51 protein-coding genes, 1 pseudogene and 2 riboswitches are annotated in these 49238 nt (G+C 37.5%); of the genes and pseudogenes, 37 read left to right on the top strand and 15 right to left on the bottom strand.

The features are described 5' to 3' along the window. The first annotated feature begins 198 nt into the window (after positions 1-198). Genes tsaE through tsaD form a run of 4 tightly spaced genes read left to right on the top strand, consistent with a single transcriptional unit; the run spans position 199 to position 2822 of the window. A complete protein-coding gene (tsaE, locus tag AC25Y1_RS18125) occupies positions 199-651 on the top strand; it encodes a tRNA (adenosine(37)-N6)-threonylcarbamoyltransferase complex ATPase subunit type 1 TsaE (protein ID WP_488149413.1) in 453 nt (150 codons plus the stop codon). Continuing rightward, complete coding sequence (gene tsaB / locus AC25Y1_RS18120) at positions 648-1358, top strand: tRNA (adenosine(37)-N6)-threonylcarbamoyltransferase complex dimerization subunit type 1 TsaB (protein WP_488149410.1); 711 nt, start codon at positions 648-650, stop codon at positions 1356-1358. Before tsaE ends, tsaB begins: the two co-directional genes overlap by 4 nt. Continuing rightward, the gene (gene rimI / locus AC25Y1_RS18115) at positions 1345-1803 is read left to right on the top strand and encodes a ribosomal protein S18-alanine N-acetyltransferase (protein WP_488149409.1); all 459 of its coding nucleotides are present in this window, start codon (positions 1345-1347) and stop codon (positions 1801-1803) included. Before tsaB ends, rimI begins: the two co-directional genes overlap by 14 nt. Continuing rightward, positions 1800-2822 carry a tRNA (adenosine(37)-N6)-threonylcarbamoyltransferase complex transferase subunit TsaD gene (gene tsaD / locus AC25Y1_RS18110; RefSeq protein ID WP_488149408.1) on the top strand — a complete coding sequence of 341 codons (1023 nt, stop codon included), beginning with the start codon at positions 1800-1802 and terminating at the stop codon, positions 2820-2822. The genes rimI and tsaD overlap by 4 nt, the downstream gene beginning before the upstream one ends. A gap of 312 nt (positions 2823-3134) precedes the next feature. On the opposite strand, the gene abc-f is transcribed toward tsaD, so the two are convergent. Then, on the bottom strand, positions 3135-5063 hold the full coding sequence (gene abc-f / locus AC25Y1_RS18105; RefSeq protein ID WP_488149407.1) for a ribosomal protection-like ABC-F family protein: 1929 nt from the start codon (positions 5061-5063) through the stop codon (positions 3135-3137). Between the two features lie 127 nt (positions 5064-5190). Here abc-f and AC25Y1_RS18100 point away from each other — a divergent pair, with 127 nt between their 5' ends. The 3 genes from AC25Y1_RS18100 to tatC all read left to right on the top strand — a co-directional run bounded on the left by AC25Y1_RS18100 (position 5191) and on the right by tatC (position 6942). Then, the gene (locus AC25Y1_RS18100; protein ID WP_488149406.1) at positions 5191-5841 is read left to right on the top strand and encodes a redox-sensing transcriptional repressor Rex; all 651 of its coding nucleotides are present in this window, start codon (positions 5191-5193) and stop codon (positions 5839-5841) included. 124 nt (positions 5842-5965) lie between these two features. Next, a complete protein-coding gene (tatA, locus tag AC25Y1_RS18095) occupies positions 5966-6154 on the top strand; it encodes a twin-arginine translocase TatA/TatE family subunit (RefSeq protein ID WP_488149412.1) in 189 nt (62 codons plus the stop codon). Positions 6155-6171: 17 nt separating this feature from the next. Then, positions 6172-6942 carry a twin-arginine translocase subunit TatC gene (tatC, locus tag AC25Y1_RS18090; RefSeq protein WP_488149405.1) on the top strand — a complete coding sequence of 257 codons (771 nt, stop codon included), beginning with the start codon at positions 6172-6174 and terminating at the stop codon, positions 6940-6942. 42 nt (positions 6943-6984) lie between these two features. On the opposite strand, the gene AC25Y1_RS18085 is transcribed toward tatC, so the two are convergent. Further along, entirely contained in the window at positions 6985-7722 is a 738-nt protein-coding gene (locus AC25Y1_RS18085; protein ID WP_488149404.1) for a CPBP family intramembrane glutamic endopeptidase, read from the bottom strand. A 183-nt stretch (positions 7723-7905) separates the two neighbouring features. Between AC25Y1_RS18085 and groES the strand changes: the two genes are divergently transcribed. Beyond that, complete coding sequence (groES, locus tag AC25Y1_RS18080) at positions 7906-8190, top strand: co-chaperone GroES (protein WP_488149403.1); 285 nt, start codon at positions 7906-7908, stop codon at positions 8188-8190. Positions 8191-8246: 56 nt separating this feature from the next. Further along, a complete protein-coding gene (gene groL / locus AC25Y1_RS18075) occupies positions 8247-9887 on the top strand; it encodes a chaperonin GroEL (RefSeq protein WP_488149402.1) in 1641 nt (546 codons plus the stop codon). A 173-nt stretch (positions 9888-10060) separates the two neighbouring features. Here the strand turns inward: groL and AC25Y1_RS18070 are convergent, their stop codons facing one another. Then, the gene (locus AC25Y1_RS18070; RefSeq protein ID WP_488149401.1) at positions 10061-10447 is read right to left on the bottom strand and encodes an MFS transporter permease; all 387 of its coding nucleotides are present in this window, start codon (positions 10445-10447) and stop codon (positions 10061-10063) included. A gap of 131 nt (positions 10448-10578) precedes the next feature. Here AC25Y1_RS18070 and AC25Y1_RS18065 point away from each other — a divergent pair, with 131 nt between their 5' ends. From AC25Y1_RS18065 to AC25Y1_RS18040, 6 genes are all read left to right on the top strand, one after another. After that, entirely contained in the window at positions 10579-11166 is a 588-nt protein-coding gene (locus tag AC25Y1_RS18065) for a TetR/AcrR family transcriptional regulator (RefSeq protein WP_488149400.1), read from the top strand. A 61-nt stretch (positions 11167-11227) separates the two neighbouring features. Next, on the top strand, positions 11228-11737 hold the full coding sequence (locus tag AC25Y1_RS18060; protein ID WP_488149399.1) for a hypothetical protein: 510 nt from the start codon (positions 11228-11230) through the stop codon (positions 11735-11737). Between the two features lie 136 nt (positions 11738-11873). Beyond that, positions 11874-12389, top strand: a complete 516-nt coding sequence (locus AC25Y1_RS18055; RefSeq protein WP_488149398.1) for an RNA polymerase sigma factor — start codon at positions 11874-11876, stop codon at positions 12387-12389. Beyond that, complete coding sequence (locus tag AC25Y1_RS18050; protein WP_488149397.1) at positions 12382-13272, top strand: hypothetical protein; 891 nt, start codon at positions 12382-12384, stop codon at positions 13270-13272. The genes AC25Y1_RS18055 and AC25Y1_RS18050 overlap by 8 nt, the downstream gene beginning before the upstream one ends. 180 nt (positions 13273-13452) lie before the next feature. Beyond that, positions 13453-13971 carry a hypothetical protein gene (locus AC25Y1_RS18045; protein WP_488149396.1) on the top strand — a complete coding sequence of 173 codons (519 nt, stop codon included), beginning with the start codon at positions 13453-13455 and terminating at the stop codon, positions 13969-13971. 135 nt (positions 13972-14106) lie between these two features. Continuing rightward, positions 14107-14328: a hypothetical protein gene (locus tag AC25Y1_RS18040; RefSeq protein WP_488149395.1), complete on the top strand. Its 222-nt coding sequence runs from the start codon at positions 14107-14109 to the stop codon at positions 14326-14328. Between the two features lie 63 nt (positions 14329-14391). Here the strand turns inward: AC25Y1_RS18040 and uvsE (AC25Y1_RS18035) are convergent, their stop codons facing one another. Both uvsE (AC25Y1_RS18035) and uvsE (AC25Y1_RS18030) read right to left on the bottom strand, forming a co-directional pair. After that, a complete protein-coding gene (gene uvsE / locus AC25Y1_RS18035) occupies positions 14392-15357 on the bottom strand; it encodes a UV DNA damage repair endonuclease UvsE (RefSeq protein ID WP_488149394.1) in 966 nt (321 codons plus the stop codon). A 28-nt stretch (positions 15358-15385) separates the two neighbouring features. Continuing rightward, positions 15386-16339, bottom strand: a complete 954-nt coding sequence (uvsE, locus tag AC25Y1_RS18030) for a UV DNA damage repair endonuclease UvsE (RefSeq protein ID WP_488149393.1) — start codon at positions 16337-16339, stop codon at positions 15386-15388. Positions 16340-16486: 147 nt separating this feature from the next. On the opposite strand from uvsE (AC25Y1_RS18030), the gene AC25Y1_RS18025 reads away from it, so the two are divergent. Beyond that, positions 16487-16792, top strand: a complete 306-nt coding sequence (locus AC25Y1_RS18025; protein WP_488149392.1) for a monooxygenase — start codon at positions 16487-16489, stop codon at positions 16790-16792. Positions 16793-17003: 211 nt separating this feature from the next. Then, a pseudogene (locus AC25Y1_RS18020) lies at positions 17004-17162 on the top strand (neutral zinc metallopeptidase); the annotation flags it as partial. A gap of 64 nt (positions 17163-17226) precedes the next feature. Here the strand turns inward: AC25Y1_RS18020 and AC25Y1_RS18015 are convergent. The 3 genes from AC25Y1_RS18015 to AC25Y1_RS18005 all read right to left on the bottom strand — a co-directional run bounded on the left by AC25Y1_RS18015 (position 17227) and on the right by AC25Y1_RS18005 (position 20122). Further along, positions 17227-17739, bottom strand: a complete 513-nt coding sequence (locus AC25Y1_RS18015; protein ID WP_488149391.1) for a hypothetical protein — start codon at positions 17737-17739, stop codon at positions 17227-17229. A gap of 201 nt (positions 17740-17940) precedes the next feature. After that, complete coding sequence (locus AC25Y1_RS18010) at positions 17941-19278, bottom strand: gluconate:H+ symporter (protein ID WP_488149390.1); 1338 nt, start codon at positions 19276-19278, stop codon at positions 17941-17943. A 229-nt stretch (positions 19279-19507) separates the two neighbouring features. Beyond that, positions 19508-20122 (bottom strand): hypothetical protein, encoded by a 615-nt coding sequence (locus AC25Y1_RS18005; protein ID WP_488149389.1) that lies wholly within the window; start codon positions 20120-20122, stop codon positions 19508-19510. 161 nt (positions 20123-20283) lie between these two features. Here AC25Y1_RS18005 and AC25Y1_RS18000 point away from each other — a divergent pair, with 161 nt between their 5' ends. After that, positions 20284-21354: a tartrate dehydrogenase gene (locus AC25Y1_RS18000; RefSeq protein WP_488149388.1), complete on the top strand. Its 1071-nt coding sequence runs from the start codon at positions 20284-20286 to the stop codon at positions 21352-21354. Positions 21355-21398: 44 nt separating this feature from the next. Here the strand turns inward: AC25Y1_RS18000 and AC25Y1_RS17995 are convergent, their stop codons facing one another. Then, complete coding sequence (locus AC25Y1_RS17995) at positions 21399-23207, bottom strand: DNA ligase D (protein WP_488149387.1); 1809 nt, start codon at positions 23205-23207, stop codon at positions 21399-21401. 107 nt (positions 23208-23314) lie between these two features. Between AC25Y1_RS17995 and ku the strand changes: the two genes are divergently transcribed. The 4 genes from ku (at position 23315) to AC25Y1_RS17975 (ending at position 25690) form a co-directional block, all read left to right on the top strand. Continuing rightward, positions 23315-24145 (top strand): non-homologous end joining protein Ku, encoded by an 831-nt coding sequence (gene ku, locus AC25Y1_RS17990; RefSeq protein WP_488149386.1) that lies wholly within the window; start codon positions 23315-23317, stop codon positions 24143-24145. Positions 24146-24161: 16 nt separating this feature from the next. Continuing rightward, the gene (locus AC25Y1_RS17985; RefSeq protein ID WP_488149385.1) at positions 24162-24368 is read left to right on the top strand and encodes a hypothetical protein; all 207 of its coding nucleotides are present in this window, start codon (positions 24162-24164) and stop codon (positions 24366-24368) included. A 102-nt stretch (positions 24369-24470) separates the two neighbouring features. Beyond that, positions 24471-25025 carry a sugar O-acetyltransferase gene (locus tag AC25Y1_RS17980; RefSeq protein ID WP_488149384.1) on the top strand — a complete coding sequence of 185 codons (555 nt, stop codon included), beginning with the start codon at positions 24471-24473 and terminating at the stop codon, positions 25023-25025. Positions 25026-25123: 98 nt separating this feature from the next. After that, positions 25124-25690 carry an NADPH-dependent FMN reductase gene (locus AC25Y1_RS17975; RefSeq protein WP_488149383.1) on the top strand — a complete coding sequence of 189 codons (567 nt, stop codon included), beginning with the start codon at positions 25124-25126 and terminating at the stop codon, positions 25688-25690. 55 nt (positions 25691-25745) lie between these two features. Here the strand turns inward: AC25Y1_RS17975 and AC25Y1_RS17970 are convergent, their stop codons facing one another. The 3 genes from AC25Y1_RS17970 to AC25Y1_RS17960 all read right to left on the bottom strand — a co-directional run bounded on the left by AC25Y1_RS17970 (position 25746) and on the right by AC25Y1_RS17960 (position 27654). Continuing rightward, on the bottom strand, positions 25746-26126 hold the full coding sequence (locus tag AC25Y1_RS17970; protein ID WP_488149382.1) for an SET domain-containing protein: 381 nt from the start codon (positions 26124-26126) through the stop codon (positions 25746-25748). A gap of 69 nt (positions 26127-26195) precedes the next feature. Continuing rightward, entirely contained in the window at positions 26196-27281 is a 1086-nt protein-coding gene (locus tag AC25Y1_RS17965) for a CotH kinase family protein (RefSeq protein WP_488149381.1), read from the bottom strand. A 127-nt stretch (positions 27282-27408) separates the two neighbouring features. Beyond that, a complete protein-coding gene (locus AC25Y1_RS17960) occupies positions 27409-27654 on the bottom strand; it encodes a hypothetical protein (protein WP_488149380.1) in 246 nt (81 codons plus the stop codon). Between the two features lie 239 nt (positions 27655-27893). On the opposite strand from AC25Y1_RS17960, the gene AC25Y1_RS17955 reads away from it, so the two are divergent. The 5 genes from AC25Y1_RS17955 to AC25Y1_RS17935 all read left to right on the top strand — a co-directional run bounded on the left by AC25Y1_RS17955 (position 27894) and on the right by AC25Y1_RS17935 (position 33507). Next, positions 27894-28427, top strand: coding sequence for a hypothetical protein (locus AC25Y1_RS17955; RefSeq protein ID WP_488149379.1), 534 nt, complete (start codon positions 27894-27896; stop codon positions 28425-28427). 68 nt (positions 28428-28495) lie between these two features. Beyond that, positions 28496-30235: a DUF2642 domain-containing protein gene (locus AC25Y1_RS17950; RefSeq protein WP_488149378.1), complete on the top strand. Its 1740-nt coding sequence runs from the start codon at positions 28496-28498 to the stop codon at positions 30233-30235. A 64-nt stretch (positions 30236-30299) separates the two neighbouring features. Continuing rightward, the gene (locus AC25Y1_RS17945) at positions 30300-30965 is read left to right on the top strand and encodes a DUF2642 domain-containing protein (protein WP_488149411.1); all 666 of its coding nucleotides are present in this window, start codon (positions 30300-30302) and stop codon (positions 30963-30965) included. Between the two features lie 430 nt (positions 30966-31395). Beyond that, entirely contained in the window at positions 31396-32751 is a 1356-nt protein-coding gene (locus AC25Y1_RS17940) for an arsenic transporter (protein ID WP_488149377.1), read from the top strand. Between the two features lie 240 nt (positions 32752-32991). Continuing rightward, a complete protein-coding gene (locus AC25Y1_RS17935) occupies positions 32992-33507 on the top strand; it encodes a flavin reductase family protein (RefSeq protein ID WP_488149376.1) in 516 nt (171 codons plus the stop codon). A gap of 47 nt (positions 33508-33554) precedes the next feature. Here the strand turns inward: AC25Y1_RS17935 and AC25Y1_RS17930 are convergent, their stop codons facing one another. Both AC25Y1_RS17930 and AC25Y1_RS17925 read right to left on the bottom strand, forming a co-directional pair. Next, positions 33555-34580 carry an AI-2E family transporter gene (locus AC25Y1_RS17930; RefSeq protein ID WP_488149375.1) on the bottom strand — a complete coding sequence of 342 codons (1026 nt, stop codon included), beginning with the start codon at positions 34578-34580 and terminating at the stop codon, positions 33555-33557. Between the two features lie 143 nt (positions 34581-34723). Then, positions 34724-35545 (bottom strand): CPBP family intramembrane glutamic endopeptidase, encoded by an 822-nt coding sequence (locus tag AC25Y1_RS17925; RefSeq protein WP_488149374.1) that lies wholly within the window; start codon positions 35543-35545, stop codon positions 34724-34726. Between the two features lie 133 nt (positions 35546-35678). On the opposite strand from AC25Y1_RS17925, the gene AC25Y1_RS17920 reads away from it, so the two are divergent. Further along, complete coding sequence (locus AC25Y1_RS17920) at positions 35679-37016, top strand: MATE family efflux transporter (protein WP_488149373.1); 1338 nt, start codon at positions 35679-35681, stop codon at positions 37014-37016. A 4-nt stretch (positions 37017-37020) separates the two neighbouring features. Here the strand turns inward: AC25Y1_RS17920 and AC25Y1_RS17915 are convergent, their stop codons facing one another. Next, a complete protein-coding gene (locus AC25Y1_RS17915) occupies positions 37021-37914 on the bottom strand; it encodes a diacylglycerol/lipid kinase family protein (protein WP_488149372.1) in 894 nt (297 codons plus the stop codon). Positions 37915-38014: 100 nt separating this feature from the next. On the opposite strand from AC25Y1_RS17915, the gene AC25Y1_RS17910 reads away from it, so the two are divergent. From AC25Y1_RS17910 to AC25Y1_RS17870, 9 genes are all read left to right on the top strand, one after another. Then, positions 38015-38356 carry a DMT family transporter gene (locus AC25Y1_RS17910; protein ID WP_488149371.1) on the top strand — a complete coding sequence of 114 codons (342 nt, stop codon included), beginning with the start codon at positions 38015-38017 and terminating at the stop codon, positions 38354-38356. A gap of 13 nt (positions 38357-38369) precedes the next feature. Beyond that, on the top strand, positions 38370-38684 hold the full coding sequence (locus AC25Y1_RS17905; RefSeq protein ID WP_488149370.1) for a DMT family transporter: 315 nt from the start codon (positions 38370-38372) through the stop codon (positions 38682-38684). Positions 38685-38758: 74 nt separating this feature from the next. Next, positions 38759-40228: a nicotinate phosphoribosyltransferase gene (locus tag AC25Y1_RS17900; RefSeq protein ID WP_488149369.1), complete on the top strand. Its 1470-nt coding sequence runs from the start codon at positions 38759-38761 to the stop codon at positions 40226-40228. 12 nt (positions 40229-40240) lie between these two features. Continuing rightward, complete coding sequence (nadE, locus tag AC25Y1_RS17895; RefSeq protein ID WP_488149368.1) at positions 40241-41068, top strand: NAD(+) synthase; 828 nt, start codon at positions 40241-40243, stop codon at positions 41066-41068. 126 nt (positions 41069-41194) lie between these two features. Then, complete coding sequence (locus AC25Y1_RS17890; protein WP_488149367.1) at positions 41195-42148, top strand: AAA family ATPase; 954 nt, start codon at positions 41195-41197, stop codon at positions 42146-42148. After that, positions 42145-43359, top strand: coding sequence for a DUF58 domain-containing protein (locus AC25Y1_RS17885; RefSeq protein WP_488149366.1), 1215 nt, complete (start codon positions 42145-42147; stop codon positions 43357-43359). Before AC25Y1_RS17890 ends, AC25Y1_RS17885 begins: the two co-directional genes overlap by 4 nt. Next, complete coding sequence (locus tag AC25Y1_RS17880) at positions 43356-45557, top strand: DUF4129 domain-containing transglutaminase family protein (protein ID WP_488149365.1); 2202 nt, start codon at positions 43356-43358, stop codon at positions 45555-45557. Before AC25Y1_RS17885 ends, AC25Y1_RS17880 begins: the two co-directional genes overlap by 4 nt. A 31-nt stretch (positions 45558-45588) precedes the next feature. Further along, positions 45589-45690, top strand: a riboswitch (purine riboswitch). Positions 45691-45808: 118 nt separating this feature from the next. Continuing rightward, positions 45809-47362: a glutamine-hydrolyzing GMP synthase gene (gene guaA, locus AC25Y1_RS17875; protein ID WP_488149364.1), complete on the top strand. Its 1554-nt coding sequence runs from the start codon at positions 45809-45811 to the stop codon at positions 47360-47362. Next, positions 47360-47461, top strand: a riboswitch (purine riboswitch). It overlaps the preceding gene by 3 nt. 94 nt (positions 47462-47555) lie before the next feature. Continuing rightward, on the top strand, positions 47556-48887 hold the full coding sequence (locus tag AC25Y1_RS17870) for an NCS2 family permease (protein ID WP_488149363.1): 1332 nt from the start codon (positions 47556-47558) through the stop codon (positions 48885-48887). Positions 48888-49238 lie beyond the last annotated feature (351 nt).

Genomic DNA, 49238 nt, shown 5'->3' with positions numbered 1-49238 from the left:
TGTCACGCAGGAGATCGCGGGTTCGATTCCCGTCGGGACCGTCATTATATTTAAAACATAGAACCGATTGGGGCCTAAAAGCTCTAATCGTTTTTTTGTTTTGAAATTTTATTAAAGTATGAACGCTTTCAGATTTGGTTTATCTTCTGTACAATGAGAGAAAATAAGTGGAGCGGACTACTTGAAAGGAATCATAAAATGAAAAAACAATTTATCGTTCATTCCCTTATGGAAACAGAACAACTTGCTAAAAATCTTGCATTACTAATTGCGCCTCCGGACGTCATTACACTAGAAGGTGATTTAGGTGCCGGGAAAACAGCTTTTACACAAGCTTTCGCTAGAGCGATTGGGATCACGCGAACTGTTAGTAGTCCGACTTTTACAATCTTAAAGCAATATGAAGGAAACTTTCCTTTTAATCATTTGGATGTTTATCGATTGGCTGGCAGTGATGAAGATCTTGGCTGGGACGAATTGTTTTATGGTGATGCCGTTACAATCATTGAATGGGCACATTTAATTAAAGAAGATTTACCGAAAAATCGTCTCGAGGTTGAAATTGTTCATGAAGGTGATACGATGCGAACAATTACTGTAAAGCCATATGGTGTGCGATATGAAAAAATTTGTGAGGAGTTAAATTTATGATATGGCTAGGGATTGATACTGCAAATACGCCGCTTTCCATTGCAATTGTTAAAGATGGAGAAATATTGGTTGAAGAAAATACCTCGATGGCAATTAATCATTCACTTCGGGCAATGCCAGCAATCGAAGAGCTTTTTAAGAAGGCGAATATAGCTCCCTCAGATATTGATAAGATTGCAGTATCAGAGGGGCCAGGTTCTTATACTGGCGTCAGAATCGGTGTTACAATTGCTAAAACACTAGCTTGGACACTGAAAAAACCACTCGTTGGCGTTTCTAGTTTGAAAACGCTGGCGACAAACTGTCTTTATTTTGAGGGTTTACTATGTCCGATTGTAGATGCCCGAAGAAACAATGTGTATGCTGGTGCTTATCGTTTAGAAAATGAAAAATTAGTCAATGTAATTGAAGATGGCCATTATTCGGTTGGAGAGTTAATCGAAAAGCTAAAGGTTTATAATTCGCCAGTTTTGTTTATAGGAAAAGACACGGCAATGCATAAAGATCAATTACATGATAAACTGACAAGTTTTGCGAAATTTTCGCCTGTACAGTTCAATTTACCTCGTGCTTCGTCCCTTATTTATGCAGCTTCCCAGTTTGAAGAGGAAGTAGATGTTCATAATTTCGTGCCTGAATATCGTAGAATTGCTGAAGCAGAGGCTAATTGGTTGAAAGCGCAGGAGAATCAGAATGAACTTAAGTAAAGAGATTACTTACCGAAAAATGATAGAAAAAGATATCCCGTCTGTGGTATCTATTGAAGAAGAATCGTTTACAGTACCATGGACACAGGAAATTTTTGAACATGAGATGACTGGCAATAACTATGCGCATTATATTGTAGCAGTGGAAAATGTTGAGGTTATTGGACATTGTGGAATGTGGATTGTCATGGATGAGTGTCATATTACGAATGTTGCTGTTTTAAAACGTTTAAGGGGTCATAGGATTGGTGAAGGATTAATGCGAAGGGCGATTAGTCTCTGCAAAGAAATGGATGTAAAGTTAATGACGCTAGAAGTACGCGTTAGTAACCAAACTGCTCAAAACTTATACCGAAAACTTAATTTTCAAGAAGGCGGCATTCGAAAAAACTATTATAGCGACGACGGTGAAGATGCCCTCGTCATGTGGGTGGAATTATCATGATAAAAGATGTGTATATATTAGGAATTGAAACGAGTTGTGATGAAACAGCTGCTTCGGTTGTTAAAAATGGTACTGAAATCGTATCCAACGTTGTTGCGTCACAAATTCAGAGTCAAAAGCGATTTGGGGGTGTTGTTCCTGAAATTGCGTCAAGACACCATGTTGAACAAATTACGTATGTCATAGAGGAAGCACTGGAAATTGCTAAATTACAACCGAGCGACTTAGATGCAGTTGCGGTAACAGAAGGCCCTGGTTTAGTAGGTGCTTTACTCATTGGCATTAATGCTGCGAAGGCATTTGCATTTGCCAACCAATTACCGATTATTGGCGTGCATCATATTGCAGGGCATATTTATGCCAACCAGCTCATGCAACCGATGGCGTTTCCATTACTCGCACTTATCGTTTCAGGTGGACATACTGAGCTAGTTCTTATGAAAGAGCATGGATCATTTGAAGTGATTGGAGAAACACGTGACGACGCAGCAGGAGAGGCCTATGATAAAGTTGCACGCGTGTTGGGTTTACCTTATCCGGGTGGACCAGGAATTGACCGCTTAGCCAATGAAAGTGATGGAGAAGTCGAATTTCCAAGAGCTTGGCTTGAACCTGATTCATACGACTTCAGTTTTAGTGGGCTCAAATCTTCTGTGATTAATTATAAACATAATTTAAAGCAGCGCGGGGATGAGGTTAATCGGGCTCATGTTGCGGCAGGTTTTCAATCCAGTGTTGTTGATGTGTTGACAACTAAAACGTTAAAAGCAGCCAAGGAATTTAAAGTAAAACAAGTGATTGCAGCTGGCGGGGTTGCTGCCAATAAGCAGCTGCGTTCATCACTGGAGAAAAAGTTCAAGGATTTATCTATTCCATTTTATGTTCCACCTATTGCGCTATGTACAGACAATGCAGCAATGATCGCTTCTGCTGGAACTTTCATGTTCACGAGCGGTGTTCGCGGCACAATGGCGATGAACGGGAGACCAGGAATGGAACTCATTTCTTGGCAGAAATAATAAAGCGTGGGAATTATCTATTTCAGATAATTTCCACGTTTTTACTTTTGGATATTTTCATTTGTCAATAGGAACATCCGTACTTATTAACAATATGTGGATAAGATGTGGATAGTATAGTGAAATGTACATTTAATAACCAACGACATGGGATAACTTTGTGCGTAAGATGCTTGATATGTGCAGAATTTGTGGATAACTAAGGTTTGTTGTTGGTTTATCAGTGTTTGTAACGTGGATAAGGTTGTGGAAAAGTGAAGAAATGCTTAAAGAAGTAAAAAAAGTCATCTTAGGAAGATGACTAATATAATCTCATAATTCTTCAAGTTGTTCCTGTAATTCAAGCCACTTTTCAGCCTTTTCATCGTGATCAATTTGCAACTGATTAATGTTATTTTGGATTTCCATCAACTTGATATGATCGTCAGCAAATTCAGGTTGTAGAAGTTCGTCTTGCAAGGATTCAATCTGTATATCAAGCGTCGAAATTTGTGCTTCGATTTCTTCGATTCCACGGGTAAGTCTACGTTCTTGTCGCTTAGTTTCTTTGTCGATATCTTGTTTGGTGTTAGCAGGTGGCGAATTGACTAGAACGGCTCGCGCCTTGTCTGCCAGTAATTCTTCTTGTTCTAACTTCTTTTCTACATAGTAGTCATAGTCACCTAAATATTCCACAGCACCAGAAGCACCGATGTCGATAACTTTTGTCGCAAGGCGATTGATGAAATAGCGGTCATGCGAGACAAAGAGGATTGTTCCCGGAAAATCATCAAGTGCATTTTCAAGGATTTCTTTACTATCCAAGTCCAGATGGTTTGTCGGTTCATCTAAGATGAGTGTGTTTGATTTCTGGAGCATCAATTTTGCAAGGGATAGTCGTGCTTTTTCACCGCCAGATAAAGAGGTGACAGGTTTTCCTGCATCGTCTCCTGTGAAGAGAAACCGTCCTAGAATCCCTCTTATGTCTTTCTCGTTCATCATTGGCCATTCACTCCAGAGCTCTTCTAGAACTGTATCAGTGCCGACCAACGTGGCTTGCTCCTGATCGTAATAGCCAAACTGAACATTTGTCCCATATCTAATTTCGCCAGCGAGTTCACTATGCTTTTTAACAATTGTTTTTAGTAATGTTGATTTACCTACACCATTGGGCCCGATTATTGCAATTCGATCGCCTTTATAGACGCGTAATTTCAAGTTCTCTGAAACAGGGGAGTTGTTATAACCAATTGCTAAATTATCGACTGCTAGAACATCGTTACCACTGGGACGTTCAACAGAAAAAGTGAAATTAGCTGATTTTTCGTCGCCATCCGGGGAATCCATCCAATTTGTTCGTTCCAACATCTTCCGGCGACTTTGAGCCATTTTCGAAGTTGAAGCACGTGCAATATTCCGTTGAACAAAATCCTCGAGATTAGCCCGTTCACTTACTTCTCGTTCATACATCTTTACATCTCGTTCATAGTTTTTTGCTTTTTCGGTTAGGTATGTACTGTAGTTACCAATGTATTTTGTCACTTTATGTCTGGCTACTTCATAAACGATGGTTACAATCTCATCGAGGAAATATCGGTCATGCGAGACAATTAGCAAAGCACCTTCGTAGTTAACTAAGTATTTCTCCAGCCAACCAAGCGTTTCAATGTCAAGATGGTTTGTTGGTTCATCTAATATAAGTAAGTCCGGGTTACTAAGCAGCATTTTGGCAAGAGCCAAGCGTGTTTTTTGGCCCCCCGATAAAAGATTGACCTGTTTTGTATAATCCTCTGGATAAAACCGCATTCCGTGAAGGACAGATCTTGTGTCAGCCTCATATTGATAGCCTTTTGAATCACTAAATTCTGTTTGTAGTTCGTCATATTCAGTCGAAACACGTTCGAACTCTTCACTATTTGAAAAAATGACTGGATCTGCCATCTGTTTTTCAAGAGAGCGGATTCGTCTTTCCATTGCTCTAAGTGGTTCAAAAACGGTCATCATTTCATCCCATACAGTTAACGTTGAATCAATCCCAGAGTGTTGCTCGAGGTAACCGATTCGTATGTTCTTCGGGATGATTAAATCACCTGTATCAGCAGTCATTTCACCTGCAATTATTTTTAGTAAGGTTGATTTTCCAGCACCATTTCGCCCAACCAAAGCAACACGGTCGCGTTGATGAACTTCAAGTTGAACATTTTCTAGTATAGTCGTTCCAGAAAATGATTTAGTTAACGCATTCACTTGTAAAACAATCATGATTTAATACACCTCTATTCATCTATAGTTTAACCTGAACACATCGTTGTACGCAATGGTCAGCTTTACAATATTCTACAAGTGAGATACGATAGAATAGGCTTTAAGTAGGTGTAGGAGGGGTAAAATGTCAGAGGAAGTGCCTAAGATTCCGGAGGCGACGTCAAAAAGATTGCCTCTATATTATAGATTTCTACAAAATTTTGAAAATGCAGATAAAAAGCGAGTATCGTCTAGTGAATTAAGTGAAGCGATGAAGATCGATGCTGCAACAATTCGTCGGGACTTCTCACATTTTGGTGCACTCGGTAGAAAAGGCTATGGGTATGATGTTCAATACTTAGTCGATTTTTTTCGTACAATTCTTGATCAAGATATCGAAACCAATGTCGCCCTTTTTGGTGTCGGCAGTTTAGGTAACGCTTTCTTAAAATATAATTTTCAAAAAAAACACAACACACGTATCATCATGGCGTTTGATCCTAAAACGTCGCTTGCAGGGGAGACAATTAGTGGAATTCCTGTTTATCATCCAAGTTTAGCTGAAGAGAAATTGAAGGATCATAGAATTGAGTTGGCGATTTTATCAACGCCTTCAAGCGTTGCACAAGGGGTTGCAGATGAACTTGTCAATTATGGTATACATGGTATTTTAAATTTTACACCAGTCCGACTTGCAGTACCGGAGTCTGTCCGGGTACATACAATCGATTTATCTGTAGAACTACAAACGCTTATCTATTTCATGAAAAATGACGTCAAAGATTCACAATTGTAACCGTTACATTATAGTAATATAGACGATTTTAGTGTAAAATGGATAGGAGAAAGTTGGATGAATTTATTCCCTAATAATTAGGTAACGTTCTTACCAACTCTAAAATAGGAGGTGTCCGAAGATGATGCCAGGTGCTGTTAGTCTAATTCTAATTGCGATTATTGCATTGCTCGTGTTTGGTCCGAAGAAATTACCAGAGATTGGAAAAGCGTTCGGTTCTTCATTGCGTGAGTTTAAAAACGCGACACAAGGACTCGTCAAAGATGACGACGAAGTTAAGAAAGCAGAAAAGATCGAAGAACAACAGAAGTGAGTTAGGATGTTAGTCCGATGAACAATAAAAATTTAACAATCATTGAGCATATAGATGAATTGAGAAAACGGCTGATGGTGATTGTCGTTTTCTTTGTTGTAGCAATTATAGGTAGTTTTTTTCTCGCGAAACCGCTCATAAATTTTCTCCAAGTACAGGGGGAAGCAAAAAATATCACGCTGAATGCATTTAATGTCATTGATCCTATGCTGATCTATTTAAAAGTCATTTTCTTTATCGCAGTTGTGGTTATTTCACCAATTCTGATGTATCAGATGTGGTCATTTATCTCTCCTGGTCTGCACGAAGCAGAACGGCGAGCGACGCTGAGTTATATACCATATGCTTTTTTACTTTTACTAGGTGGTATTTCATTTGCCTATTTTGTCTTACTCCCATACGTCATAAAATTCATGATGAATTTATCGAATGATTTAGGGATCACGCAGACCATTGGTGTGAATGAGTATTTTACTTTCTTATTTCAATTAACGATTCCGTTTGGGATTGTCTTCCAATTACCCGTTGTTATTGTGTTTTTTGCTAGGCTTGGTCTATTGAATCCTTCGACACTTGTGAAAGTGCGAAAATATGCCTACTTTGGTTTGTTCGTGATCGCTGCATTCATAACACCGCCTGATCTCATGTCTCATCTATTTGTAACGGGACCACTATTCATACTTTATGAGATTAGTATTGTTATTGCTCGTGTTGGTTATCGAAAGTACTTAAAAGCAGAACAACAACGCCAAATTGAAGAAGTTCAAAATACAGCAGCTGGTGAATAAAAAGTCTTCCAACCGAATAATATCGGTGGAAGACTTTTTTTGTTATCTGATTAGCAATGCGATGAAAGCTTGATTCAACTTTTGTAGTTCCAATATTTTATCATAATTCAGTTGGATAATAACAACCAATCCGTTCATTAACAAGTGTGAAATCATTGGTGTAATGAGCCTTTTGGTCTTATAGTAGACGAATGAAAAGACAAGTCCTGGGGCTAAGTAAATGAGTAAATGATGAAGTTCACCGTGAACAGCCGCGAAGATAAGACCACTAATTAAAGCGGCTATGATAAAATTGGTTTTTTGATAAAGGCCGCCGAAAATGACGCGTCTGAATATAATTTCTTCTAACAGCGGTGCAAATACAACAATACAAATAATGATTATGGGCGATACTTTGGCAATCTCTGATAGAAAGGCTGTGTTTTCTGATCCGGCCTCAATACCGATAAATTGTTCAATCATACCTGCAGCCATTTGTCCGAACAGGGCTAGGAAAAATCCGAGGACACCCCATAAAATTGTGGCACCTATCGAAGCGGGTTTTCCTTTAAATACATGAAAGAATTTCTTTTTCGTGAACATTAATAGCAGAAAAATAATTGCCGCTAGTGTATTTACTGTGAAAAGCGACCATGCAATTGCATGATATTCAGCTTGTTGTGCGGTTATACTTGGATTTCCTGTAAAGTATTGATAAATCGGCTTGACTAAAATTAGACTACCGATTTGCATGACGATATAGGTAAAAATAAGATAAAAATAGATTTTCCAGTTTTTCAAAATGTTCATCCCCTTAATAACAACTGATGTTATTTTATCTGTTTTAAGTGACATAAGCAAAGAGAAGAATGTTAATGTACTTTGCTTGCAAAAGGAGTGGATGTTTATTATGATAGAAATTGTATTAGCACTCCAAGTAGGCGAGTGCTAAAAGTAATTATTATCTTTGGGAGGTTGTTTTACATGTTGAAACCATTAGGTGACCGAATCGTAATCGAATTAGTTGAGGCGGAAGAAAAAACGGCTAGTGGCATTATTGTGCCAGATTCTGCGAAAGAAAAACCGCAAGAAGGTAAAGTTATTGCTGCAGGAACAGGCCGCGTTTTGGAAAACGGCCAACGTGTCGACTTAGAAGTTAAAGAAGGCGACAAGATTATCTTCTCAAAATATTCCGGTACTGAAGTTAAACATGAAGGCAATGAATATTTAATCCTACGTGAAAGTGACGTTTTAGCTATCATCGGTTAATTCAAGGAAGATTTGAATACTGTAAAACATACGTAAATTCTGGAGGGATATTATAAATGGCTAAAGAAATTAAATTTAATGAAGATGCTCGTAGTGCGATGAAACGTGGAGTCGACAAGCTTGCGGATACGGTTAAAGTTACACTTGGACCAAAAGGACGTAACGTCGTTCTAGAGAAAGCATTTGGTTCACCACTTATTACAAACGATGGTGTAACAATTGCTCGTGAAATCGAACTTGAAGACAAATTTGAAGATATGGGTGCAAAACTCGTAGCTGAAGTTGCTTCAAAAACGAACGAAATCGCTGGTGATGGAACAACAACTGCAACAGTTCTTGCACAAGCAATGATCAGCGAAGGACTTAAAAACGTAACAGCGGGTGCAAACCCTGTTGGAATCCGTAAAGGAATCGAACTAGCTGTGAAAAAAGCTGTTGAACAATTAACGGTTATTTCACAACCAATCGAAGAAAAAGAATCTATCGCACAAGTTGCAGCAATTTCTTCAGGAGATGAAGAAGTTGGTCAGCTAATTGCGGATGCAATGGAGCGCGTTGGTAACGACGGCGTTATTACTATTGAAGAGTCAAAAGGATTTACAACTGAACTTGATGTTGTTGAAGGAATGCAGTTTGACCGTGGTTATGCATCAGCATATATGGCTACAGATACGGACAAAATGGAAGCAGTTCTCGACAATCCATATATTTTAATTACAGATAAAAAGATTGCAAACATCCAGGAAATCTTACCTGTTCTTGAGCAAGTTGTTCAACAAGGTAAACCACTTCTAATGATTGCAGAAGACGTTGAAGGAGAAGCACTTGCAACACTTGTTGTAAACAAACTTCGCGGGACGTTCAACGCAGTTGCAGTTAAAGCACCAGGATTTGGTGATCGTCGTAAAGCAATGCTTGAAGATATCGCAATCCTTACAGGCGGCGAACTAATTACTGAAGACCTAGGACTTGACCTAAAAGAAACACAAATTACACAACTAGGAACAGCTTCAAAAGTTGTTGTTACAAAAGATAACACGACAATTGTAGAAGGTGCTGGAGATACAGACCAAATCGCTGGCCGTGTTAACCAAATCCGTTCACAACTTGAAGAAACAACATCCGAGTTTGATAAAGAAAAACTACAAGAGCGCCTAGCTAAACTATCAGGCGGCGTTGCAGTTATTAAAGTGGGAGCAGCTACTGAGACTGAGTTAAAAGAGCGCAAACTTCGTATTGAAGATGCACTAAACTCAACACGCGCAGCTGTTGAAGAAGGAATCGTTTCAGGCGGAGGAACTGCACTTGTTAACGTCTACAAGAAAGTAGAAGAACTACTTGAATCGACTGATGGGGACGTAGCAACTGGTGTTAGAATTGTTCTTCGTTCACTTGAAGAGCCAGTTCGTCAAATTGCAAACAACGCAGGCCTTGAAGGCTCAATCGTTGTTGATCGTCTAAAGCGTGAAGAAATCGGTATCGGTTTCGACGCAGCAGAAAGCGAATGGGTAAACATGATGGATGCAGGTATCGTTGACCCAACTAAAGTTACACGTTACGCGCTTCAACACGCAGCATCTGTTGCAGCAATGTTCCTAACAACTGAAGCAGTCGTTGCGAACATTAAAGAAGAAGGCGGCATGGGCGGCGGAATGCCAGACATGGGCGGCATGGGTGGAATGGGCGGCATGATGTAATTCACCACCCATTAACCTTGATGTAAAATTAGTGTATATTTTTCTTAGATGTTTCCGTAGAGATTTTTATCTCTCGGAAACATCTTTTTTTATGCTTAGAAACTTAGAGAGTATGGAGATACTAAGATAAGATTTAACATAGAAATGACCTAGTTAAACCAGGCCATTTTACTTTAGTTAGTTAGACTATTTGTTTTCCTCTTCCTCGTAACGTAGCTGGAGCAAGTAGTCATAAATATAACACCTAGGATCATTACGATGATGCTGCTCAATAAATAAGATGAATCGATGCTTAGTAATACGTTATTTCTAAACCAAGCTTGGAATGGCAATCCTAATCCGAGCAAAACACCAAAGAATAACACTTTAGTCGTCCAGCCTTTTCCTTTCATCTTTTTTATCGAATAGTTCACGAATAATCTTAGTAATCCTAATCCCGTACCAACTGCAAAGAAAATCAGTAAAAATATTTTAGAATCCTCAATTAGTATGAACGCTTTGCCAATTATTCCAATAGCGGCTAATAGGGATATACTCATAATTATTGTAGTTTTTTTCATTAAAATCACCTTCCGTATTTTGATTACCACTGAACAGGCTGTTGAATGGTATGTCTTTATTTTATTTTGTTGGTAGAATGAAAGCAATAAACAAAAAATATGATTATGTTCAGTAGTACGGAGGAGATAGCATGGTTTCAATATACGATGAAATGAATGGAAAAACGAAGGAGAATATCCAGAAGAGTTTTCTGCAGATACTAAAGGAAAAGCCATTTATGAAAGTCTCTGTCCGTGATATAACAACTATTGCTGAAATAAACAGAGGGACTTTTTACTTGCATTACGAGGACAAATTCGATCTTCTACACCAAATAGAGGATAACTTACTTAAAGGCCTTGAATTGCAATTGAAACGTCTAAAACCAGACATTTTGCTTTTGGAGGCAGAAAATGGACGAATTTCAGTGCTTGCTGTTGAAGTGTTTCGCTATATAAAAACAAATGCAGAACGCTTCCAGATTTTATTAGGTGAAAATAACCAACTTGGTTTTCATAGGCATCTCAAGCAGTTTTTTCTCAATCACTTCGGAGAAAAAATGATGCAAAATAGTACATTTTTTAGAGAATTAACGATACCAAAAGATTATTTAGCAGCGTTTGCTACCTCTGCATTTTTAGGGTTAATAGAGCAATGGCTAGATAATTCCTTAGTTGAATCTCCAGAAGAAATGGCTGATATGTATATTCAAATCATTCTTTTTATCAGGAATATGTAATATGTAATGTGATAATCTGCAGTCTATACCTATCTTAAAAAAGAGGTTAGAGGTGAAACTATTGAAAAAGATAGTAAAAATAATTTTTTTAGCGATTTCATTATTTATTTTAGGTTCATCTTTTAAAACTAATTCTAAAGCAGAAACCAGTAATAATAAAAATCTAATGGGAGAAATTATGAAGTTTAGTGCTTTAGATGAGGAAAAACAAATTAAAGCTGCGGAAATATTAATGGAAAAAAGGTTTGGCAATAACTATTCCATTGTTTTGTTTAAAAATAATGATGGCATCGGATATGCAATTTCAGAAAGTGACAACTTGATTTCAGTAATGTTTGGAAATAATCTGCAAGGATATGACCAATTTAAAAACTTTTATATTGTATATGGAGAAAAACCTAAAGATGATTATCGAGAGTTAGAAATTACAATCGAGATGGGTAATAACCATGATCATATGGAAGAGGTGATTGCCCTAGATTCAGGGAAGTATTATCTCCATGTAAAAGAACTTTCCAAGAGCATTGAAGGTACTAGAGTATTTTCAGACAACTATAACTTTAATGAGTAAGATATTGAAAAAAACTTTTCGCAATTGTTCTAACTTTGCGAGAAGCTTTTTTATATTATTAAAATAAGACTGTGACTTTAAATTTTGGTTTACGTCTAAATGATGAACAAACAAAAGCAGGGAAGGATGAGTTAACTTGCCAGATGCAAAGGAGGAAATTACGAATTGGTATCATCTTTATGGTGATTCAATATTTAAGTATATTTTGATGATGATTAACGATTACCAGCAAGCGGAGGATTTGACACATGACACATTTATTAAAGCTTATAAAAACCACCATTCCTATCAGAAAAAAGCATCCCCTAAAACATGGCTATTCAGCATTGCACATAATAGCACAGTAGACTATATCAGAAAACAAAAGCCCATAAAGATTTTTCAAGACATTTTTCAAACCGTGAAGGACCCAGCATCTTTACCGGAAGACGTTTTAGAAATCAGGGAAAGTTCAATTGAGTTGTATAAAGCATTGAGCAGATTAAAATCCACCTATCGTGAAGTCATCATTCTCAGGAAAATAAGAGAGTTTAGTGTAAAGGAAACGAGTGAGATTTTAAATTGGTCAGAAGGAAAGGTTAAAACAACACTTTATCGAGCAATTCCCGCTTTAGAAAAAGAATTGTTAAAGGAGGGGTTTTTGTATGAATAATAAATCTAAAGATAAGTCTTACTTTGATGAACAGCTTAAACAATTAGATCAAGATATTATTTGGCAGGAGAAGAGAAAAAGAAAAGTTGAAAGAGAAATTTTATTTACGATTAAAAGTGATCCACTCAAAAACAGAACTAAACTATTCGCAGGCTTTAAATATGCGTTGAATATAGGAATGATGGCTATTTTATTATTCGTCGGTTATTACTTCTTATCTAACAGTATCACTAATCAAAGTGGAGAGAGTTTAACTGGCAACGAGGGTAATCAACCAGATAATAATCTAATCATCGATGAAGAAGATGACCCTGAAGACGTGGAAAAAGAAACGTCAGAAAAAGATGATGAAAATCAAGCGAACTCAGAAGATGTGGTTGAAAACAAAGAAACAAATATGGAGATTCATACAGGCTCTACAGAAACAGAAATTAGGAACGTAGAAGGTATGGATGTTGAAGTTCCAGTTATAAATTATCATATACAACCCTATGGAATTGCTTATCAAATAAGCGAAGATTTTGGTGTTCCTGAAGTGAGCAACAACAAAATAACTTATTCAACCGAATATGATTATGAGATAACATTAGAAATAATAGAACACATAAATCTTGAAAAAGCCGTATCGAACTTGCAAGAAAGTTTTGAAACAGAAGGATTTGAAGAAAGTTCTCAAGAAGGTTATGGATTGGTAAGCACACCAGTTGAAGAAAATGGTTTGAGAGGAAAAACACAACTTTACGGCGACCATCCTATGACAGGATTTATTGTCTATGAGATTGATGAACATTCATTCGTGATTACATTTCAATATCCAATAGAAGGTGCAGATGGAATGAACCCACTTTTGGAAAGCTTACGAAGGTCAATTAAAGTACAATAATTATTTCATGATTATGTAAATGATTAAGAAACCCAGCTAATCTTCTCACCTGAAGGTAGCTGGGTTTTAAAGTTGAATGTCCCAAATCAGCTTAAAGGCTAAGCCTGTGTTCATAAAAGAAATTCTTCATAGCTTAAATAGATGTAATATTGTTATAATGGGAATTAAGGATGGTGATTTATGGTTATTGTTAACCTCGCATTTTTTACATTCATTTTGATCGCTTCTTATTATCTAACGTTTATCAAATCAAAAGGTGATGTACTGAAACAGTATTTGTCATTTATACTTATCATCTCTTTTTTCTTTGCCTATTTTTTTGATATCAACTCAGTGCTCTGGCTCACGTTAATTTGTGCATTAGGACTCATTTTGGATATGAAATCACCAATAAAAGACAAAATCATTGTTACCTTTATCGCACTTTTTATTTTCGTAATCTATCGTGTACCTACAGATCCGGCAGAATTTGAGATGTACTTAATAGAGGAGCACGCGATTCATTGTTCAGCGGGGGAATGTATAGGGGTTGTTGAAGTTGTAAATAATGACATGCTTCAAATGCAGGCGACTACTTATGATGTTCAAGGTTTAACTTTTCATTGGTATTTCATTTTTTCAAAGGCTGAAATCATATTGAACGATGAAAAAATAAAGGCAGTCAATATCGCAGGATTTTGGATTCAAGTAGAAGAGTAGATATTTCTAATAAAGATTGGTCTACTCTGATTGCTGCCTTCTGTATATTTGTGTTTCAACTCATGCTATAATGAGTAACTTAAGATCATTACCTTTAATGGACCGGATGCTAAAAAGCCTCGGAGGTGTAAAAGAATGAATAAACGATGGACTATCGCTAAAATTAAGGAATTTGTTGATAATAACTCTGAAAGTAAATTATTATCGACAGAATACCACGGTTTTTCTCAAAGATTACAATTTGAATGTGCGTGCGGTAACAACTTTGAAAAAACATTTACGAAATTTAATAATAAAAACCAACGTAAATGTGATGTATGCCAACCGCCAAAGGATCAAGTAACGTCTAGCGAATAACAAACGTGCTAATTTCTATTAATGAGAAATTAGTGCTTTTTTTATTTTATAAGCAATTTGCATCTACTTTAGGAGAAAAGAAGAGCCATCAATCACTTCAATATCTTCCCTTGTTTTGATTTCCTCCATTAATTTAAAAAGTGCTTCATCTTTCTGCTTCGCCTCAATCATACAGTCAATTTGTGGAACACTTCCTTTTACGACTTTTAGGAAGTTGAAAAATAGTTCGACGTCTATATAATCCGAGTGGTGACGAAATGCGGCATCGCTCTTAGGACTTGATATATGCATTTTTAACGGGAATGGTGAGTGCCGCCATGTCTGCACAACTCTATCCCAGTTATGCGCCCAATTAGGGTTCACGTGGTGGGCAAGATGGTGATGATAGTCGAAAACTAGAGGGATATCTAATTTTTCACATAAGTAAAGTGTATCTTCTAATGTAAAAGAGGTATCATCATTTTCAAGCATAATCATCGTTTGAATCCTTTTTGGGATGTCCATCCAATTATCGATGAAACGTTCAAGAGAAAGTTCGGTTGCTTTATAGTTTCCACCAACATGCATGACACAGCGATGAGTGGGATCAATCCCCATCGTCTTTAATAATAAGTAATGCAGCTTTAAAGTACGAATTGAATTTTTCAAGATATGCTTCTCTTTAGAATTAATAAGAACGAAGTGATCTGGATGAAAATCAATTCTCATCTTATGTTCTTTTGCGAAATCTCCAATCTCGCGAAGCGACGCTTTTAGTGGCCTTATATAATTCCAATGTGGAAGCGCTTCGTGGTTTGCTAAAGGAATAAGGCGAGAGGTTAATCGGTAAAAGTGAATGGCAGAAGCTGCATTATGTTTTAACAGTCTGAGTGTATTGTGAAGATTTGAAAGTGCAATCCGTTCTAATTTACGTATAGCAGCATCTCGGTCATCAATTTTCTCGAATTGAGTAAAAGTCATGGTTTGTGATGGGGATGCATTTTTAAGTTCCATACTCATTGCGACATACCCCAGACGTACAATCGTCATTTAAATCCACCTCAGTTGTTTTATAAAATCACCATTCTATTGTTGAACTTGAAATACGTTTAACTCCCCGAATCGCAGCAATCTCGTCTACAAGTCTCTGCATAGCGAGGTTCTTTTGTTTTGCCTCAATCATGATGTCAAAGTCCTGATTAAGCTCTTTCGCTATTTTCAAAAAGGGGAGGACAAAGTCTAATGAAACAAAATCAGCATGGGAACGGAAGGCTTGATCGGATTTTGGGGAAGAAATATGGACTTTCGGGACAATATTAAATTTATCCCACGTCTTAAATATACGTTCTAGGTAAAGAGGCAGGTCAATCTCCCCGCTATTTGCCAAATAGTGATGATAATCGAACACCATGGGAACTTTTTCTTTTTCACATGCAATAAGGGTTTCCAAAATATCATACGTTTTATCATCATTTTCTAGCGTCATATGCTTCTTAATTTCTTTTGGCAATTTCTTAAGGTTTTGATGGAAACGTTTGATTGAACTAATTTTATCCCCATAGGCTCCGCCAATATGTATATTAATGAGCCCTGTATCAAGTGCATTCATCGCTTTCAGCATCTTAAAATGGTAATCCATACTTATGAGAGCATTCGTCGTAACTTCATCTCTTGGACTTGTGAAAAGAGTGAAATGATTTGGATGAAAGCTTACTCTGAGCTTAAAATGCTTGACTAGATCTCCAATTTCTTTCCATTCGTTTTTAAATGGTGTTAAGAAATCCCACATCACTTCGGGATGGGTTGCTAATGGGACGAGTGAACTTGAAAAACGGTAAATTTCTATTTCATGCGCAATATTATAATGCAAAATTCTCTTTGTGTTTTGTAGATTTTGTGCGGTTATAAATTTCAACTTTTCCATTCTCTCGTCATTGGGAAGTGTTGAATACCGTGTGAAAGTCAGCGTTTTGGATGGACTTGCATCCCATAAACCAACTGTATTTGCGACGTAGCCAAACCGAATTTTCATCTACTTTTCTCCTTTATTTAGACTAGTATAGTATCCGCTGAAATCGATATATGTATACATGAGATGAGTATGTCAAAAGCAATATTGCGTATTATTATTGTCCAGATGGTATTATAGATTCAATTAAACCCTAAAGGAGTGGTAATCATGAAATATTTATTGCAGGTTGATTTTAAAATGGACGGTCCATTCGGTGATGAAATGTCAAAGGGATTTGCTGATCTGGCAAAAAGTATTAATGATGAGTCAGGTGTGATTTGGAAGATTTGGACAGAGGATGCGGCGGCTAATGAAGCTGGTGGGATATACTTATTCGAAACGAAAGAGGATGCTGAAAAATACTTAGTCATGCATTCAAATCGTTTAACCAGTTTTGGGATTACCGATATTCGCGGTAAAATATTTGAAGTGAACGAAGCATTATCCCTTATGAATCACGCACCAATTAAATAATAAAGGCCTTCCATCAGTTTACTGAACTGATGGAAGGCTTTTATTATTTTGTCAGTCATATGTGAATGTAATTGTTGCAGCCAAAAGATGCTCTAACTTTTTTAAAAAAGGGTATACCATTAATGAAATTTAAAGGGAGAAGACGAAGCACTAATGTTGAGGACAGAAGAGGCATGGGCGGTGGCGGAAAGACACTCATAGGCGGTGGAATTTAGGTGATGATACAATTCAAAAACGTGCTCAAGGATATATTGTTCCTGAAAGATTTACCCACGGCACATCCAAACAACGAAAAAACTGGTTTTATCAAGGATTTGAATCCGGAACAATAGAGGGCGGCAATACATTCGAAGGGACTGAGATTAGATAATGGGCTGTAAATAAACGGAAGGATGGCAAGTTCAGTGTTAACTTGCCATCCTTCCAATTTGCTATTAACTAACAGTAATTTCCGGGTTAGAAGCAGTCACGGCATCTATGAAGTTTTGTCGATTTTTCAAACCAATTAAGCTTGCTGGAAAAGAAAAATGCGTTCTTCCTGATGCGTCTAGTACATAAACTAACCGTTCAACCTTGCGTTCCTGATTCACTGGATTCATTTGGTTTGAGCCGAAATTAAGACCACTTGGCCTTGCATTCTGTTGGTCATGTTGGTTTCGTTCTACAATTGTTTCAACCTCTCTCGTAACAATTTCAGAAACATTATCCAGTGAAACCTCATTAGCTCCAAATAGTTTTTCATACCGCAAGAGATCATTTTCTATTACTAATTTTGTTTTCAACTGAGCCGCACAGAAGATGATTGGAACGATTAGCAGTAATAATGTCCATATCGGCATGGACTCATTTGTGAAATAAAGAGCCAGAATTACAACAGTAATAATTACTGGAATCCCTATGCCAATCAGTAAATTCGACTTAAATATTTGTGGTTGAATAGTAGACACTCCCATCCTATTTTTATCGAAACTATAAAAACTTAACTATCAAAGAATTTACAGCATACCTTTCCCAATTATTTTCTATAGTAAAGACACTATAACAATTGAAGGTTAATTCGAGGTTAAGATGTTAAATATGCTTATCATAACAAACAGGTAGTAAAAATCCTCATTGCAGAAAATGCAATGAGGACTTTTCTTATCTTATTAAATGAACAAGCTAAGGAGTAAAACAACACCAAGACCGACGACAGAAGTTGTGAGAAGTAGTAAACCCCATGTTTTAAATGTTTCTTTAATAGTGAGGTTAAAATACTCTTTAAACAACCAGAAAGACGCATCGTTTACGTGTGTGATCGTGTTACTACCAGCTGCTGTTGCCAGCACCATTAAGACAGGGTTAACATCAAATGTATGAATCAGCGGACCAACAATACCAGCCGCCGTAATCGCAGAAACAACACCAGTACCCGTTGCAATACGAATCAATGCAGTGATGAACCAAGCCATGATGAGTGGTGATATTGTCGTGTTCTCCATCATTGAAGCGATATAATCGCCTACACCTGAATCTAAAATAACCTCTTTAAAAGCTCCACCGGCACCAACAACAAAGATAATCATGGCAATGCCTTCAATAGCCTTCGAGAATGAGCCCATTATTTCAGTCATGTTGCGCCCAACACGAAGTCCAAACGTATAAATCGCAATGAGTACAGAAATTAGTAAACTGATTTCGGCACTCCCAAGGAAGTTGATAACTTCGTGGAATAACGTACCTTCTTCAATAAACATATTCAGAAGTGTTGCGGTTGTAATCATGATCGCCGGAATTAAAGGAACAAATAAACTGACCGCAAATCCTGGCATTTCTTCATTTGTAAATTCTTTTGGTTTTTTCAAAAGAGCTGGTACTGGACGATCTAAATTGGGTAATAGTCTTGGAAGTATAATACCAGCTGCAATTACAGCAGGTATAAAAACGACAATTCCTAACAGATAAACCATACCCATATCTGCACCATAAGCCTCAACAAGTGCTGTTGGACCAGGTTGTGGTGGGAACAAACTATGTGCCAAAGTTGTCGCTGCAACCATTGTAATCCCTAAACGCATATAGGGAATCTTAGCTTCAATCGCAATACTAATGACAAGAGGTGCTAAAATAATGAAAGCGACTTCATAGAAGACAGAGATACCAAAGATGGCACCGACGATAATGAGTGCCCATTCAACATTTTTGACGCCGAATTTCTTTAAGAGCGTGGATGCAATACGTTGGGCTGCACCCGAATCGACCATTAATTTACCTAATACTGCACCAAAACCAATAATAAGTGCCAGACTTCCAAGCGTGCTACCTAGGCCAGCTTTTATTGTGCTGACGATATCTGTTGGTTGCATACCATTTAAAAATCCAACGAGTATTGCAGCAATGATTAGTGCGACTACACTGTTCAACTTTAGACGCATATTCAAAAATAAAAGGACTGCGACACCAATTACGACCGAAATAATCGGCATATTATCTATTAACCAAGTCATTATATTTACTCCTCCAATTTGAAAAATCAATAAAATGTTACCGCTTTCTTTTTGATTATTTAGTTTGTCTGCCAACCAAACTAAAGAGTCGACTTCTTTATAGTATTGAAATTACATCTAAAAGTCAATAAGTATTATTGCGCTGAAAGTGTGCCGAATGTAGAAATCCTAGAAGCATAGTAGTTCCTTTGTGCTTAGAGTGCCACTCGTGTTAATTATTATGTAGTTTTTAGATTTCCTTATTTTTGTGTTGCTCATTTTTCAGTTTATCCAACTTAAGCTTCTTCTTCTTCAAATTGATATCTTCCATATCTGCTTGATATTGTTCTTCGACATCAGTTGTAGAAGGGATAAATGGTTCAGTATTATAATCGGTTCTTTTACCATACCGGATCATTTCGTAAATAATCATTCCATTATTGGGTTTTCCGTTTACCGTGATCATCGGTACGATATCGAATAGAACAAAATAGAAAGCATAAAAAACAAAACGATCAAAAAATGTTTTGTAATCCTGGAGATATCCATTTGCAATCATGGCATTAAGCGCTAAAGCAAGAGATAGGTTAATAAGAATAGGACCAGCATAAATTGAAATATAAGCAAATTTACTCGTGTTTTTTAACTTGTCATAGGAAAACCAGCTGTACAGGTGATAATGCTTTCGAATATCAAACCTCCATATTTTATAAATTCGTGGACCTGAACCAATCGTTAACCTCGGATTTTTCACGCCGAACATTCCACTGATTAAAAAATAACCAGCTTCCCTCAAGAATCCGACAACCGGAAGAATTATGAATGCTGATATCACTAACGAGAGTAAATCGGACAATCCAAACATTTGATCACCTTCCGCGTAAAAAATCAATTAGGTTGCTAGTGATTAATTACCCGAAGGAAGAAAAATGAACCATTTCACTGGCTGAAAATGTATAATGAATTCATGCAAGCTTAGAGCCACTTCGTAATAAAATACATAGTAAACCACCGTAGGAGGAAATGATGAATACATTTAACATTGCGCTTATTCCAGGAGATGGGATAGGTCCTGAAGTTGTTGCAGAAGGCACGAAAGTTTTAAAGGCGATAGAACAGCTTGATCCAACAATTGCTTTCGAGTTCACTGAATTTCCATGGGGTTGTGAATATTATTTAGAAAATGGAAAAATGATGGCTGATGACGGCATTGAGCAATTAAAATCATTTGACGCCATTTATCTTGGGGCTGTTGGATATCCAGGGGTTCCCGACCATATCTCGTTGTGGGAGTTGCTACTTCGGATTCGAAAAGAATTTGACCAATACGTAAATATTCGCCCAATCACGCTGTTAAATCCAACGTTAACGCCGTTAAAAGATAAAACGCGAAAAGATATTGATTTTCTTGTCATTCGTGAAAATAGTGAAGGCGAGTATGCAGGTGCTGGAGATTGGTTGTTTAAAGGGAAACCAGAAGAAGTTGTCCTACAAACTGGCGTCTTTTCACGAAAAGGAACTGAGCGTATCATTCGATATGCTTATGAGGAAGCTAGAAATTCAAATCGCACACTAACGAGTATTAGTAAAGCGAATGCATTAAATTATTCAATGGTTTTTTGGGATGAAGTTTTTGAAGAAGTAGGCTTAGAGTATCCAGATGTTCAGACATATTCGTATTTAGTCGATGCGGCAAGTTTATATTTTGTAGCTGAACCTGAACGATTTGAAGTTGTCGTGACGTCCAACTTATTTGGAGATATTTTAACTGATATCGGGGCGGCGATTACTGGCGGGATGGGCCTCGCGACTGGCGCAAACATAAACCCAGAACGGAAATATCCTTCAATGTTTGAACCCGTTCATGGTTCAGCCCCTGATATTGCTGGTAAAGGCATTGCGAATCCACTTGCTGCAATTTGGTCAGTGAGTCAGATGATGGACTTTTTTGGTGAAGAGCAATGGGGAAGACGTATTCTAACAACGCTTGAGCTTATCTTGACAGAAAGAGAAAGCTTAACCCCAGATTTAGGTGGTACAGCGACAACTAGTGAACTTGGAAATCGGTTTATTGAATTACTAAAATCATCGAAATAAGTCTAGAGGGAAGTCTTTCAGTAGGTTATGAAAGACTTCCTTTTTCAATTCAATAAATCCCTCAACTGCGTAAGAACCACTTCAAACTTTTGTTCTTCTCCAACCTGACGGAAATGTTTAAATGGGTCACCCTTATTTTTAATTCGCTCCAGAACGACAGGCATTGGAAATTGCGAAGGATGCAGTTTGTCATTTACTTCATCCCAGAATAACGGTGTGGCGATAAGTCCTTGCTCATTTTCTCTAGGCGAATAAGGAGCGATAATTGTTTTTCCTTCTGCATGTTGAAGATAATCCAAGTACAATTTATGATGCCGATTTTTCTTTAACCGTTCGATTGTAAACCACTTCGGTTCCTGCTCACATAAGAAACGACAGACGAATTCAGTGAATATCCGTGTATCCTCATAAGTAAAGGCGTCTATTGGCAAAGGGATGTACAGTTGCAATCCTTTACCGCCAGATGTTTTAACAAATGATTGAAGATTAAACTGGTCGAATATGGCTTTCATCTTCAAAGCAGCTTCAACGGCTAATGAAAATTCATTTACGGAAGGGGGATCCAAGTCAAATACAATTTCAGTAGGACAATGGGTTTTCGTTGTTTGAAACGGGATGTGAAATTCTAATGCGAGTTGATTTCCCAACCATAATAAAGATTGAAGATCATTGCAGACGATATAACGAATATCATCATGTTGTTTTGTTGTAATGAAATCTGGTGTATAATCAGGTGCGTTTTTTTGATAAAAGCTTTCTCCTGGCACGCCATGTGGAAAACGGATTGCTGTTAAAAGACGGTCCTGTAGGAAAGGCAGAAAATGAGGGGAAATCTTTTGTAAGTAAAATATGTAATCGTCTTTATTAATATCGACGGTTGGCCATACCGGTTTTTCAGGATGTGTAATTTGAATAACCGGAGGGATGGGGTGGAGTTGCCGTTGCATCTTTTTCCAATTTACTTGTTCAGGCGTAGTCTCAAAGTTGAACTTATGAAAACGCGGCTCTCTCAGCTTTTTTTCATCAAAATCGATACAGGCAATATCTACGCAAATGGACGGGGGCAATTCCCAAAGATCTTGCGCTATTTGAGTCCCTTTTGTTTGAAAAAACTCGACTAAAGTCATTCTTTCTTCATCGGTCATCCCATGGCTAAAAACAGTGATTTCGACTAAATCATCTGCCAGATAGACGGAACCGTGAAAAAAGCCGTTTTCTTTATTATAAGTCGTTAGAACAATCGTTACATATTTCCAGTTTTTGATTTTTAACCATTGATTTGTCCGCTTTCCAGCTATCCAATCACTTGTTTTTCTTTTTGCGATGGCACCTTCCCCGTTGTTTGTAACGATTGTATCCCACACTAAATCTGTATCTTCGTAAACATCGATTGCACGAAGTATTGTATTGTTAGAACCATTCAATTGCAGTTGATGAAGTTCTGACTTCCTGTGAGTTAAGGGAGATTTCGTCAAATCAACCCCTTTTATCTGAAGAAGATCAATGGCAATATAGGTACATGGATAATTTTCAACATGCTTTACAATCACTTTTTTAGTTTTCATTCTGCCCCGTGTTTGAACGATTGCAAAGTCACTCTTGAACGGATTGACTAAATGGACTAATTCTCCATCCATTGTTAGCGGTAGAAAAGGAGCCATTTCTGTATTGAGGGATAGACATTGTTGAATGATCTCAGGAAACTGATGTGTGAGGTCATGACCATTTCGACTAACTAAAGTTGGTGTTTCATCCCAAACTAAAATGCAACGAAAACCATCATATTTTACTTCGTAAAGCCACTCCTCACCAATTGGAAGCTCATTTGCTGGCGTTAAAAGCATTGGTTTCATAAATTTGAACCTCATCTCATTTTATCTTAGGATTCGATTTAATTTAGTTCTTATACATAAATTCGGGTGACTGCACCCATAATAAACAAAAAAGCGGGTGAGCAAAAATGCATACAGTTTGGAAAGGTAGCATCAGTTTTGGATTGGTGAATATCCCTGTAAAGCTTCATGCAGCGACTGAAAATAAAGATGTCAAACTGCGTCAATTACACAAGGAATGTCACACGCCAGTGAATTATGAAAAGGTTTGTCCGATATGCGATAAAGAAGTGAAGAACGAGGAAATTGTTAAGGCTTACGAATACACAAAAAACAAATTTGTCGTGTTAGATCAAGAAGAATTGGACCAATTGAAAAAAGAGAATGAAGACAAGGCAGTAGAAATTATCGAATTCGTAAAGTTAGAAGAAATCGATCCGATATACTTTGAACGAAGTTATTTTATGTCCCCGGATAGCGGAGGGGGAAAGGCTTATGCCCTGTTACGAAAAGCGCTAGGTGATTCTGGAAAAATAGGCGTTGCAAAAATTGTCATTCGTTCTAAGGAACAGCTCGCGGTCGTTCGTGTTTACGGCGACACTTTGTTAATGGAAACCATTCATTTCCCCGATGAAGTACGCAATGTCGGGGAAGTACCAAATATTCCGAGTGCAGAATCGGTTGTTCAAAAAGAGCTGGATACGGCGCTCATGTTGGTGGACCAATTGACGACAGCATTTGATGCCGAGAAGTATACCGATGAGTATCGATCGGCTTTACTGGAATTGATTGAACAGAAGAAATCAGGAGAAATGACGGTAACTCCTAGCGAGAAGGGACCAGATATGCCGTCTAATGTGATGGATTTGATGACTGCACTTCAAGCATCACTCGATAAAACAAAAAAGAAACCGGCAACTCGAAAGAAAGCGACAAAAACGGTGAAGAAAAATGCATAATTTGGAGGCGACAGGGATGTTTGAAAACTTCCAAATTGCTGAACCGTTGTTTATAGGGCAAATTCATGAATGCCAACAGTTTAGGCTGACAATCAATGGAGAGGAATACAAAGGCATTTATAAAGATGATGAGATCAACTGGTACCATCCAAAACCAACAGATGTAAACAGAGTTGCGATTGAGGTAAAAGTATATGGTCTGATCAACCATTATTTACAATGAGGTGAAAAGGTTTTTCGTTATTAACTAGCGGAAAGCCTTTTTTCGTTCTTTTTCATGAATTTATGTAAAATGGTACTTATGGAAACAAAAAGGGGGTGCAACATGAGAACTGAAAAAGAAAAAATGTTAAACGGCGAGTTGTACAACCCAGACGACGAAGAATTAGTAAAAGAACGCCGCAATGCTAGAAGACTCACGAGGATATTTAACCAGACAACAGAGGAAGCAAAACGGACAGAATTACTGAAGGAACTATTTGGTTCAACAGGAAATAGTATAAATATTGAACCGAATTTTCGATGCGATTACGGGTATAACATCCATGTTGGCGAGAACTTTTTTGCGAATTTTGACTGTACCTTTTTGGATGTATGTGAAATTCGAATAGGCGATAATTGTTTTATCGCACCCGGTGTACATATCTATACGGCTACCCACCCAATCAACCCAGTGGAAAGAATAGCAGGAAACGAATACGGAAAAACAGTAAAAATAGGCGATAATGTATGGATCGGCGGACGAGCCGTCATAAATCCAGGGGTTACGATAGGAAGTGATGTCGTGATTGCATCAGGCGCGATTGTTACAAAAGATGTCCCAGATAATGTAGTAATTGGCGGGAACCCTGCGCGGATAATTAAGACAATCGAAGAATAGAATACACCACAAGTCTGAGTCCTTTCTTTTTGTGAAAAGTTAATCCATAATTAGAAATGTTGCAGAAGTAATTTTATAAAAAAAGGGAGTCATAGATCATGACAATTAAAGTAAAAGCAATTATAGGAAGCACCAGTTCAACGTCATATAACCTGAAAATAGTCGAGCATTTAAGAAAGCGACATGCAGATAAATTAGAAATTACGCCGGTATTTATCAATGACCTTGAAATGTTCTCAATTGATATAGAAAGTACACCACCTGAAAACGTGAAAGAGTTTAAAAACAATGTAAAAGATTCAGATGCAATATTATTTGCAGTCCCTGAATACAACTACTCGATCCCAGGTGCTTTAAAAAATGCACTCGACTGGTTCTCACGTGGTGGCGATTTAACAATTCAAGCGAAACCTGCCTTCATCGTTGGATCCTCCATGGGCGTACTAGGTAGCGTACGTGCGCAAATGCACTTAAGAGAAATTCTATTGAATCCAGCATTAGCACCGATTGTCCTTTCAGGAAATGATGTATATATCGGATCTGTTCACACAAAAATGAACGAAATCGGAGAACTAACCGATCAAGCGACAATTGACTTCTTAGACCAAGTCGTTGATAACTTCGTTGAGTTTTACAAGAAGACGAATGCTGCGGTAGGCGTTTAAGAATTATTGATACAAACGAAAACAGACGCTCAGCAAGAGCGTCTGTTTTCGCCGTTCAATCTATAACATCAAACCATAATGGAGATTTGTCCTCAAGTTCACCATTATAGTTAATCGTAATTTCTTCACCATCTTTAATATCCTCATTCGCATAAAAATCGATCGACAGATTATCTGTATTATTAATAAACGTCGTATTTGACGTGTATGAGTGATTAAATAAGGAACCGTAGCCTAATGCAATTGCGATTTGTTCGTAATCCTCTCCCCAAGTGAAGCAGTAATTGAAAAGTACGGTCTTCTTCAGATACTTCCACTCATCCTTACCAGGTACTAAAACAGGTGAAACCTCAATGAGTTCACCTGTTTTAATATCACGTGTAGCAAATATCCCTTTCCCATACTTCCTGGTATCTTTTACGCATATTGGTCCCATGCAGTAACCCCTTCCCGTAATCCTTGGTCAGTTTACCTTTCGTATGATAGTCGATAATGCAACGACTTCTTAGTCAAAATTTAATAGTTGCTTTTTCAAGTAGCTATTGCGGTCACGAATAAATTGAAGGATGAATTCAGGTTCACGATCGTAATTGTCAATCTTCCTTTTTTTATAAGGATCAAGAAGGATATGTGGTCGCAGAGCTTCATGTAGAGAAAACACTTTATCTTCCATATAAGGAACGGTAAACTTTGTTTCAAGGATTTTTTCCAAGATATTTCTGTAAAGATTACGGAATTCCGGGAATCTCATAAGCAGATAGCAGAGGTGATTGTTCTTCTTACCTTCCATTGGGACATAAGTATAGTGCATGGTTCCTCCGTCGACTTTACGTCCCCATGTTGCATCATAGTCCCAAGGAATGATTTCAAATAACTGTGTGTCACGATTGTGATACAGTGCATAGTTGTGGGTGAAACCATCATTGTTCATTGTGCAAACAGCTCCCGCGAGCCAATAAAAAAAATGCTCAATATTGATATGTTGGGAAATTTTATCAGGGAAGTCAGGCAGAGGTAGCGTATTAATGTTATTTATCAAATCATAAAGGATGTCATCATCTGAATCGTCTCCAAATGCACGTTGATAACCTGAAAGAAGTGACGCTTTCATTTTTTCGTCTCTCATCATGGAGAAATTTGCATTATTGTTAACTGCATAATAAATAGGTCCCGAGGGTAGGCCTCTCTTTTTCAGAAACAGCTCATCCACGGATTCCAATTGTAAATAGACGCCTTTATGAGAATCATTGCGTGTGAAAGTAATGTGTTGACTTTGTGGTGATAAAACACCAAGGTCATGAAAGAAGTCGAAGGAAAGTTTATTTCTGATAAGTGACGGGTCTCTGTATTCGGCGTTCAGATGAATTTCGCGAGCCCCGGAGAATGATTTTGGCGTGTTAAACTCGATGCGATAGGATCTTTTTCGGAATTTCCGTGTATAAGATCCTCTATATGCAATACCGATATCATACTTGTCATCTTCGACCTTCAGTGAGGCTGGAACAGGGTCGTTGCTCCAAACATCTCCCCGTAACTCATTTAGATTCTTTTCATCGATTTTTAGAAAATAAGCTGGAATTAGATAGGACATGCAATCTCTTTCCTTTCACTTATTCAATCCAATGATTACTAGATGCATCAACAATCATTTGTTAATGTCACTACTGCTTCATGAACGATGAGTGACTGATCATGCGGCAGTAGCTGGATTATCTACTTCATCGACCTTTTTTTTCATTTCCTTTTCTTTTATTCCCTCTAGAAGACTTCCCTCTAGAAGACTTCCCTCTGGAAGTATTACCTGTTGACGTAGTGCATGTTGACGTATTACCTGTTGTAGTAGTGCCTGTAGAAGTTGTACCCGTTGATGTTTTTCCTGTAGAAGTTGTACCCGTTGATGTTTTTCCTGTTGAAGTAGTGCCAGTAGTTGAATCCTGAACCCTAGCCTTTTTTCCTTTTGGCATAATTATCCCACCTTTAGTTTGATATATTCCATTGTATTCAATACTTTAATATTTGTGTCGGCAGCAAGTGATGAAGATGAAGTGTGCCAGATTGGATTTATATAAAATGTACAACTATAGGCAATAGAATTTTGTAAAAGTGTTTTAGCCTATTACTCAAAAATGGGCTATTGACCATTACTTTGCCTAATCAATAGACATATAGATAGTGGGATACTATAAAAGGAGGTTAGGAAATAATGAAAAAGGAAATGTTACTTACTTTAGTAGATAAAGTAGTTAAAGTGGATAGGGGTGGTCCTGAATCGCGTATTGGAAAACTACTGTCAGTTGATGCGGATTGTATTACGTTGCTTACCGAGGACGAAGGAATTGTTTATTATAAAACACACCATATCAAAAGTCTAACAGATAATGCAAAAAATGAATTACAATTCAACGTTGAAATTCCCGAAGGCTTTGAGTATAAAAAAGGCACTAATTTTAAAAGTATTTTAGAAAAATTAGAATACCATTGGGTGAAAATTAACCGTGGTGGCCCTGAAACACTTGAAGGCGTGCTAGATGATATCAACGAAGACTATGTAACAATTGTCGCTAACGAAGAAGTCATTCGGCTTTCCATGTTTCATATTCGTAACGTAAGCTATGGCGTGAAAGTTGAAGGAACAAAGCCAGCTGGAAACACCAATGATAACGCAAATGAATCTAGCGGGAAGAATGCAGAAAAGGGAAATGAACAAAAGAAACAAAAGGATTCAAAAGAAAAGTAAATGGTTTTTTTAGCATTCGTCGCTTCTGTTGGGAAGCGACGAATATTCTATGAAGGAGGCTTCCAGAATTGCAAAAGCAAGACTTTAAGAAATCCTTAAGCGTACTAAAAGATACAAAGATTATTATATTTTTAAGTGACAATCAATTTGTAGAAGGTATTTTGTTAGATGTTAAACAAGATTATCTTGTCGTTAATGTAAATCAAAACATTTTTTATATCGCGCTTAAACATATTCAGGGTCTTTCAAAAAATGCTAAAGGGTTTCGCTTGTCCCCACAAGTTATGCCATATCTTAATAAAGACAATTTAACAGACCTATTAAAGGCTTTGCAATACAATTTAATTAGCATTAATAGTTTGGGGAAACAAGCGTTTTACGGCATGCTAAGCAAAATATCCGATGATCATATTACTTTAATAGATAATATGGAACAACTGTATATCCAAAAATCATATATATCGAATATTTATAAAGGGAAATATGAAATCGCAGAATCCTCATCTCATACAAACGTGGAAACAAAAGAGCAATTAGAATCCTCATCTCACACAAATACGGAAACACAAGATCAGTTAGAATCCTCCTCTCACACAGATACGGAAACAACAGATCAGTTAGAATCCTCCTCTCACACAGATACGGAAACGCAAGATCAGTTAGAATCTTCCTCTCACACAGTTATGGAAACACAAGATCAGTTAGAATCTTCCTCTTATACAGATATGGAAACAAAAGAACAATTGGAATCTTCTTCTCATACAAAGGCGGAAACAATAGAGCAGTTAGAATCCTCAACGGAGGATGAATTCAAACTAGCTATTGCTAAGCCAATGCAAATAACGAACCAAAATAATCCTGGAAAACATATAGAATTTCCGAAAAATATGATCATTACAGAGGTAGAAACTGAACCTGTAAAGGTCGACAAAAAACTTCAAGAGACTCATGTAATCACTGAAATAAATAAAGAGCATAAAAGGTCTGAAGAGCCTATCCAGGAAATAATTATTCGAGACATGGCTTCTCGCATGAATGAGGAATCAAAAATACAACAGGTGAAAGCTCCTGTTGAGGATGTAATTCCATTGAAACAGCCCGAAGAGAAAGCTGTAGTCAAACAGATTCAATCTCAAAATAAAGAAGAAGCTAAAAAAGATGTTGACACAAAACCTCTTCATAGAGAAATGGAAGACGCAAATGTTTCTGAAGAAAGGCTAGAGGCTTCTCTAAAAACTATGTTTATGGAGAATGTCACGCTGGAAAGCCTTATTAGAGAAGAACAATTTTTGCTTAATGAACGACAAAATAGAGATAGAAAAAAGAGAAAGTTAATTAAAAACAATCAACTTGCAATCAGTCAAAGTGAATCCTCATCTCATGAAGATGACGCTTATATAAAAGCGCGTCGTAGTAGACGTAGACGTTCTAGACGTTATAAATCATTAACGCATCAAACGGGTGATGCTACTTCAAATAATAATGCAAAGTATAGTGAAAACTTCGATATTTCAGTGAAGAAACCTATACAAACTGAAATGAATACCTCCCCTCCAATAAACCCTAAAGAAGAAAAAGCGAACCTAGAAAGGCAATACTATGCCTTAATGAAACACGCATCTAGAAATTCAGTTGACATGCAGCACTTACCTGAAAGTATTTTGTCACAGGAAGTATATTTTTTGCCTGTAAAGAAAATAAGCCGAGATGAGGAAAGAATATTAAAGAAGCAATACGATTCTTTAATGAAACATGCAGAAAAGATGTACAGTCAATTGAAAGATGAACGGTTACAAAATGATGTATGACTTTTGAAAGCGACTATATAAACACCAGTTAATTTTTCGAGAAGGAGATGTTAACGTGAATAAAATGATTCAAAGTCTCATAAAGGAAGTTGTACAAATAGAGATTTCAGGGAAGAAACTGATAAAAGGTACGCTTATTGAACTGGGTAGCGACGTGATTGTACTTTTTAACGGAACAGACTTTTTGTATATTTCTACAAATCATATCCAATCTCTAACAACTAACTTATCTGATGACGTTGATGTCGGGGCCCCTCCAGAGTTCACTAGCATTATTACGGGAGAGGCTGATCAAGAGAATTTATCGATTATGAAGATTCTCTTGCAGGCACAAGAAGCGTTTGTTGAAATTTATGTAACAGGCAGTCGCACCCTTCATGGTAAGATTATTAGCATGAAGGATAATTATTTTGTGTTTTATTCGCCCATCTATAAAACGATGTATATATCATTACATCATCTTAAATGGCTAATTCCTTATTCTAAAAATCCTTATGGGCTAGATGATCATAACTTTTTGGTGCAATCGAATAATGAATTGCTTGCAAGTACTTTTGAGGCTCAAGTAGAAAACTTAAATAATAAATTAGTCATGTTTAACATGGGAGAAAAGACAAACTACATTGGGAAAATAAATAATGTCAATGATCAAATCGTTGAGATTCAAACAGCAAGATCCTCTCCTATTTATCTCAACCTTTGTCATATTAAAACGCTACAGGAAGTGTAAATGAAAGCTATTTATTAACGTTATTTCGGCATATGTCCAGTTTGCATTTACTTTATATAGTGAGCTGACTTGGGTTCCACTTTTAAATTGAAGTTTTAAGGAGGGGGGCCCTTTTTAGGTTGACCAGTGACAAGAGAATAACAGATTGACTTAGAATCTCTACATAATCGTGTTTATTCATTGGTTGTCCATAGTTGGTAACGCATGCGTTTACGGCCTGAATATAAAACAGTAGCGTTCGTCTATCCATTGATAGGCGTTTTTTTAGGTTGATCACTAATCTATCCGGTGTTTTCAGTTGGATTAAAAATACAGTTAAGAAGGGTTGGACATTCATCTCGCTCCTGATTTAAGAAAGTGAATATACATAAAAAAACGGACAAACAATTTAAGTGTATTATTCTGGTGAAATAAAGGGGCATGTATATGTATGGATTTTCAAGTTGCAATCGTCGGTCTGGTATTTATATCAACTATGTTAGTCATATTTTGGAGACCTAAAGGAATGAATGAGGCGTGGCCTGCATCGATTGGAGCAGGAATCATATTAATAACAGGGATTGTATCGAGAATCGACATAATGGATATTATCAGTAAAATTGGTGGTGCATCGATTACCATTATAGCGACGATTGTCATGGCAGTCATATTGGAGAGTTTCGGTTTTTTTCACTGGGTAGCTGCAAGGCTTGCAAGTTTATCAAAAGGTTCTGGCCACCGTTTATATTGGTATATCCAATTACTCTGTTTTCTGATGACACTATTATTTAATAACGATGGGAGTATCTTAATTACGACGCCGATATTAATTCTCCTCCTTAGAAACCTACAACTAAAACCCCATCAACAAATCCCATATCTACTGAGTGGCGCACTTACAGCAACTGCATCAAGTGCACCGATTGGCGTTAGTAATATTGTTAATCTAATCGCATTGAATATCGTTGAAATGTCTCTTTGGATGCATACAGCGATGATGTTTGTCCCAGCAACATTGGGATTGTTGTTTATGTCATGGTTGATGTATATCGTTGTAAGAAAGAAGCTACCGAAAAAATTGCCCGATTCCATAATGGATGTGGAGGAATCCTTTTTCACGAAAAATTTTCATCCACTAAAAACCAAGATTTCAGTAGAGAAAAAAAAGCAACGTACAAAGTTTATGTTGAAGGTATTGCTGTTTGTTTTTATCATGCGTTGTCTCCTTTTTGTTGCATCGTATATCAACATTCCCATTGAAATTGTCGCAGTTCTCGGATCGCTCGTCTTGCTCATATGGAGATGGTATCATTTACGGACGAACCCAGTGGATATCTTGAAGAAGACGCCTTGGCATATTCTGGTTTTCGCCTTCTCTATGTATGTAATCATATATGGTATGCATAACGTGGGGCTTACAGCGTTATTAGTAAAACTATGTGAACCAATTGTGAATCAAGGCTTATTTCAAGCCAGTTTTATTATGGGCGGACTAGTATCGGTACTTTCCAACCTATTTAATAATCATCCAGCTTTAATGATCGGAACGATAACGCTAACTGAAATGGGCCTAGATCCAATCACTTTAAAGACCATCTATCTTTCAAATATTATTGGTAGTGACATGGGGTCATTGCTGCTGCCTATTGGTACACTAGCATCGCTGATCTGGATGAGTATTCTAAGGAGGAATAAGATAAAGATAAAATGGAAAGATTATCTAAGTGTTTCGTTGATTGTCATCCCAATCACAACAATAGTTACATTGACATTATTATATTACTGGGTTCAACTGGTTTTTGCCTAATCAGTTTTGAAAACACCAGCGAATATCCCCTTGGGTTCAAACATGTTTAACAAGGGGGAATCCTCTGGTTGACAATAAACGGCCGGAAAGGAATTCCATAGCCCTAGTCTGATAGTGATTACTCATTGTATATATATGTAGGCATCGCGCGGAGTGGCACTAAATTTCGCATTTTAGGAAATTGTCTAAGCATATTAGGACTATAGAAAGGTGAGTTCGAGTAGAATAGTAAGTAATGAAATGGAGTTGATAAATACTATGGAAAATCAGGTTGAAAAAATAGCAGGTTTTAAACAAGCAATGGGGAGTTATCCGACAGGCGTCACGGTCGTCACTGCATTCAATGAAAATAATGAACCGATGGGATTGACTGTGAATTCATTTGCTTCTGTATCGATAGACCCTTTGCTAATCTTATGGTCAATTGATGACGGTGCTGGCTCTTATGATGACTTTCAAAAAGTCGACAAGTTTACTGTTAATATCTTAGCTTCTGATCAGGCGGATTTATGTAACTTATTTTCGAGCAGAGTAGAAGATCGATTTGCGGAATGTGAATGGAAAAAATCAGAATTAAATTTACCTGTTCTTGACGGCGCATTAGCTGTGTTACAATGTAAAGTGTTTAAAAAAGTGGATGCTGGCGACCATACAATTATGATTGGCGAAGTACTTGATATACATAACGAGGAGAAAGAGCCTCTTTTATATCACCGAAGAAAAATCGGCGGTATCCCAGAAGAATTTTATAAATGAAAAAACTGTCCCTCATCCAAATGCAACTTGGATGAGGAACAGTTTTTTTATTGCTTGATTTTAGGTTTCACAGGTGCTTTATTGGTTACGTCAAGAACATCGAGAAGGAAAACAAATACCGGGATCCCGATGATAAGTCCCCAAACGCCAAAGAACTGTTGCGAAAAAATGAGCACGACGAATGTGTAGAAAACTGGAAGATCCGTTTTCGATGACATGAGTTTTGGATTTAAAATATAAGCTTCAATCGCATGAATAATCATGATGGCGACTAACACATAGATTACTTTTAGGTAACCACCAATTGTAAATGCTATGATGGTCAATGGAACAAGTGAAATGATCACACCTGCAACAGGTATCAGCCCTAAAAAGAAAACCATAATCCCCAATCCAATGATTTGCGGGAACCCAAGTACGATTAATATGAGTACCGTTAAAATCGTATTGACGATGGCTATAATAAATTGCGCCTCAATTACTTTCCCGAATGTACGTGTAAACTTTTGACCGAAAAATTCGATTTCATAATAAAAAGGAGCAATTTTGCTATTTTTAAATTTACTCGTAAATTCTTTTAACCTTGGTTTTTCAAGTAAGAAAAACAGACTTAATATTAAAGAAAGCAATACTTGAATGCTTGTTTTACTAATGTCAGTAAATGATTTAAAAAGAAATGCAACACTGTCTTCCATATATTTAGCGATTTTATCGCTAGAGATAATCGATTCTATATAATTGATCACTACATTATCATATGAACCAGCAGAGAATGTAGTAATTCTATTAATGACCTGGGTAATTTCAGAAATGATAAGCGGTAAATATTTAGAAATGCCCAAAACAAAAATGCCAACGATTAGCGAATAGAGAAGGAGGACGAGTAAAGTGCGTTTTATTGCAACACGCTTAGCTATAAACTCGACAAGCCGGTCCATTAAAAATGCTAAGATGAATGTCAGTAAAATGATGTTGATCATACTTCGTACACTATAAAGAATGAAAATAATCAAAGCAAAAATAACAATTCGTTTTACTTCCCTTTTTCGGAAGAAATCTATTACGCCATCCATCATATCAATCTCCTTTTATTAGTAAAGTTCCATACAAATCCTTACTTCTTAGTATTACGCTATCTGATAAAGAAAACAAGCAAGAACATTCCTTTTTACCTAAATAAAATAAAGTGCAAAAAAGAGCTGAAAACCATTCAGGTTTAGCTCCTTGTAAGTTGACCATTATCAGTTAAATTCTTGCTTAATCGATAAACAATGAAGCCTGTTAAGATTGTACTAATAATCAAAAGTATTAGATGGGGTATTGCTGTAGCAGCAACATCTGAGCGACTCGTAAGTGATATCACATTGAGCCATTCAACCCAACTAGATGGAACGTACATCATGATTACTGCGAGTATATTATTTAGCATATGTAGTAAAATAGGAATGAGTAGATTACCAGTTCGTAAAACTAATAAGGCTGTAATGATGCCGAATAAGAATGCGCCGATAATGTCTGCATGTAATATCCCGAATAATAGACTTGATATTAAGATACCGCCCCAAATTGAAGTTTTTTTGATAAGACGCCTGAGAATGACACCGCGAAAAAAGAACTCCTCCACAATAGGTGCTAATAGTGTAATCATAATAATTTCAAATGCTAAGAGGATGCCTGACTCTGGCATAGGCATTTCTTCCAACAAAAAATCAACAAGAGATGGAAGTACCGGACTTAGTAGATATAAGTACAACCAAAATGCGCTTAATGAAAATGCAATGGAGACAATGACGATGACAAAGAGCGATGGTGTCCAACGAAGGACGCCTTTTGTATAAACGACTTGACGGATCGAAACATTTTGTTTCCTAAAATGGTATCCAAAGAAAATAATTGGAACGAGGACATATAAAACGATTCCCATTGCAACTGAAATAAATTCAAACTCCACAATCGAGGACATGAGTAAAAAAGTTAATAGGATGATTGTAGGCACAAAAATTATTGCGGTAAGCCCGAGTAAGTGACGAATTTTCATTTCCTCAAACATAAAATTACCTACCTTTCTACTTATACTATACGACGTGGTTGGCTAAAAGATTCAATTTGTTGTAATCGTGATAAAATATGAATTTGCAAAAGAGAGAGAGGACTTTGAAGGGAGTCTTAACATGGCAAAACAACATGACTTTACGGATGGAAATATTTTCAAACAACTTTTTATTTTTTCTGCACCTATTATACTGACAAACTTATTACAAGTTTCCTATCAATTTATAGATAGTCTGTGGGTGGGTAATTTAATTGGCTCAGACGCACTTGGGGCTGTAGCCATTTCTGGTACGGTTATTTTTACTGTCCTTTCTTTTGTGATTGGTCTAAATAATGCTGCACTTACGATTTTGTCACAACAAAAAGGAAGGGAAAGCGAAGAAGGGTTGAAGCGTTATTTAAATGCGTTCGTTGTGATGCTTTCTGGGATGTCCATTGCTTTAGGGATCGTTGGATTTTTCATGTCGGAAAGCATACTACGTTTACTCGGAACGCCTGATGCGATGTTTGATATGGCTGTATCCTATTTACAGATTAACTTTATAGGGATGTTATTTTTGTTTGGCTATAACTTTATTGGAACCGTTTACCGCTCCGTTGGAGATTCGAAAACGCCATTATACTTTGTTCTAATTGCAGTCATTTTAAATACCATTCTAGATCCGATTTTTATCTATCAATTTGGTTGGGGGATAGAAGGTGCTGCCTATGCGACTATTTTATCACAAGCAGTGGCATTTGGAATCGGTCTCTATTTTACATTGCGTAAAGAACTCGTTCCGTTATCTAAGCCTTATATACCTGCACGTCAAGAAGTTTTGGATATTTTAAAGTTGGGGATCCCCGCAGGTTTACAAATGAGTGTGATTTCAGCAGGCTCGATGGCCATTATGAGTGTTATCGCATCTTTCGGTCCTGCAGTCGTCGCAGGTTATGGGGCGGCGCAACGATTGGATAGTCTCATTATGTTACCGGCTCAAGCTTTAGGGGTAGCCGTAAATAGTATGGCAGGACAAAATATTGGTGCAAATCGCTGGGACCGAGTGCAAAAGATTACATACTATGGATTTCTCTATAATTTACTTGTGATGTTTTTACTTGCTTTTATTATGTTTCTCTTTGCCGATCACGGCATCCGCCTGTTCATAAAGGAACCAGCAGCTGCAGAATTCGGCGCGGAATATTTGAAGATGGTCGCTTTTTTCTATCCGTTTTTAGGCATCAACTTTATTTTGAACGGTACAGTACGCGCTTCGGGCGCTATGTTCCAAGTACTTGTATTGAATATCCTTTCGTTTTGGATACTCAGATACCCATTAACCTATTTGCTTTCAAATGTGTACGGAGAAACTGGTATTGCATTTGGCATAGGTATAAGTTTTATGATTAGTAGTCTGTTCGCCTTCCTTTATTACCGGTATGGTCGTTGGAAGGACATAAAAGCATTTGGTGATTAAGCAACTAAGTTGTTAATAGGATACAGAGAGATTTTTCACTAATGGATAGGCGGAGTGGCGTAGACATTGTGATTTCGCCGTCCATTGTTGCCAGTATCGGACGATCCGTTTCAATTAGGATTTTTTTTCCTACATTGTAGAAGACCCCTACTTTCGTGACTGGTCTTCCTCTAAGAAGAAGAGGGAATAAACGGAACAGAACATGTAGACGTTTTGCTTCATGAAGGTGAGTGATATTAAGAACACCGTCTGCTGGTTGCGCCTGTGGACAAATTTTTAAGCCGCCACCGTAACTCGATGTATTGCCACAAGCAATAAGCCAAGCATTGGTTAACTGGACTACTTGACCGTCAATTGTTAACTTACCACTAAATGGTTTGAATGTTAATAATGTATGGATTGTCGCAAGAATATAGGAAAACGAACCGATGCCAAGCCGGTTAAACAACGGTTTGTAGAAGGACTGATTGACACGGTTCCCAATCGCGGCATCTAGTCCAGTCCCTGCAACTGTAATCCCGTATTTCCCGTTAATCTTGATTAGATCGATTGAAATGGTTTCTCCCTCAACTATTTTTTGTACGAACACTTTAGGATTGTCGGTTAAGTGAAACATTCTTGCGGTATCGTTCCCAGATCCAGTCGGGAAAATAGCGATGGGTATATTCGTTTCTGCAAGTTCTTGAATGACTGAGTTAATCGTTCCGTCCCCGCCGATAATGCCAACTGCTTTTAGCGTATCTTTTTTTTCGGAAATGACCTTTTGGGTTTCATGCTGTGAACCACTAATTATGAAATCATATTGAATTTGCTGCTTAATTAATCGTTTTTTAATTTCATGCCAACTCGCTAAGGCGCTTTTATTGCCAGATTCTGAGTTAACGATAAATAGATACATCAAATAACCCCGCTTCGTTGTAAACGTGAACGCTCTCTTTATAAGTTAACAATAGGGTATACTTACTAAAGAATCAATCATGAGAAAGGGGAATCGAAGCATGGCTTGGCTGTATGTTCTTTTTGCTGCAATCGTTGAAGTTTTTTGGGTGGTTGGCCTACGTTATTCTGATTCCATTTTGGAGTGGACTGGAACAGCGATCATGATTACTTTGAGCTTTTACTTCATTATTAAAGCTTGTGAAAAAATACCATCAGGCACCGTGTACGCTGTGTTTACAGGTTCTGGAGCAGCTGCAATCGTCATTATAGATTTTCTCGTTTTTAATGCATCATTTTCTCTTATGAAAGTTCTTTTCATTGGATTAATCATCATAGGTGTCATCGGGATTAAAATGACAGATGGTAGTGGTAAAGAGCAGAAAGCTGATCAATCAGTGTAAAGGAGAGAGGTACATGGCTTGGATATATCTTGTCATTGCTAGTTTAGGAGAAATCCTTGGAGTGATGAGTATTAATCTATACATACAACAGAAAACAATTGCTCGGTTATTACTAATTGTGATTACCTTTACATTCGGCTTTATATTTCTTGCCCTTGCTATGCAGGATATTCCAATGGGAACTGCTTATGCAATTTGGACAGGATTAGGCGCAGCAGGCGCAGTATTGATGGGTATCATATTTTTTAAAGAGCCAGCAAGTTGGAAACGACTTTTGTTTTTATCCTGCATCATTGCGGGTGCTGTTGGTTTGAAAGTATTTGGATGATTCATCGCGCTTGAAAAAGGGTAAGTAGTGTATACTATTAATTAATATTGAAATGTTGGGAGAAGGAGATCGCAATGAGTTCAAATTATGCAGATGATAGCAATGCATTACATACAGATCTATATCAGATAAATATGGCTGAATCGTATTGGGCGGATGGTATCCATAATAAGAAAGCCGTCTTCGAATTGTTTTTTAGAAATTTACCATTCGGTAATGGTTATGCCCTATTTGCAGGGCTAGAACGCATTTTAGATTACCTAGAGGATTTTAAGTTGAGCGAAAGTGATTTAACTTATTTAAAAGAAGAGCTTCATTATAAAGAGGATTTTATTGATTACTTGAAGGATGTTCGTTTCACTGGTGATGTTTACTCAATGGTGGAAGGTGAACTTGTCTTTGCAAATGAACCTATTCTTCGAGTAGAGGCACCGCTTATTGAAGCACAATTAATCGAATCGGCATTGTTAAACATTGTGAACTACCAAACATTGATTGCGACTAAAGCTAGTCGTATTAAGCAAGTCACGAAAGATGAAATGGTTTTAGAGTTTGGTACGAGACGTGCACATGAGATGGATGCAGCAGTATGGGGTGCCCGCGCCACAATTATCGGTGGGGTTGAAGCAACTAGTAATGTTCGAGCAGGAAAGAAATTCGGTATTCCGGTTTCAGGAACTCATGCGCATTCCCTTGTACAAGCCTATAAAAGTGAATACGAAGCCTTTCATTCATATGCAAAGCGTCATAAGGATTGTGTCTTTTTAGTCGATACATATAATACTTTAAAAATCGGTGTTCCGACTGCAATCCAAGTAGCAAAAGAACTGGGCGATAAGATTAACTTCATTGGCATTCGTCTAGATAGCGGAGACATCGCCTTCTTGTCAAAAGAATCCCGTCGAATGCTGGATGAGGCTGGTTTTCATGATGCGAAAATCGTTGTATCAAACGATTTAGATGAGTATACAATTTTAAACTTAAAAGCACAGGGAGCCAAAGTAGATGTCTGGGGTATTGGAACAAAGCTTATTACAGCTTACGACCAACCAGCACTAGGGGCGGTTTATAAAATCGTATCGATTGAAAATGATGAAGGCGAAATGGAAGATACAATCAAAATTTCATCGACTGCGGAAAAAGTAACAACGCCTGGTCAAAAAAAGTTATATCGCATTATCGACCGTGAAAATGGAAAAGCCGAAGGGGATTATATTACGATGTATGATGAAGACCCAACAGCTGAGGAACGCTTGAAAATGTTCCATCCTGTTCATACTTTTATTTCAAAGTTTGTCACGAACTTCGAAGCGAAAAACTTACATGTTCAAGTAATCGACGCGGGAGAAATTATTTATGAAAACCCTAGCCTTTTAGATATGCAAAAATACGCAAAAGAAAATTTAAATCTATTGTGGGAAGAATATAAAAGGTCACTAAATCCGGAAGAATATCCTGTCGATTTAAGTCAAAAGTGCTGGGATAATAAAATGCGTAATATTCAAGAAGTCCGTGAAATGGTGGATGAGTATACGCATGAATAAGGAGATAGTCTGATGAAATCAATTCAAGAAAAAATTATTGCTGAGTTGAAAGTAAACCCGGTTATTAACCCCCAAGAAGAAATTCGTAAGTCAGTAGATTTTCTGAAGGAATATGCAACCAAACATTCGTTTTTAAATGGTTTTGTGATTGGGATTTCCGGCGGTCAAGATTCTACACTTGTTGGAAAGCTTGCGCAAATCGCAGTCGACGAGTTAAATGAAGAGAATCAGACAGATCGCTTTCAATTCATTGGGATTCGACTTCCATACGGTACCCAATTTGATGAAAAAGATTGTCAAGACGCACTAGATTTTATCCGTCCATCACAAATATATACGGTGAATATCAAAGAATCTGTTGATGCAAGTGTGAGAGCGTTAACAGAAATCGGTGTGAAGCTGTCTGATTTTGCAAAAGGTAATGAGAAAGCAAGAGAGCGCATGAAAGTACAATACTCAGTGGCGGCGACCAAGAACTGTGTTGTACTAGGAAGTGATCATGCTGCTGAAGCGGTGACTGGATTCTATACGAAGTTCGGTGACGGTGGAGCGGATCTTATGCCGATATTTCGTTTGAATAAAAGACAAGGAAGGGCACTCCTGAAAGAATTAGGTTGTCCACAGCACCTCTATTTAAAAGTACCAACTGCTGATTTGGAAGATGACCAACCATCGCTCCCAGATGAAGTTGCCCTCGGTGTAACATATGAGTCCATCGATGATTATCTAGAAGGTAAGAAGATCCCTTTAGAATCACAAAACCAAATCGAAAAGCATTATATTCAATCCATGCATAAAAGACATTTACCCATTACAATTTTTGACGAATTTTGGAAATAACAAGACCTTTTTCGAGGTCTTGTTTTTTTATGCTTAAGTTGTAGACAGACAGGTTATCCTGTAATATAAAAGTGTATGAGTGATTTTTCTAATAATTTACTGTTTAAAGATATATTTCAGGGGGGAATGACATTGCATAAAGAAGTGATTGGAAAAGTATTAAATAATATTGAAAAAGTAATGATTGGGAAACGGGATATCGCGGAACTTAGTATGACTGCATTACTAGCAGGGGGACATGTCTTATTAGAAGATGTGCCGGGTGTTGGAAAAACGATGATGGTTAAAGCTTTAGCTAAATCCATTGGTGCGAATTTCAAACGTATTCAATTTACGCCAGATTTACTACCTTCTGATGTATTGGGCGTCTCAATTTATAATCCAAAGGACATGGTGTTTGAATTTAGGCCAGGCCCAATCATGGGGAATATTGTTCTAGCGGATGAAATTAACCGAACGTCTCCTAAAACACAGTCTGCATTACTCGAAGGCATGGAAGAATCATCCGTGACGATTGACGGTGAAACGATACAGATACCACAACCGTTTTTTGTGATGGCAACACAAAATCCAATTGAATATGAAGGCACGTATCCGCTACCAGAAGCACAATTAGACCGTTTCCTATTCAAGCTGAAAATGGGCTATCCTACACCACAAGAAGAAATGGAAGTATTACGTCGTGCTGTACAAGATGTTCCGATTAATCATTTAGAAACAGTTATTTCCTTAGAAGAACTAATCAATTTGCAGCAAGCGGTGAAAGATGTCATTGTCAGCGATGCGGTAAAATCTTATATTGTAACTTGCGCAAATGAAACCAGAAATAATCCGTTCGTTTATCTTGGTGTCAGTCCAAGGGGATCTCTTTCACTTATGAAAGCATGCCAGGCTTATGCATTACTTCTTGGAAGAATGTATGTAACACCAGATGATGTTCAATATTTAGCACCATTTGTTTTTGGTCACAGAATGATTTTAAAACCAGAAGCTAAGTATGAAGGTATTGAACCAGATGAAATTGTTGAGCGAATACTAGCCAAAGTGAATGTGCCAATGGACAAGGTTTCGATTAAATGAAGAAATTTAAGGAACTGATATTAATATGGGGGCGGCTTGTCTTTGTTTTGTTTGTTGTACTATCGGCCTTCGTTTATGCCATGTTTCAAGGCGGATATGTTAGCTGGGCAATTTTTTACGCCATCATTCCATTTACGCTTTATTCGATTGCATTATTTTTATATCCACTTCGAACAATCGAAGCCGAACGCATTATTCGGACGCCAAGTGTGGAAAATGGTGGACGCTTAATCGTGAGTTTAACCGTGAAAAGAAATTTTCCATTTCCATTACTATATACGGTAATATCAGAAAAATGGCGTGATGAAAATTTACTGGCAGTTGAAAAAGGGACTAGTAATAAGTTTTTTATTTTCGGCTTTCAAAAGGAAAAAGAGTGGCAGTATGAGATAGAAAAAATGCCGCGCGGTGAACATGTTTTAGAAGGTGTAGAGATTGAAGTTACGGATTTCTTTGCATGGATTCGGAAAACGCATTTTATTCGGCTGAAAAATACAGTTCTGGTTTATCCGAAAATGACAGATATTCACTATGAGCCTATTGATACACAGTATGATTTAGGATCTATGACTTCACCTTATAATGTTGTCAAAGATACAACAATGGCGACGGGCGTTCGGGATTATCAATCAGGTGACCGTGTTTCATGGATACATTGGAAATCGTTCGCCAGAACAGGCGCACTGATGACGAAAGAATTTGAAGATCGTCGTTCGCAAGATTTACTTATTCTTTTCGATGGACGTTCATCTGAAACCTTCGAGGAACAAGTTGAGCTTGCAGCATCTATTTTGAAGGAAGCTACAAATGACCAAGCGCGAATTGGGTTTTACACAGCTGGTTCGGAATCCTCGGCTTTCCCTTTTATTCAATCAGAAGAACAGTTTAGAAAAGTTCTCATTCATTTAGCAAAGATACGACCTTCTGAAGAGAGTACAACGGTAATTTCTCATGACTTCACAACGGAATTTAGTCAAAGTGGGAGTGTCATTGTCATCACTGGTCGTCCAGACTGGCCATTCTTAGAAGCGATTATCGAGAATGTGACAAACGCACGCTCAATTACTTGTTTTACTGTCATAAAGAATAAAACACCTGTGAATTATTCGCTTTTGGAGGACGTTCACTTTGCTAAGTCTAAAGGGATTTCTATCCATACAATTACGAAAGAACAGTTCCCAACTGCGTTTAAAGGGGTGGTGAATTCATGAACGAAATGCGGCTAGACAAATGGTTTCTCTTTATCTTGTACTTTTTAGCTATTGTTTTATTAAGAGAATGGTTGATTCCGATAATGGAACTTACGCAAACAGGGGAAATGTATTTATTTTTAATTTTTATCGGAATCTCATTTTTCTTATCGCTATTCACAGTGAAATGGTGGCTTGCTTCTATTATTAAAGGCATTTATATTATTTGGGCTGTTCATTATATGTTTTTCGACGTGTTTCTACTAACGAAAGAAACAGTGTTGATACTGTGGGCAGATTTCATCTCTAATTTTACATTCATTTTTGTCGGCAATTGGTCTGGGATTACAAATCCATTTCGTACAATCTTATTCTTTACATTGTTATGGATGACGTCTTACCTGACAAGGCACTGGATCGAGTCAAGAAAGAGTATGTTTCTATTTTATAGTATGACGGTAATCTTTATTGCAATTATTGATACCTTTACGGCTTATTCTGCTAAAGGCTCGATTCTGATTATCATGATCACTGGATTATTACTGATAGGCTTACTCACGATCCCAAAAATAGCTGAGAAATATAATCTGTCAATCTCTTCACATAAATTATCCAGTATTTCAATTCCGTTAATTGGGATTCTCATTGTCAGTGGTGTTCTCATGATCTCACTCCCAAAACTAGATCCAGTATGGGCCGATCCAGTTCCGTTTTTGACTTCTGTTGTAGATGGAAACGGTGAAGGGGGTAGTGGGGGCGGGATTTCGAAAACTGGTTATGATCCCGATGATTCTAGACTGGGTGGTCCCTTCATACAAGATAATACATTAATCTTTGAAGCGGCAGTTCCCAAAAAACAATATTGGAAGATTGAGTCGAAAAATACCTACACGTCTAAAGGATGGGAACAACCAGGCGAAAGTGATGTGAAAATTTACACGTCCCAGCAAGGCATGGGGGCATATGTCGAAAGCGGCGGAGTGACGAGCGGTGATACAAAGCTTGCTGCGTTGACTATGTTCAAGCGATTTCCATTTCTTGTTTACCCTTACGGTATGGTAAATGTAGAAACTGATGAAGATGTGCAGTTTATGAAGTTAGAAAACTTGGGTCAATATCGAACAATGATTGGCGATGAGCCGATTTCCCTCACTTCATATGAAATTGATTATGTTGAACACGAATATAGTTTGAAAGTATTGCGAGAAACAAAGATGGCAGACTTGTCTACTTTAGGTGAGGATTTTGCAGACTACTTGCAACTTCCGAGTGAGCTACCAGAACGTGTAAGAGAACTTGCAATCTCGATAACCGAATCTAGTGAAAGTGTATATGACAAAACAAAAGAGATTGAGCGATATTTTGGTCGAAACGGATTTGTTTACGACCAAAAAGATGTAGCGGTTCCTACTGGAGATGAGGATTATGTCGATCAGTTTTTATTTGACACGAAGAGCGGATATTGTGATAACTTCTCTAGTTCAATGGTCGTTATGCTTCGCTCCATTGGGATTCCGGCAAAATGGGTAAAGGGATTTGCACCCGGTGAATTAGGACGGAATGAAGACAATGAAAGCGTCTATAAAATCACCAATAATGAAGCGCACTCGTGGGTAGAAGCCTTTATGCCAGGTGTTGGATGGATGCCGTTTGAGCCAACGATTGGTTTTGGCGGGGCATCTAGTATTGAGTATGATATGGAATTAGAATTAGACGATCCAGAAGTTCCAGAAATGCCTGAAGTTGAGCGAGAGAAATTAGAGGAAAAAGAAAAACTAACTGCAGAGGATAAGGAAAGTAAATTCGATTTCAGTAAAATGCTTGATGAAGGGAAAGAATGGGTACTAGATAGGAAATGGATTTTACTTGCTAGTATAGGTGCACTGATACTTTTTGGTTCTCTCTTCTATAAACAAAGAAGAAAGTGGATGCCGAAATTATTGTTGCAATATTACCGTTTTGGAAAGAATGACTGGAACAAGTACTCAAAACAATATAGAAGTTTATTGAAGCAACTTCATCGTTTTGGATTCGAACGAAAGAACGGGGATACACTTTTGACATATGCGATTCAAATCGATGAGTACTTTGGAGGAGAAAATATGCGAGAATTGACGAATGCTTATGAGGAAGGTATTTATGGTGGAAATAGAACGGAGCACGATTGGCAACGTTTACAAGAAGTGTGGGAAGATTTAATCATCAGGACTTCTGATTGATTTTCTTTATTTTTAGCAGTAAGATTATAAAAAGAGCTCCTTTAAATGCCCTCATATATATCCGGAAATACGGTTCGGATGTTTCTACCAAGTTACCGGAAATAACTTGACTATGATCACGGAATCTTTCCAATAAAATGATTTCGTGAAGTATGAAGGTCGAAGCGTGATGAGTTAACTTTTTGAGTGGCTTTATCGCGCTGTCGTACTATTTAGGGCGATCTTAGTAAAGTGAAGAAGAGGTGGAAAATTTGTCAACTACTCCTTTATTAATCGAGCAAGAGAAAATTTTGATTCTTGATTATGGTAGTCCTTACAATCAGCTTTTGACACGTACAATTCGACAATTTGGTATGTACAGTGAACTTCATCCACATACCATTACTGTGGACGAGATTAAAAACATGAATGCTGCAGGGATTATTTTATCAGGTGGACCCAAATCGGTTTCTGATGACGATGCGTACACGATTGATTCTGAGATATTTGAATCAGGGATTCCAATCTTGGGCATTTGTTACGGCACACATCTTATGATGCAACATTTTGGTAGCAATCCTGAAAGAACGAATGAGCGCACATACAGTGTAGAAGAAGTGAAGTTGGATACATCTTCTGATTTATTTGAAGGACAAGTAGAAACGCAAAAGGTATGGATGAGTCATGGTGATTCACTAACTACCACGCCAGAAGGCTTTAAAGTAATTGCCACAACAAACAAAGGTGAAATTGCGGCGATCGGGCATGATGAACGAAAAGTGTACGGACTCCAATTCTATCCAGAATCCCCGAAGACTGAACATGGTCTTGACTTATTAAAACATTTTATCTTTGGGCTTTGTGATGTAAAGACGAAATGGTCGATGAAAAACTTTGTTGAAATTGAAGTTGAGAAGATCCGCTCAACTGTTGGTGATAAAAAAGTACTACTAGCATTGAGTGGTGGTGTAGATTCATCTGTTGTTGCAGCGCTAATCCACCGTGCAATTGGCGACCAACTGACTTGTATGTTTGTCGACCACGGTTTACTCCGTAAAGGAGAGGCTGAGGGTGTAGTCGAAACGTTTGAAGGAAAGTTCAACATGAATTTCATTAAAATCGATGCACAGGAACGCTTTTTAAATAAGTTGAAAGGTGTTTCTGACCCTGAACAAAAACGCAAAATTATTGGAAATGAATTTATCTATGTATTTGATGATGAATCAGCAAAATTGGATGGCATAGATTTCCTAGCGCAGGGTACGCTTTATACAGATATTCTTGAAAGTGGGACATTAACAGCTCAAACAATTAAATCTCATCATAATGTAGGTGGACTTCCTGAAGAAATGGAATTCGAATTAATCGAGCCATTAGCAGCATTATTTAAAGATGAAGTCCGCGTACTTGGATTGGAATTAGGTTTGCCAGAGGAAATTGTTTGGCGCCAACCATTCCCAGGTCCTGGTTTGGGTATTCGAGTGCTGGGAGAAATTACTGAAGAAAAGCTTGAAATGGTCCGTGAATCAGATGCAATATTACGAGATGAAATTAAAAAAGCCGGTCTTGAAAGAGATATATGGCAATATTTCACAGTTTTGCCGAATATTCAAAGCGTAGGTGTTACCAATGAAAAAAGAACGTATGACTATGCAATTGGAATTCGCGCTGTCACCTCTGTAGATGGTGTAACATCTGATTGGGCAAAAATTCCGTGGGACATTCTCGAGAAAATTAGTGCTCGTATGACTACAGAAGTACCTAAAATCAACCGCGTTCTCTTTGATATAACGAGCAAGCCACCCTCAACAATCGAGTGGGAATAACAAAAAAATAGTAAATGTCGTATAAATCTGGAGATATGGTCCAGACGTTTCTACCGGAACACCTTAAATGTTCCGACTACGATCTATTAGACAGGGCTATCCCTGTTTATTAGATTTGTATTTTTGGAGCATACGCTTATAGAGAGCTGTATGCTTCTTTTTTATATTACAAACTAAGGATGGATGGTCTTTTATGAAGAAGTATTTTGAGTTTGATAAGCTTGGTACGAATTATCGTAATGAGATTGTAGGAGGAATTACGACATTCTTAGCAATGGCCTATATTCTAGTCGTAAATCCCCTCATGCTTTCTTTAGATGGAATTGATGTCCCAGAAGCAATGCGAATGGATAAAGGTGCAGTATTTGTTGCCACAGCACTTGCCGCTGCAGTTGGATCCATGGTAATGGGTATTATTGCAAGATATCCAATCGGTTTAGCGCCAGGAATGGGATTAAATGCATTTTTTGCATTCTCAGTTGTTTTAGGAATGGGTATCCCGTGGCAAACAGCCCTTACAGGTGTTTTGTTTTCAGGGATAATATTTATTATTTTATCGCTGTCAGGATTACGTGAAATTGTTATCAATGCAATACCAGCACAACTAAAATTTGCGGTAGGTGCTGGGATAGGACTCTTTATTACTTTCCTTGGATTTCAAAATGCTAATATCATTGTGGCAGATCCAAATACATTGGTAACGCTAGGCGATCTTTCAAAGGGGCCGACATTACTTGCAATCTTTGGACTTGTTATTACTGTTATTATGATGGTTCGGAAAATAAAAGGAGCTATTTTTTATGGAATGATTCTTACAACAATACTCGGTATGATTGTAAACTTAATTGAAGTTCCTTCAAAAGTAGTCGATAAGATTCCAAGTGTTGCACCTACATTTGGTGCTGCATTCGAAGCAATCTTCCAAGATCCAACGTCATTACTGACTGCGCAATTTTTAATTGTAGTGATTACGTTCTTGTTTGTAGATTTCTTCGATACAGCAGGCACGTTGGTTGCAGTTGCAAATCAAGCAGGCTTAATGAAGGATGACAAATTACCACGAGCAGGACGAGCGCTTTTATCTGATTCAGTAGCAACAGTATCTGGTGCTATTTTGGGTACATCCACTACGACATCCTATGTTGAATCATCAGCAGGTGTAGCAGCTGGTGCAAGAACCGGTTTAGCCTCGGTAGTAACGGGACTTTTATTTCTCTTGGCGCTGTTCTTTTCGCCCTTATTGCTTGTCATTACTTCTGAGGTTACAGCACCTGCATTAATTATCGTTGGTGTTCTGATGGTATCAAGTCTCGGTAATATAGAATGGAATCGTTTTGAAATAGCTGTTCCAGCATTTCTAACCATCATTACTATGCCACTGAGTTATAGTATTGCTACAGGGATTGCAATCGGATTTATATTCTATCCAATTACAATGATTATTAGTGGAAATAGAAAAGAAATCCATCCAATCATGTACGGGCTTTGGATTATCTTTGTACTTTACTTCATATTTATAAAATGAATTCGACCTATCAAAGGTTCTCTTGTAGTTATTATGAGAGAACCTTTTTGTTTGGGTTTTACTATATAAACCATTGCGAAATCGAATCAGTCTTGTATTAGGAAAAAGAAATTAAGATAAGGTGTTGACTTTATATCTTATATCAGTTATATTTAGATTTCGCCATAAGACATCGCAAAGTTATTGCAAAGACATCGCAAATAAATATTAGCGAAAGTTGTTGACTTGTGTCGTGTGAACTGTTATGATAAACAGACCGTTAAATATTGACGGGAAATAACTACTATCAAACTTCACTTCACATTATTATATGAACCTTGAAAACTGAACAGCAAAACGTCAAGATATATC

It is taken from the genome of Sporosarcina sp. Y1009 (assembly GCF_057669865.1).
Note: the sequence above shows the minus strand (reverse complement) of the source record. Positions and strands in the feature narration are given on the sequence as shown.

Excerpts from the sequence above, each read along its gene's own strand:
- uvsE (WP_488149393.1), bottom strand. The coding sequence starts at position 16,339 with ATGAAAATTCGGTTTGGCTACGTCGCAAATACAGTTGGTTTATGGGAT.
- uvsE (WP_488149394.1), bottom strand. The coding sequence starts at position 15,357 with ATGACGATTGTACGTCTGGGGTATGTCGCAATGAGTATGGAACTTAAA.
- AC25Y1_RS17975 (WP_488149383.1), top strand. The coding sequence starts at position 25,124 with ATGACAATTAAAGTAAAAGCAATTATAGGAAGCACCAGTTCAACGTCA.
- AC25Y1_RS18040 (WP_488149395.1), top strand. The coding sequence starts at position 14,107 with ATGAATAAACGATGGACTATCGCTAAAATTAAGGAATTTGTTGATAAT.
- tatC (WP_488149405.1), top strand. The coding sequence starts at position 6,172 with ATGAACAATAAAAATTTAACAATCATTGAGCATATAGATGAATTGAGA.
- AC25Y1_RS17930 (WP_488149375.1), bottom strand. The coding sequence starts at position 34,580 with ATGGATGGCGTAATAGATTTCTTCCGAAAAAGGGAAGTAAAACGAATT.
- tatA (WP_488149412.1), top strand. The coding sequence starts at position 5,966 with ATGCCAGGTGCTGTTAGTCTAATTCTAATTGCGATTATTGCATTGCTC.
- groES (WP_488149403.1), top strand. The coding sequence starts at position 7,906 with ATGTTGAAACCATTAGGTGACCGAATCGTAATCGAATTAGTTGAGGCG.
- nadE (WP_488149368.1), top strand. The coding sequence starts at position 40,241 with ATGAAATCAATTCAAGAAAAAATTATTGCTGAGTTGAAAGTAAACCCG.
- AC25Y1_RS18005 (WP_488149389.1), bottom strand. The coding sequence starts at position 20,122 with ATGTTTGGATTGTCCGATTTACTCTCGTTAGTGATATCAGCATTCATA.
- AC25Y1_RS17900 (WP_488149369.1), top strand. The coding sequence starts at position 38,759 with ATGAGTTCAAATTATGCAGATGATAGCAATGCATTACATACAGATCTA.
- AC25Y1_RS17870 (WP_488149363.1), top strand. The coding sequence starts at position 47,556 with ATGAAGAAGTATTTTGAGTTTGATAAGCTTGGTACGAATTATCGTAAT.
- ku (WP_488149386.1), top strand. The coding sequence starts at position 23,315 with ATGCATACAGTTTGGAAAGGTAGCATCAGTTTTGGATTGGTGAATATC.
- AC25Y1_RS18000 (WP_488149388.1), top strand. The coding sequence starts at position 20,284 with ATGAATACATTTAACATTGCGCTTATTCCAGGAGATGGGATAGGTCCT.
- AC25Y1_RS17915 (WP_488149372.1), bottom strand. The coding sequence starts at position 37,914 with ATGTATCTATTTATCGTTAACTCAGAATCTGGCAATAAAAGCGCCTTA.
- AC25Y1_RS18025 (WP_488149392.1), top strand. The coding sequence starts at position 16,487 with ATGAAATATTTATTGCAGGTTGATTTTAAAATGGACGGTCCATTCGGT.
- AC25Y1_RS18010 (WP_488149390.1), bottom strand. The coding sequence starts at position 19,278 with ATGACTTGGTTAATAGATAATATGCCGATTATTTCGGTCGTAATTGGT.
- tsaD (WP_488149408.1), top strand. The coding sequence starts at position 1,800 with ATGATAAAAGATGTGTATATATTAGGAATTGAAACGAGTTGTGATGAA.
- AC25Y1_RS17890 (WP_488149367.1), top strand. The coding sequence starts at position 41,195 with ATGACATTGCATAAAGAAGTGATTGGAAAAGTATTAAATAATATTGAA.
- AC25Y1_RS17935 (WP_488149376.1), top strand. The coding sequence starts at position 32,992 with ATGGAGTTGATAAATACTATGGAAAATCAGGTTGAAAAAATAGCAGGT.
- rimI (WP_488149409.1), top strand. The coding sequence starts at position 1,345 with ATGAACTTAAGTAAAGAGATTACTTACCGAAAAATGATAGAAAAAGAT.
- AC25Y1_RS17940 (WP_488149377.1), top strand. The coding sequence starts at position 31,396 with ATGGATTTTCAAGTTGCAATCGTCGGTCTGGTATTTATATCAACTATG.
- AC25Y1_RS17910 (WP_488149371.1), top strand. The coding sequence starts at position 38,015 with ATGGCTTGGCTGTATGTTCTTTTTGCTGCAATCGTTGAAGTTTTTTGG.
- AC25Y1_RS17995 (WP_488149387.1), bottom strand. The coding sequence starts at position 23,207 with ATGAAACCAATGCTTTTAACGCCAGCAAATGAGCTTCCAATTGGTGAG.
- AC25Y1_RS17985 (WP_488149385.1), top strand. The coding sequence starts at position 24,162 with ATGTTTGAAAACTTCCAAATTGCTGAACCGTTGTTTATAGGGCAAATT.
- AC25Y1_RS17945 (WP_488149411.1), top strand. The coding sequence starts at position 30,300 with ATGATTCAAAGTCTCATAAAGGAAGTTGTACAAATAGAGATTTCAGGG.
- AC25Y1_RS17885 (WP_488149366.1), top strand. The coding sequence starts at position 42,145 with ATGAAGAAATTTAAGGAACTGATATTAATATGGGGGCGGCTTGTCTTT.
- AC25Y1_RS17980 (WP_488149384.1), top strand. The coding sequence starts at position 24,471 with ATGAGAACTGAAAAAGAAAAAATGTTAAACGGCGAGTTGTACAACCCA.
- AC25Y1_RS17955 (WP_488149379.1), top strand. The coding sequence starts at position 27,894 with ATGAAAAAGGAAATGTTACTTACTTTAGTAGATAAAGTAGTTAAAGTG.
- AC25Y1_RS18070 (WP_488149401.1), bottom strand. The coding sequence starts at position 10,447 with ATGAAAAAAACTACAATAATTATGAGTATATCCCTATTAGCCGCTATT.
- AC25Y1_RS18065 (WP_488149400.1), top strand. The coding sequence starts at position 10,579 with ATGGTTTCAATATACGATGAAATGAATGGAAAAACGAAGGAGAATATC.
- AC25Y1_RS18100 (WP_488149406.1), top strand. The coding sequence starts at position 5,191 with ATGTCAGAGGAAGTGCCTAAGATTCCGGAGGCGACGTCAAAAAGATTG.
- AC25Y1_RS17960 (WP_488149380.1), bottom strand. The coding sequence starts at position 27,654 with ATGCCAAAAGGAAAAAAGGCTAGGGTTCAGGATTCAACTACTGGCACT.
- tsaB (WP_488149410.1), top strand. The coding sequence starts at position 648 with ATGATATGGCTAGGGATTGATACTGCAAATACGCCGCTTTCCATTGCA.
- AC25Y1_RS17880 (WP_488149365.1), top strand. The coding sequence starts at position 43,356 with ATGAACGAAATGCGGCTAGACAAATGGTTTCTCTTTATCTTGTACTTT.
- AC25Y1_RS18050 (WP_488149397.1), top strand. The coding sequence starts at position 12,382 with ATGAATAATAAATCTAAAGATAAGTCTTACTTTGATGAACAGCTTAAA.
- groL (WP_488149402.1), top strand. The coding sequence starts at position 8,247 with ATGGCTAAAGAAATTAAATTTAATGAAGATGCTCGTAGTGCGATGAAA.
- AC25Y1_RS17920 (WP_488149373.1), top strand. The coding sequence starts at position 35,679 with ATGGCAAAACAACATGACTTTACGGATGGAAATATTTTCAAACAACTT.
- AC25Y1_RS17965 (WP_488149381.1), bottom strand. The coding sequence starts at position 27,281 with ATGTCCTATCTAATTCCAGCTTATTTTCTAAAAATCGATGAAAAGAAT.
- abc-f (WP_488149407.1), bottom strand. The coding sequence starts at position 5,063 with ATGATTGTTTTACAAGTGAATGCGTTAACTAAATCATTTTCTGGAACG.
- tsaE (WP_488149413.1), top strand. The coding sequence starts at position 199 with ATGAAAAAACAATTTATCGTTCATTCCCTTATGGAAACAGAACAACTT.
- AC25Y1_RS17970 (WP_488149382.1), bottom strand. The coding sequence starts at position 26,126 with ATGGGACCAATATGCGTAAAAGATACCAGGAAGTATGGGAAAGGGATA.
- AC25Y1_RS17925 (WP_488149374.1), bottom strand. The coding sequence starts at position 35,545 with ATGAAAATTCGTCACTTACTCGGGCTTACCGCAATAATTTTTGTGCCT.
- AC25Y1_RS17905 (WP_488149370.1), top strand. The coding sequence starts at position 38,370 with ATGGCTTGGATATATCTTGTCATTGCTAGTTTAGGAGAAATCCTTGGA.
- AC25Y1_RS18045 (WP_488149396.1), top strand. The coding sequence starts at position 13,453 with ATGGTTATTGTTAACCTCGCATTTTTTACATTCATTTTGATCGCTTCT.